The following is a 56,861-nucleotide window of genomic DNA, read 5'->3' as shown; positions in this document are numbered from 1 at the left end:
CATAGCCTCCATCAATCAGCTTGAGGCTGACGAAATCAGTGACACCATCGCCGCTACGATCGTAAAAGCGAGCACCACCACCTTTAAGGGGATTGTAGGTGAGAGGGGCAACTTTACCCTGAGAATCAATGGTGTAGTAGGTAAGGCGCTTTGATGCCGCTGGAAGTGTATTGATAAAAGCGCCCAAATCCACACCAACGTTAAAGGCCGAAATCTTCTCTTCAATATCGGCTTCGAAGTTTAGGGCTCTTTCAGAGAGAGTTACCTTGGCGGTAGAAACATGGTCATCATAGCTTTTGTCTTTCTTATTTACTTTCTCACCTGTGTCCATCAGTTCAGCAGATTTCTTAGGATTAAAGTTGCCTCCATAATGCCTTAGGGCGAAGGTTTTGACTTCGCCCGTTGAGGTGGTCACCCCCAGAATGGAAGAATTAGCGGATTGCGGAGGTGCTTCCTTAAAGAGCAGCTTTGGGCTATATGGGGTGATGACTTTACCGTCATAGAAGCCCAGTTCTAGGTCGAGCGCAGCTACATCTTCGGCCTTGAGGCCTTTAGGTGTCTTGATACTGATATTGGTACCATCATTAGTGATCCAATCCGGTCCACGGAGTACAACCAGGCTCAATTGATCACCGTCTGGGTCCTGCCCGTAGGTGGCCGAGGGAGCTATCAATGCGTTGACGCCGGGAACAAGATTGAGCGTCGCACCAGTGGCTGCTTCCGTGAGGATTGGTGCTGCGTTGATACTAACTCCGGCCTTCAGCAACTCTTCTTTGGCGAATTGCCAGTTGCCTGAAACCGCCTTGCCATCAATAAAGGCCTGATCGATACCGATCTCATAATCAACGATGGACACTTTGCTGGTGTCACCAGCAACTGCATCGGAGAGAATGTAGAACTTATCTGGGGTCTCGTCGATAATTGCAGCTGTTGGATAGGTGATGCTTGAGCGCGGGCCTGAAGCATCACTGATCAGCAGTCCGCCGACCACAACATCATTGCTAGCATTAAGGTAGAAAGAGTCATAACCAAAACCACCGACCAGTCGGTTGCCACCCTGACTGTCGGTGTTGAACAGCTCGTCGCTTCCGCCGGCTGCGTCAATAAGCGATCCCACACCCGCAAAGATGCGATCAGCGCCGTCCGAACCCTGGATCGTGACATCAGCAAGCTGCACACCCTCGCGGGGGACGCTGGCATAGGACGCGGGGTTGAGCCTTGTCACCGTACCGGCACCATCCACGGCAACGCCGAGGACGAGATCCAGTTCGCGCCAGGTTGGTTCCCAGCTGATGAGCTGGTTCACGCTGAGGTTGAGTTCGCGCGTCGCGACAACTGTTTCGCTGCTCCATTGGGATGCGCCTGTGTTGGCATCAAAGCCATTCAACAATTGGAAGTTTCCCTGGGCCTCTTCTGCCGTGACCGTGAGATCTAGGAACCCACGGCGGTTCAGATCGGAATAGTTCAGGCCGCTTACATAGCCGCGGAATAGGCCATCAAGGCCATCCACGGAAGGGTACTTGCCACGGATGTAACCATCGGCACCGGGAAAGTATTTTTCAAGCCCAGGAGACGTCACACCTGGGGTGGCAAATTCCACACCCGCCACCGTGCCAGCTGGCTTGCTGCCAGGGGCCATGGTATCGAGCACGCCAGCCCAGGCGTTGTGGGTATCGCCGGCCAGGCTGATCAGCCGCTTGCCTTGGGCGAGGGCGGTCTGCAGGATCGTTTCCCGCTCGACGCCGTAGCCGTCCCAGGCATCGAGGTTGTAGGGAATTTTGCCGCCTTCAGCGAACAGGGCCTGCTCGGCCGCCGACAGCTCGGCAAAGGCGGTGCCGGTGGCTAGTTTCTGCAGAGGTGCTGCATATTTATCAAGCAGGCTGAGATTGCCGGCGTTCAAAAGTAGCTCTGCAGGCACCGCCATCGACTGCATCAGCACCTGCTGGCCGAGCACCTGCCAAGCAGCCTTCGATTGGCCCATCTGGTTTTGCAACCAAGCCAGCTGGGTATCCCCAATCAGATCCCTGTTCGGATCTCCCCAGGCTTTCTGCACGGCGGCAATTACCAGCTCCTGGGTAACGACGGGTGCCAGGGAAGGGGCGAAGGCCGCGATCGCCTGTTGGCCTACGGGAGGGGTAACTCCAAGCCTCGTGGCGTAGGCAATCAACTCAGTGGGGTTCGCGAGAATCGCGCCAATGCGAGCCTGCACGGCTGCCGCATCTGGGTATTCCAGCTGCTCATCCCTCCCCGTCAGCCGGGTTTCGAGCACATGTAGAGACAGAACCTCACCGAAGTCGAAGGAGCGGTAGCCCTGGGTGAGGGGTGTGGTGGCATCGCCCTTGTCGACGCCTTGACGCAGCAGTGGTTCGCGGATCGGCAGCCACTCGTGGTAGGCCTTGAGGGCAGCATCACGGCGCGCGATCCAGTCACCTTCTATTCCAGGCTGGTGATTTTCTGCACCACCACTCCAGCTGTCATTGGCGGTTTCGTGGTCGTCCCAGATGGCAATTAGGGGAGCTGCGGCGCGCAGGGCCTGCAGGTTTTGATCGGTGTGGTATTGGGCGTAACGCTGACGGTAATCGTCGAGGCTGACGATTTCTTTGTTCGGCAAGAAGCCCCGATCCGTGGCGGCGTCCTCTGCGGCTCCGTAACCTCCGGGGCCGTACTCATAGATGTAGTCGCCCAGGTGCACCAACGCGTCGTAGGGATTGACGGCGTTGACAGCTGCGGCGCGGCCGTAGGCCGCAAAGGTATCGGCGGCGGGGAAATTAGCGCAGGAGAAAACGGCAAGACGCACCGCTCCGCTATCAACAGGCAGGGTCTTAGTTTGACCGACAATCGACTCCCCATCCCCCACGCGGAAGCGGTAGTAATACGTGGTGTCTGCGGTAAGACCATCGGCCTCCACCTTCACCGTCCAGTCGCGACTGGCACTGGTGCTGAATGTGCCGCTATCGACGATCGAACCGGGCTCAAAGCCAGGGCTGAGGGAGGCCTGCCAAGTCCCATCAATTGGCTCGTTAAAGCTCTGGGGGGGGGTGATCCGAGTCCAGAGGATAACTGAATTAGCGTAGGGATCACCCGAAGCCACGCCATGGTTAAAAGCAACGATTGGTGATGGCATGGTCTGGGTGACTTTTGGGTTGGTGTTAGCTGGGGCCTAGATTTTGCCCGAGCCCTAAAGATGGTGGAATGCCTAGGGTAGGGGAACGATGTAAAGCGTTCCGCTTGGCTTAGACATCCCTTTGGAAAGTGATCCTGATCCGCTGGTTAAGGGCGAATCAGGACCACAGAATCGACAGACCCAATCAGAGCAGGGTTGTAAGACCAGCGAAGTTGGATTGGTTATTGAGCACGGAAGCACTCATGTTAGTGAAGTGGCCTAGCTCAGTTGCGCCCATCTTCAGGAGGGTGTCGCCACCCACTTGGGTGAAGCTGAGGGCGCTGAAAGCGACTCCCTGCAGGCCGATTTTGTCTTCACCGGCAGTAAAGTCCATCACGAACTGCTTAGCAGTGGGGCCATCTCCAGACCTAATCAGCCAGAACTGGTCATAGCCAGCGCCACCATTGAGGTAGTTGGTGCCTGCAGTTTCAAGGATCTCGAACCGGTCGTCGCCCAAACCGCCTAGCGCCCGATTACCGGAGCTGCCGATGATGAAGTCGTCGTTTCCGGCATTTCCGCTGAGGCGGTTGCCATTGCCGGCGTCGGCAGTGATCACGTCGTCGTCGCTGCCGCCGGTGATCACATCGCGGCTGCCGGCGTAGATCACGTCGGCGCCGGAACCAGTGAAGATCGTATTGCGGAAGCCGTCGTTCAGGTCGCTGTTCACCTCGTCGACGCCAGCACCGGTAAAGATCGTGTTCGCTTTGAAGGTGAGCTGTTGTGCCGCATTGGCAACCAAGAGGTCGTCGCTGCCGCTGGTGAAGGCGAGCGTGGGGCTCACAACAGAGTCTTGGGCAGTCATTAGACGCTGCTCCGGGGTGCTACCACCCAGGAGGCTCGCCTCCATGGCCAAGTCCACATGGGCTTGGTCAATCATGTTAGGAATACCATTAATCACGGTGCCGTAGGCCTCGATGCCCGTACCAACAAACTCCTCGATCAACTCACTATCTGCACCCTTGTAGTAAATGGGTACGGGGCGTTGGGTATGGGTCCACCAAGCATCACCCAGGCCAGTGCTGCCATCCTTCAATTTGGCATCTGTGCCCCAGAAGTGGCCGACCTTCTCCGCATCTCCAGCTGACCACTCGGGGGTTGAGCCGTTGGTCAGGGTGGGGGTCAGGCTGGTGTCGTAACCCTTATTTACACCTGTAGTTGCCTCGTTCGGTGCGGCAACCGTAGAGGCTGTACTGGCCAGGATTGACTCGGCAACCTCCCTGGGGAAGTTGGGGAGCAGGGTCAGATAGTGGTCATGATCAGCGGTAACCATTATCTGGTTGTTCTCCCAGCCCCCATTAGCTGCTACCCATGTAGTCGCCGTGGTAACGACATCATCCATGTCATGGAGGGTGCCGAGCAACAGGTCCATGTTGTCAGCATGGGCGGCCCAGTCGACGTCGCCAACTTCCACCATCAGCCAGAAACCATCCTGATCCTTGCCGAGGGCCTTCAGCGCCTGGCCGGTTAGCTGGGCAACCGTGGGGCTGGCTTTCAATTCTGCAACAAGGGCCTCACCAGTCAAGGCTGTATTGGTAGCGACTAAATTGGAATTAGTCGTGTAGGCACCAGTGCCAGTGGCTGAGTAGTCGCTGTCGGCAGTACGCCAGGGGAGGTTACCTCCTTGCCCTTTAGCACCGTAGATCCCCATCAGGTGATCGGTGTTTGGATTGAAGGCTGTAACAGCCTCCTCAAGAAGCTGAAGACTAGTTTTGGCTGCCTTGTCACCGGTGTAATTATCGTTACGACCGAGCACTGTCCAGCCTTCCTCCTTAATGGTAGGGCCAGAGGGGGTCTGGGTAACAATGTCCTTGCCAGCAGCATCTTTTCCTGTGACTGCCTGCTGTCTTGCCTGGTAGGTGCCAGCGACCAGACCAGTGAGAGCAGCGACACTTACATAGGAGGTGCCGCCTGCCGGGTTGCCGCCGCCCAAAACAATCTGGGGCTTGGAATCAAACAGTATCTCATCAAGAATGTTATCTGTGAGCTCAAGGGGGTGGCCATCCACGCCGAACTTGCCGGCATTGGATGATTCTTGATATTTATTGCGGCTATTGACATTGGCGACAGCAGCTGCGGGAGTTGCATGGTTGATTGGCACCGAGGTGACAACGCCGCCGGATTTGCCTGCGGCTTGCGCCTCCATCAAGATGGATTCGAAGCCGTGCTCTTCAATGTCGACAGAAATGGCACCATTGTAAGTCTTGATGCCGCCATAAAGGGTCGATGCGGTATTGGCAGAATCAGGATAATCGCCCTTGATGTAATCTTTTTCGAAGCCTGCACTTGTATTGCCCCTGTTTTCGTAATAATCTGCATCCCATGGCGTTTCACCCCCCTTAGCACTATTCCAGTTTACATAATTGGTGCTGGGGTCAAAGACAAAGCCATCACGAAGGGGAGCGTCCCCAGTGTCGTGGGTAGAAGTGGTGCCCTGGAGAGCGCTGTTGTTTGTGCTACCAGCAATTTTAGTTGAACCGGTTGTAACTAGGCTGAAACCCTCGAAATCCTGATAAGGGGTGCCTGATCCCTTGCCAGAGGTGTAGTAATCGTTAATAGTGCGGGTGGCAAATACCGCCTTAATCTCCAGATCAGTTTTGCCTGCCGCCTTGAGAGTATTGATCTCTTTTTCAACCTGGTTGTAGATGGCACTGGAACGGGCCATCTCCCAGCCCATGCCATCGCCGATGATCAGAATGGTGTTCTTGGCCATTGGAAAGGATGTGCGAAAAGAATTTATGCTTGATTACGCTAAGGCAGATTTTGCATGGAGAGGGTGACTGCCTGTACGTGGCTTTGTCGTGCAGACGACATCGTCACGTACGGGCAGTCCTTTCTAAGCCATGATAGGGAAGTGAGGTGCCAGGATGATATCAAGCCAACAGGAAGTTGATCTGGTTGTTAAGAACACTAGAGCTGACGTTAGTGAAATGACCCACCTCAGTTCCGTTCATCTTCAGGAGCGTGTCACCGCCTACTTGGGTGAAGCTGAGGGCACTGAAAGCCACGCCCCTTAGGCCTACCTTGTCTTCACCGGCGGTGAAGTCCATCACGAACTGCTTAGCAGCAGGCATATCGCTAGCGCCACTGACCAGCCAGAACTGGTCGTAGCCAGCACCACCATTGAGGTAGTTGGTGCCGGCGCCTTCGTTGATGGTGAAGAGGTCGTTGCCCGCACCACCGAGGGCCCGGTTGCCGGAGCTGCCAATGATGAAGTCGTCGTCGCCGGCGTTGCCGCTGAGGCGGTTGCCATTGCCACCATCGGCATAAATCAAATCGTTGCCGCTGCCGCCGGTTATCACATCGCGGCTACCGGCGAAGATTGTGTCAGTACCAGAACCAGTGAAGATTGCGTTGGCGGAACCGCTGAGAGATTCGATGTCAACCTTGTCACTACCAGCACCCGTGAAGAGGACATCTCCCTTGGCATTAAACCCTTGCAACTTGAACGACTCAGCAATACTGTCATCGTCTCCGGCCGTCCCCAGCTTGACATCAATCACTTCATCGGTGGCTAATGCTAAATTCTGCAAGCGTTGATCCTGGGCGGCGATTGTTTCGGGTTGGTTGTAAGCAGTAGTTGCAGTTCCGTAATTGACCTTTAGGTATTCGGCCAGGGCATCTTGCTCTGTTCCATCGCCACTGAAGCGAGCGGCCCCGGTGGAGGCTGCCGTGAGATTGAACAGGTCGACGCGGTTGGATGGACCCGCAACGTTCTGAACAGCATCGGTGGGGAAGGGATAGCCATCTCCTCCAACGGTCGTTGAACCGGGTCCACCGGCCAGGTAATTGAGCGTCACCATCCGGAACGTGCGGGCCGGATCACCCACTAGGGCCCCGCCGCGCACCACCACATCCAGGTCGTTGCCCTGGCTGTCTTGAATGGCCAGGTTGAGGATGCGACTGTTGGCCGGTTTGGTGAGGTCGAAGCTGAACGCCAGGCCGCTCACCTGGGGGAAGCGACCCTGGTTGGGGTACGAGGCAATGCCGTACTCAAGCAGTTCTTTAAGCTTGCTGGCGCTCACGGTTACCAAGGAGAGGCTGTTGTTGAATCGCAGCGAGTTCTCAATATCCAGGGTGGAAACAGCCCCCTCAGGCTTGGAGGCGGAGGGATTGGCGAGGGTGGTTTCCTTCGCCCCACTCACCACATCAACCGATCCAATCTGGGAGCGGATGCCGCCGCCATTCTTGAGGGAGAGCACAACCGTTGGGTCGATGCTCTTCGCATAGAAGAGGTTGGCGTCAGCCGACAGATTACCGAGGTTGGTTTCCTCTGAGCGCACGAAGGCCCGCTCACCCTCTAGGTAGACATTGGAGTAGCCCCAGAGCTGGCTGTCCTTGGTGCTGATCACGGCCTGAACCGCATCGGTAAGATCCTGCACGTTTTCAGCCTTGGTTCCGTCCGCGAAGGCGGTGGTTGCCAGTTGGGCTTCGGTTACGTTCCAGGCCTTGGCCACATTGGCGGCGGTAGCGGCATAGGCACCACTCACCAAGGGATCAACGCTGGCAGGAATGATGCGGCCCTGGGCGTCGAAATCCACCACCAGGCGGCCGAGGTAGGTGTATTCGTTGTCGGTGTTGACGATCAAGGTGGTGCCGCCATCGGCGCCTTGGGTAACGATGGGATAGGTGTTTGCGAAGTTGGCGTCATGGCCGGCGAAGGCAACGGCCTGATCATTGCTATCGCCTAGGCGAGTGTTCGAGCCGGCTGCCAGGATGATGTCGACACCACGCAGCAGCGGCGCTAGGGCCTGCTCATTACTGATCTGCTGCAGGTGGGACATCAGGATCACCTTGTTGACCCCCTGGGAGATCAGGTCGTCGATCACCGGCTGCAGCTGGCTGGCCAGCAGGGCCATGTTGTCGACCTCGGAGCCGTCGCCGCTAAAACCCTTCACTTCCACGCCACCGGTGGAGCTGATCTTCTCGATGATCTGGGTGGTGGCACCCACTAAGCCAATCTTCTCGCCGTTCTTGGTGACCACGGCCGAAGGCACGATCCTGCCCTTCTGAGCAGTAGTTTCCTCGAGGCCAGCCGTGGCGGTGGTATTGGTGAACCGCGGGTTCAGATCAGTGTCAGCGCTGAAGTCGAGGTTGGCGGAGAGGTAAGGGAATTGGGCTCCGACCCAGCCAGTAACCGAAGCCGGCGTGAAGGAATCCTTAAACACCCGCGAACCCAGATCAAATTCGTGGTTACCGATCGTGGAGGCTTCTACGCCGATCAGGTTGTGGATGGCTATATCAACCGCTCCAACCGGATGGTTGGTGGAGGTAGCCATGCTGATGGTGGAACCAGTTACGGCGTTCAGCTCGTCGCGCACACTGATATCGGTGCCGCCATTGAGGAAGGGGCCTGGGATGAAGTTGTCGCCACCGGCCAGGATCAGAGTGTTGGTATAGGTGTTATCAAAACCATCAACGAGCGCTGCAAGGTAAGGCGCCGTCTGCGAGGCCAACAGACCCGCTTCACCATCGGAGAGGTGCAGAAGCTGCAGGCGATAGGGGATCGGGAAATCCAGTACCGACACCACATCGTTGCCTTCGCTGGAGGCGATCACGCTGCGGGCGACGTTGGTGGGGCTGGTGAGGAAGGTGATCCCCTCAATCCGCTGGGCATTAGGGAAAGTAATGGGAGGGACAGCCACCGCGGCATACGGGTTAGAGACATCGAAGATCGCCGCCATGCTGGTGGTAGTTCGCTCCAGGGCCACGAAGGCGTAGGTGCTGCCATTGATGGTGAACACTTCCACCATTTCGGGCTCGACACCCTTGACATCTTCACGATCGTTAACCGGATAGAGGGTAAGGGTATTGGCGAGCTCTTCAAGGGCCACGCCCGAATCCCAAACAACGTTCCCCTTGGAATCAAAGATCCGTAGGGAACGGGAACCGGTCACGTAGGCCTGATCGATGATGCCGTCACCATCGAGATCACCGGTGTTGGTGAGGATGTTCAGTCTTTGGGCGTTGGTTGCCACAAGACCTGCCTTCTGGACGTCCGTGGCTGCGGCTGCAGCGGTGAACAGGGCCGAGACCCGGTTGGTTTCGTCGGGGTTGAGGAAGTCGTTGCGGTCATCGCCTTCACCAGCGGCGAGAATGAAGTTTTCGCCCTTGTAGGTGAAGGTTGCCAGACCATCCGGCATCACTAGGCCGTAAACATCATGGTTTGTGGCAGGGGTATAGCCGACCTTCGGGTCGTCTTCGGTATCGAGGGAAGGGTTGCTGAAGGTCACCACCGTGAAAGTGTTTCCGTTAGCTCCTTCGGTGCCGAAGTCGTTGTCGTAGTTGATAACGATTGAGCCGTCGTCTCGCAGGGTGAGGCCTTCGGGTTTGTCGTAGCTGAGGCTTCCACCCACCGAAGGCAGGTTGAACAGCTCCACCTTGTTCACCAGCTTGATGCCGGCGGCTGCTAGGCGGTCGGCGCTGGAGGCGGAATAGACGCCATTCACCAAGGTGAGGCTGTTGTCGAGCAGCTCGGGGCTGGCCACGCCGATTTTTGCGAGCCAGCCACTGGCCGCCTGATCGGCGGCGAGGGTGACAGGCAGGGTGTCGCTAGCACCGCGCAGATCTACCTCGTAAACACTCTTAAAGCCGTTCAGCAGCCGGCTGCTGTCGCGCTCCATCACCAGGAACACATTGCGGGCCGCGTCGTAGGCGACATCGCCAATCTTGTCCTGGCCAGAACGACCGCTCAGCAAGTAGAGATGTTCCTTGACCGGGGTTCCGGTGGTGGGGTCGATCGCCAGGATGCGGGTGAGTTGGGAAGGACTGCGCTCGGCTGCAACACCATCGTTGTTACTGTCAATATCCAGCGGGCTCTGCATGAACGCGTACAGCAGGTTGTCCTTGCTGTTGAAGGCCATGCCTTCGATACCGCGGTTGCTCCAGCGGTTGCCGTAGATGGCGGGCAGGCTATCGATCGTTTCGGCGCCGATCGGGGTTGCGCCTCCCACGTTGTGCTGGGCGCTCAGCAGGGCCTTCTGGCCAGAGGGGATATAGCGCTGGATCAGATTGCCTGTAGTGAAATCAAAGATCGCAATCTGGCCGCGATATTCATCGCCGACGGCGAACACATTGCGGGATACTCCACCGAACGTGGCGGTGAAGATGGAGATGGTTTCAGAGTCAATGCCGAAGGGGTCGTAGGCAAGGCTCTGGTTAGCAACATCGACCGGGATGTCATCTTTTCCTTGCAGCTCCGGCAGGCCGGTCAGCGGGGTTCCGTCGGCACGCTTGAGGCCGATCTTGCCCAGCTCGGTGACTGCGCCAGTGGCGCGATCCATGCCCAGCTTGAAGATGGTGGGCTGGAAGTCGGGATCGAGAAACTGTCGTTTGCCGGCAACCAGGGCCCCGTTTGGGCCCCGGTCGGTCACCGAGTAATAGATGTCGAGTGTTGCGGTGCCGACCGTTTCGGTGCCAGCAAAGAACAGGCCGGAAAGGCCGCCTGCCTGAGCGCCAGTGGGGAGATTCTGGTTTCCAGCTGCGTAAGAAAGGGTATAGGAGTAATTCTTGGCGCTGGCAGTGCCACGATCCCAATCCTGAATGCCTGCCGAGAAGATCGCCGTGATCGCAGGGGTTGTTGTGCTGATATCGAGCACAGCGATCGCGTTGTTTTCCTGCAAGGAGATGTAGGCCGTCTTACCGTCGGCGGTGATCGCGATCGCCTCGGGCTCGATGTCTTGAGCCAGGGTGGTGGTGACCCCGGCTTTGCCCGTGATGCGGATGCCGCGGTTGCTCAGCTCGGCCTTGCGGTTGTTCCAGGCACTGAAATCAACAGTTTGCACATTCGTCTGGGCTGGCACCACAGGTGTCGCGGCGAGATAGCCACTGGTGTCGATCAACGAGATCGAACCCACAGGGTCAATTGTGTAGGCGGTGTTGGGCTCGCCTTCATTGGTGAGCAGCAGCTTCTTGCCATCGCTGCTGAACTTCACCATGTCGGGCAGGGCGCCCACGGTGACGGTGCTGAGCAGGGTCGGAAGAGAGGGATTGGTCAGGCCATAGAACTGAACAAAGCCTGAATCGGTCTTAACAGCGTTCTGCACCGCAACTGCGAGCAGATTGCCAAAGACCGCCACGCTCTGGAAGGTTTCACCGACGACGTCGGAGGTTCCGCGAGCCACAACCACAGGGCTGGCCGGATTGCGCAGATCGCTGACTCCAAGGGCACCAGATCCGCCGCCTACTGTGTACAGGTAGCCAGATTTAGCGCTGTAAGCGGAGATTTCCGCATTCGCTTTAATACTTGCGAGAGAGAGAACATCCCCAACTGCAACTGTGGCCGGGTCAAGAATACTGAAGACTAGTGCCACGCTGAGTTGAGTCAGATTTCACAACCTTGCCAACTCTTGACCCCGCTGGGGGTTAAGGGTTGGTTATCAGTTTGTTTATTAGGGGCCTGAAGTCTGGCGCCTTACTTCAGCTCGTATTAGGCGATACATGCGCAGAGTTTTTGCATCCGCCTTAGGCCTATGGCTTTAAGCAAGCCTTTACCTTCTTGGCTATCTCTTAACTCCGGGGCGAGTTCACGTTGTTAGCCGCCAATCCCGCAGCGCTGCGATCAACACAAACCAAGCCAGCCGCAGTTTTGCCAGCAGCCCCTGCTGGGCGGCCAGTTGGTCGTATTTGGCGCGACCGCACTCCGTTTTGATCCAGCGGTAGGCCTGCGGCTGGGGATGCTCCATGAAGTCATCTTGCCGCGCGGGCTCCTGATGGCGATGAGGAGGCATCTATAGCTGAAGTGATCGCCCTGCTCCAGCCTTAACCAGATCCAGACTTAACCAGCTCCAGCCTTAAGCAGCTCCAGCAGTCCAGCTTCATCCAAAACCGCCACCCCCAGGCTCTCGGCCTTGCTGAGTTTGCTGCCGGCCTCCTCGCCGGCCACTACGTAGCTGGTTTTCTTGCTCACCGAGCCGCTCACCTTGCCACCGGCCGCCTCAATCAGGGCCTGGGCGGCGCTGCGGCTCAAAGACGGCAGGCTGCCTGTGAGCACAAAAGTCTGCCCGGCTAGGGGCGTCTCGGAACCAGCTCCAGGTTCCTCGGGCCCGGCTTCCAACGAGAAGCCCAGCCGCTCCAGATCCTCCAGCAGCAGTTGATTGGCGGGGGTGGCAAACCACTGCTGCAGCGATTGGGCGATTTCAGCGCCAATGCCGAACACGGCGGTAATCGATTCGGGTGTGTTGGCGGTGGCGGTTGCCAGATCAGCAGCACTAGGGAAGGCTTTGGCCAGGGCTTTGGCGTTCACCTCGCCCACGTGGTGGATGCCCAGGCCGTAGAGCTGGCGGTGCCATGGTTGCTGTTTGGATGCGGCCAGGGCAGTCACCAGGTTGTCGGCGCTTTTGGCTCCCATCCTCTCCAAGCTGGCCAGCAGGGCCCCATCGAGGCCATAGAGGTCGGCGATCGAGCCCACTAGGCCCCGATCCACCAGCTGCTCGATCAGCTTGGCTCCCAGGCCATCCACATCCAGGGCCCCCTTGCTCACCCAGTGGCGCAGGGCGCCGCGCAGGATCGCCGGGCAGCTGGAATTGACGCAGCGGGTGGCCGCTTCGCCTTGCTCCCGCACCAGCTCCGAGCCGCACTCGGGGCATACCTGGGGCAGCTCCAGCCTCACGGCTCCCGCTGGGCGCAGCTCGCTCAGCACCCGCACCACCTCGGGGATGATCTCGCCGGCCTTGCGCACCACGATCGTGTCGCCGGCGTGCAGATCCAGCTCCGCCAGCCGGCCGGCGTTGTGCAGGGTGGCTCGGCTCACGGTGGTGCCGGCCAGGGGCACCGGCTCAAATTCGGCCACGGGAGTTACCACCCCGGTGCGCCCCACCTGGCAGGCCAGCCGCAGCAAGATGCTCGGCGCCTCCTCGGCGGCGTATTTCAGGGCGATCGCCCAGCGAGGCGCCTTTTGGGTGAAGCCGGCGGCGTCCTGGAGGCGCAGGTCGTTGAGCTTCACCACCACGCCGTCGGTGGCGTAAGGCAGGGCGCGGCGGCCCGTGTCCCAGGCGCTGAAGAAGGCTTGCACCGCCGCCAGATTCGGCAGCAGCTCGGCATTGGGGTTCACCTTGAAGCCTGCGGCCTGCAGCCATTGCAGGCTTTGCCACTGGCTGCTGGGACCCTGGGGCGTGTCTTGCGGCAGGTGCAGGGTGTAGGCGAAGAAATCCAGCCGCCGCGCCGCCACCACTTTTGGATCCAGCTGGCGCAGGGTGCCGGCGCAGGCGTTGCGCGGGTTGGCAAACAGGGTCTCGCCGCGGGCAGCCCGCTCGGAGTTGATGGCAGCAAAGGTGTCATCGGGGATCAGGGCTTCGCCGCGCACCTCCACCCAGGCAGGTGGGTTCTCGAGCTGCAGCCGTAGCGGCACCGAGGCGATGGTGCGCACGTTGGCGGTGATCTGCTCGCCCCGCTCGCCGTCGCCCCGGGTGGCGGCCTGCACCAACAGCCCGTGCTCGTAGCTGAGGGCCAGGGCGTTGCCGTCGATCTTCAGCTCCCCCACCATCTCTAGGGGGGTGGCTGGCTCGCGGTCGAGCACCTTGAGCAGCCGGCTATACCAGGCTTCTAAGTCGCCTGGGTTGAAGGCGTTGTCGAGGCTGAGCAGGCCGATGCGGTGCTCCACGCTGCTGAACCCCGCAGCCGGAGCGCCCCCCACCCGCTGGCTAGGGCTGTCTGGGGTGATCAGCTCCGGGTGGGCTGCTTCCAGCTCCAGCAGCTCTCTGTAGAGCCGGTCGTAGACCGAATCCTCCATTTCTGGAGCATCCAGCACGTAGTAGGCGTGGGCGGCTCTTTGCAGCAGCTGCCTCAGTTCGCCGGCGCGGGCCTGGTTGGGGGGAGCGGCGCTCACGGCAACTGAATCAGGCCGCTGCGAGTTTGGTGATCCGGTCTACCCGCCACTGCTCTTCGATTTTGACGAAGGTGAAGTCGAGGGGCAGCTCGTCTTTGCCCTCGCTTTTGAGCTTCACCGTGAGGATCAGCTGGCCTTCATCAAGCCGGGGCCTGCCGGATTTGAGGTTGCGGTATTTGTTGAGCTGCAGTCCTGCCAGAAAGCGGATGAACTGCTGACGGTTGACGTGGGAGCGGTAGTTCTTGGTGGTGAGCATGTAGGCGCCGTCCACCTGGCCGCTGGCCACTTGGGTGAAAAACTGCTTGATCAGTGGGTTGATGCCGCGGGCGCTGAGCACCAGCTTCACGGCGTTCACGGTCCAGAAGAGCAGCAGGGAGCCTGCGCCGGCCGCTAGGGCCTTGGTGCCGATCTCGCGGGCGATACCCCAATCCATCTCGATTCCAGCTGCGCTTGAGAGGTGCAGAGTCTGACCGACGGCCTTGCATCTTGAGACCTGGCGCCTGGGCTCGGCACAATGCGCCCAGCCCCTGCGTTCCTCGGCGGCATGCCCCTTGAGCCTCTGCTGCCGCTGTTTCACCGGCTCGACCGGGAATGGTTCGACGGCAGCCTGGCGCCTGCTGGTCAGCGGTTAGTGGATCTGCGCTGGAGCGATGGCCGCATGCGCCGCACCGCCGGGCTCTACCGGCGCGGACGCCATCCGGATGGGCGCCCCCTGTGCGAAATCGTGCTGTCGCGGCCCCTGCTCGATCCCCTGCCGCAGGAAGCCACCCTCAGCACCCTCTGCCACGAAATGATCCATGCCTGGGTGGATCGGGTGGTGGGTGTGGAAGAGGCCCATGGCCCCCACTTCCGCGCCCGTATGGCCGCCATCAACGGCGCCCAGGCTGGCTTCAAGGTGAGCATCCGCCACCGCTACCCCTTGCCCTCCAGCACCAGGGCGCCCCGCTGGCTGGCCTCTTGCCCCAATTGCGGCGTCAGCGCCCCCTACCGCCGCCGGGTGCAGGGTTTGGCCTGCCGCTTCTGTTGCGACCGGCTCCACGGCGGCCGCTGGCACGCCAGTTGTCTGTTGAGATTTGAGCAGGCGGCCTAAGGTCCCGGCAGCACGGCACTGCAATGGGCGTTTTCCTCTGGACCCTGGAATTCGGAGGTCTCACCATTGCCTTGGTGGGGATGGGCCGGGAGCGCTGGCTGGCGGGTCGTCGTCGCTAGCTGGATCCTTAGCCTGGGGTCATGCCTGAATCCTGGAAAGATCTAGATCGCCTGGTGAGTGCGGGCCGCCAGCTGGTAGATGGGGTGTCCGGTGCCCGCCCCGGCTCCCGCAGCGGCAACCGGGGCGAAGGCCGCCGGCCCGCGGGCCCCGCCGGAATGCCCCGGCTCGATGGCCTGGGTCGTTGGGTGGAAAACAAGCTCGATTGGATCCTGGAAGACGAGGAAGACTGGCGCGAGCCCTGGCAGGAGGCTCGCCCTGAGCCCAGCTCCCAGGCCCGGCCGCGCCGCCGCCTTGATGCCATTTCTCGTCGCAGTGCCGCGCCGCCCCAGGGCCAGCCCAGGCAAGAAAGGGAGCCGCAACAAAGGGAGCCGGAAGAATGGCCCGAAGATGACGCTTTCGCCCTGCCCCGTTGGCAGCGGCAGCCGTCTACTGCGCCCCAATCCCAACCCCCATCCCAACCCCCATCTCAATCCCAGCTCACGGGCCGGGCCATGCCCCGCTCCACCAGACGCCGAGCTGGTGGCTGAGGGCCCCCTCCGGAAAGCTGGTTAGGTTGGTCTCAAATGCATTTAAAAGATGGGCAGCCTTGTGGTGGTTGGCTTTCCGAAGGCGGAAGAAGCCGAGCAGGTGCGGCGCGAGCTCGTGGATATTCAGCGCGAGCAGCTGATTGCCCTAGAGGATGCGGTGGTGGTGGAGCACGACAGCGAGGGCCAGGTGCACCTGCGTCAGGCCATCAATCTCACCGCTGCTGGCGCCCTAGGCGGTGGCTTTTGGGGCACCTTGGTGGGCCTGCTGTTTCTCAATCCCCTGCTGGGTGCTGCCGTGGGAGCGGGCGTGGGCGCAGCCTCGGGTTCCCTTTCCGACATCGGCATCAACGATGGCTTCATGCGCGAGCTGGGCGAGACCCTGCCCCGCGGCAGCGCGGCCCTGTGCCTGCTGGTGCGGGAAGCCACGCCAGATCGGGTGATTGAGCGCCTGCGCGCCCATGCTCCCCACGCCAAGCTGCTACGCAGCAACCTCAGCCATACCGATGAGGATCAGTTGCGGGAGCTGCTGGAGCGGGCGCGCCTGCAAGCGGAAGCCCTGCGTTTGGGTTGAGCCTGCGGGCTGACCTGAAAGTTGCAGCCCCGCTGGCGCAGCTCCTGATTCACCTGGGTCACCAGGTTTGCAGGTAGGTCGCTGGCCATTTCCTCGGCGGAGGTGTTGATCGAGGGGGACCCCTGTTCCAAGGCGCTGAGCAGGTCTGCCCATTGGTCGATCAGGTTGCGCTCGGCCATGGGCCGCAGACCCTGCTCCTGCAGCAGGGTTGCGCAGCCTTCCCCGTTCCAAACGGCGTTGGGGCAGGTGGCCTGGGGATGGTGTTGATAGGCCAGGCCCTGTTGCAGGGCCTTACTGCTGGGGGCACCGTTCTGCTGGCGCAGGCCGGCATCGCTGAGCAGCCGGCCGCAATGCACGGCGGATATGCCGAAGATGCGGCCGAGGTCGGTGAGGCTCAACCAGAGGCTTGTAGTCATGGCCAGGCTCCCCGGCGCAAGTGGCCCCATGCTGGACACAGCACTAGGCGCGTCAATCCGTCAACCTGGAATTGCTGTAAGCCGTTACTGAGTTTGTAAATCGTGACAAAGCTTGGCTGGGCCCAGCCAGTGCTCAAGGGCTGGCGAGAACACCTCCCGAATCACGGTGAGCTCCTTGCCCCCGCGGAAGAAGCGGTAGTGGCGACTCCAGAAGGGGCCTGCCAGGCCAAAGCGCTGCTCGAGCCAGGGAGCAGCAACAAGGGCCAGGCCATCCACCTCGCGGAACAGTTCGGCCCGTTTGGCCGTCAGGCTGCGCCAGATCGGCAGCTCCCGCTGCTGCAGGTAGGCGTCGGCCTGGCTTTGATTCCACCAGCTCTCTGCCCAGGCCAGGGTTTTGTCGCCGCAGCGCAGCCACACCTGGCGCCTCAGCAGGGGACCATCGAGCTCCACGATTTCCGGGGGCGGTGGCGCGCCGGCACGGGGGCCGGCTGGCTCAGGCGCCATGGCGATCAGCTCGATCTCCACCGGCTTGCCCGTGAGCGACTCCAGGTGCCGGGTGGGGCTGCCGTCACCCAATAGCAGCAGGCGCCAAGGGCCGCTCAGCAGACCATCGCCAGCGGCGGTGCTGCCATCGCTGAGGTTGAGCTGCCAAATCGGCTCCGGTGAGCTTTGCAGGTGATTCGCTGTTATGAGAATGACTCATGACCTGTGTTGATTAGGCTAGTTACTCATGTCTTGGTAGTGGGATTGGGCTCGACCGAGCGGCCGGTTGCATTGCCGGATGTAGTCGTTACCAACCTGCACCGCCGGTACACAGGGGTGTCGGCGACGGTGCGTGCACTGGTGCCCCTGCAGCGCCAGTATTTATCTATTGGCTTGCTGGATTGGGGCGGGCTGGGTTTGCCTGCTCAAGTGCGGTGGGGACAGCTGTTGAGGCAGGGATGGTCGCGACCATCTCGGGGCCGCTGCCGGGTTTGGCATGCCCGTCGAGATATTGAAATAGCTTGCGGAATTGTACTAAAAAAACTATTAAATCAGCCTTGGAAAATCCTTTTTACTTCCGCAGCCCCCAAGCCGCCTGGCGCATTTTTGGCCGTATTGCTTCGATATTGTGATGCCGTTATTGCCACTTCTGAGCGTTCAGCAGGTTATCTTGATTGTCCGACTGAAGTTATTTATCATGGAGTAGATGTTGACCACTACTCCCCTCTCGATGGTGACCTGGCGATCCTTCGTCAGCCTGTTGATTTGCCAGGGGTTGTGGTTCCTTCTAAATTGCAGGGTTTGTATTGGATTGGTGCTTTTGGTCGGATCAGGCCAAGTAAGGGTACGGATCTATTGGTAGAAGCTTTAATTAAGGTGCTTCCAGAGTTTCCTGATTTTGGGGCTGTATTTACGGGTTTATGTCAAGCCAAGGATATGGCCTTCTTTGAGATTATGCAGAAAAAAATTAGTGTGGCCGGTCTTAGCGAGCGCATTGTTTTTTTGGGTGACCTCAATCGCGAACAAGTATTGGCCTGTTATCGCCGAATTCTTTTGTGTGTGGCGGCTTCCCGCACGGAGGGTTTTGGTCTTACCCCCTTAGAGGCTATGGCCTGTGGTCGTGCAGTTTTAGTTTCCGGTGCGGGAATCTGGCCACAGGTTGTGGATGACGAGGTGGGATCATCCTTCGAAACTGGATCGACTGATTCTCTGATTATAGTATTGCGAAGACTACTTGCTGACCCTGGCTTGTTGTGGCGCATGGGTAAGCACGGACGCCAGCGTGTGGTCGAGCAGTATTCGCTAGAGCGTGAGGTCAGCAAGATTAATGCGCTTTATGGACGCTTGATGTCATAGGGGCATGGCAGGCTTGAGGCGCCTTGGTCTTTACGAGCGCTGAGAACTCCCTGCAGAAATGCTCGATGTTTCCAGAATTTTCGCTTGCTTAAGATTGTTGCGGGCGACAAAAACTGTTTCAAAGCTGAAAAAACCGCTTTGCGATAAGCGTGATTGATATGGTGCTTGGTTGTCGTATAAACAAGTGATCGTCCCATGTGCCAAGCCTTTAGGGCTGTCGTTGCGGCTGAGCGGCCGCTTGAATGACCGCTCAGGTGCACAACTCGTGCTTCGGGAATAATCCAAGCTTGGCCCGTTTGCTTGCGAAATCTTATGCTGATGTCGTCGTCTTCGTGATACAAAAAAATATTATTATCAAATCCGCCAATGCGATCAAAGTCTTCTTTTCTAGCAAAGAGTGCAGCACCGGAGAGTATGGGAACCTCGCTTGCTTCTAGAGGCGTGCCACGGGGCATAATTTGCTCCGCTTTTAGAAGGCAGCTGCGCCTTTTAAATGAATCTTTGCCGTGGCTATTAAGGATGCGAGGGTTAAAGCAGGAGGCTTTTGGGTGGGTGTCTGCCGCCGATTCCAGCAGTGCGATTGTTGAGGGCTCCAGTATGCTGTCTGGATTAATAAAGAAGACAAATTCGCTCTTACAGAGACTTGCTCCCTGATTGCAGGCGCTGCCGAAGCCTGAGTTGCCTGGATTGCTAATTAATTGAGCATTATATGTCTTTGCCAAGTCTTGGATAATTTCTACATCTCCAGATCCATTGTCTACTAAAATAATGGTTGTATTTGGCGGTATTGTGCGAAGCAGTGATTCAATTACTGCCGAACTGTTGAAGCAAACGCTGATAACGCTTGTTCGATTCAAGGCAGTTTGAGTTGGGCTCAAAATCCGCTGCTGATGCTGATGCGGCGCTGCTCGCCGCCCTTCTCAATGACCGCCGTATCACCACTGGCTGAGCGCAATCGCCAGCCGCTGCTGCCGATGCTCTCGCCCACGGCGGCGCTGGTAGAGCTACTGCCCAATTGAAAGATTGCTGAGCCGCTTTGCCCGGGCACCTGCACCACTCCCACGAGCTGGGGTGCATTGCCACCACCGCCACTATTGCCACCGCCACTATTACCAGCACCACTCGAGGCGCTGCCTCCAGGGGTGCTGGCTGAGCCGGTGGCAGCGGGAGCCGGACTGGTGAGGCGGCTGTTGATGGGCACTTTGAGTACGTCGGCTGCTGGGGCGCTGCTGGCTGGCAGGGTTGCTAGCTCTTCCATCCAGGGTTCGCCTGGAGGCGGTGGGGGCAGCTCTCCGTCTCCCCCTGCCCCAACGGCGCTGGCTGCCTGGGCGGGCTCGTTTGCTTGGGCTGGGGTTGTGCCGGGTCCCATGGTGCGCAGCCGCTCGATCAGCAGCATGTTGCGGTCCTGGCGGATGGCCTGCTGGCTCTGGTTCCAGAGGCCGAGCACGGCCAGGGCCATCCCTGCCACCACCATCACCGTCACACTGGCTCCTGCCAGTAGCAGGCTGGGCTGGCGGCCAACCTGATCCGCAAGCCGCTGCAGGGCGCTGCCTGCCCTGGGTGGGTGGCGCTTTGCGGAGGTCTGCTTTGGTTTGGAAGTTGGTTGTTTGGCTGGGGCTGGCGGCAGATCATGCAGTTCTACGGGGATGCTGCCGGCATTTGAAAATGCTGCGGGCGTGTCGCAGACCTCCACCTCAATTGGCTTTTCGGGCTCGAACACCCGATTGAGCACCTGCTCTGCCTTGAGTTCCCAGTAGGCCCGGGAGGTAGGTATGCCTCGTACCGGACTCACCTGCTGTGCCTTATCTAGTGGGGTCAAGATTAACGGCCCTTTTCTGACTTGACGAGGTTTGGCGTTTGCATAGCTCAAGCCAAAGCAGCAGGGCCGTGACGTCGGCAGGACTAACCCCGGGGATGCGGGCGGCCTGGCCCAGGCTGAGGGGTTGGATTGAGTTGAGTTTTTCGCGGGCTTCCTTTGAAAGGGTGGCAATGGTGGCGTAATCCACGTCTGCTGGTAATGCCCGGTGCTCCTGCTTTTTCACCTGGTCGATCTGCTGCTGCTGGCGGGCCAGGTAGCCGCTGTATTTGATGTCGATCTCAGCGCCCTCACGGACGTCGCTTGGCAACTCCACCGGCGCCAGGCCTAGGCGCACCAGATCGCTGCTGTGGAAGCCGGAGCGGCGCAGCAGGTCGGCCAAGGTTACCGATCCCTTAATGGGGGCTTGGGTCTGGGCCTCCACGGCGGTGGCGGCCGGGTCGCTGCCCTTGAGGCGCACCGATTCAAGGCGCTGTTTTTCGGCGCTGATGGCTTGTTGTTTGGCGTTGTAGATGGCCCAGCGCCGCTCGTCGATCAGGCCCAGCTCCCGCCCTAGGGGGGTGAGGCGTCGGTCGGCGTTGTCGCCTCGCAGCACCAGCCGGTATTCACTGCGGCTGGTAAGTACGCGGTAGGGCTCGCGCAGATCCTTGCTGATCAGGTCATCGATCATGGTGCCGATGTAGCTGCCCTCCCTGGGGAAGTGCACCGGCTCTTGGTCCCGCACCAGGCGGGCGGCGTTGAGGCCAGCCACCAGGCCCTGGGCCGCGGCTTCCTCGTAGCCGGTGGTGCCGTTGAGCTGGCCGGCGCAAAACAGCCCGGCTACCCGCTTGGTTTCCAGCGACGGCTTGAGCTGGGTGGCGGGCAGGTAGTCGTAGTCGACGGCGTAGGCGGGCCGCAGCATCACGCATTGCTCCAGGCCCGGCAGGGTGCGCAGCAGTTCGAGCTGCAGCCGCTCCGGCAGGCCGGTGGAGAAGCCCTGCACGTAGATCTCAGGCGTGTCGCGGCCCTCGGGTTCGAGAAAGATCTGGTGGCTTTCCTTCTCAGCGAAGCGCACGATTTTGTCTTCGATTGAGGGGCAGTAGCGGGGCCCCTTGCTGTCGATGAAGCCGCCGTAGATCGGTGTCAGGTGCAGGTTGTCGCGGATCAGCTGGTGGGTGGCGGCCGTGGTTCGGGTCATGTGGCAGCTCATCTGCTCGCCGCTCACCCAGGAGGCCGGATCAAAGGAGAAGAAGCGATCTACGGCATCGCTTGGCTGCTCTTCAAGTTGGTCGAGGGCGATGCTGCGCCTGTCTACCCGGGCTGGGGTGCCAGTTTTGAGCCGGCCCATCTGGAAGCCCAGCGCCTCGAGGGCTTCGCTGAGGCCAACGGCGGCCTGCTCTCCTGCCCGGCCGGCGCTCATCGACTGGTTGCCCACCCAGATTTGACCGCCCAGGAAGGTGCCTGTGGTGAGGATTACGGCGGCGGCGCCGTAGCTGCTGCCGAAGTAGGTGCTGATGCCGCTGATGCGGGCGTCCTCGCCGGGGGTGCCCTCCACCACCAGCCCGGTCACCATCGCTTCGCGCAGGGCCAAGTTTGGAGTGTGCTGCAGCAGCTGCAGCATCTGGCGGGCGTACTGGCGCTTGTCGGTCTGGGCGCGCAGGGCCCAAACAGCGGGGCCGCGGCTGGAATTGAGCACCCGCTTCTGCAGGGCCGTGGCATCGGCCAGCCGGCCGATCACGCCTCCGAGGGCATCCACCTCATGCACCAGCTGGCTCTTGGCCGGACCGCCCACCGCCGGGTTGCAGGGCTGCCAGGCGATGCGATCGAGGTTGAGTGAAAACAGTGCCGTGTTTAGCCCTAGCCGAGCGGCGGTGATGGCGGCCTCACAGCCGGCGTGGCCGCCGCCCACCACGATCAAGTCGAAGTGCTCGGTGCAGGGTTCGACGCACGTCTGGGTGGCTGGGGTGCTGAACGGCATTTGTTTATTTAAGAGGCAAGCCTGCCTTTTTCAGTGCCAGTGGTTGCGGATCTCGCCGGCGAGATAGCCCCAGAGCTTGGGCTGCAGTGGATGGCGCAGAATCGTGCGCCGGGGATGGCGCCAGGGGTGCAGCACTTCCTCGGGCTTGGGCCGGCCGTGGAATTTGAGGATGGTGCAGGCTTCCAGCTGGCTTTGGGCGGTGGCGGCATCGCGGCTGGCGAGCTTGCGCAGGACCTTGTAGGAGCGCACCAGCTCTGCAGGCCAATAGGCAAGAGCTGCCGGCGCCAGCTCCTGGAAGACACGGAAGATGAAGTTCTGGTCTCCAGCAAAATGTGCTCCGGCGTAGCGACCCTCCTGCCAGCACTGCCACACCGCCTGGATGTGGGCGTCGGGACGGCACCAGAGCACCGAGGAATTGAGGATCGGGTAGTTCCAGTCGCGCACGCCCATCAAGCTGGCGCTTGCGTTGCGGCCGAGCTCCACCAGGGGGGCTAGGTCGGCCCTGATCACCAGTGTGGAGTCGAGAAACAGGAAGGGATCGCTGCCCGTTAGGGCCTGATCAAACAGGCGCAGTTTGCTGAAATAGCCCCGCAGGCTGCCGGCCTCTAGGTCCTGTTGCACCAGCTGTTGATGGCTGGCGATTGGTTCGCCAAAGCGACCTGGTTCCGGCCTGTCGGTGTAGACGATGAAGCGATGGGGTTCGCGCAGCTGCCGCGCCACCATTGCCGCCAGCCGACTCACCCAGAGATCGGGGTAGCGGTGGCCGGTTTGCACCGTCACTACTTTGAGGGGTGCTTGCGTAGGCGCCACCGCTCAAGCCGCCAGGTTGCGGAAGCGTGTGAACTGGGGCTCAAACAACAGCTTGACCGTGCCCACCGGGCCGTTGCGGTGCTTGGTCACGATCACCTCCGTAATGCCCCGGTCGGGGGTTTCCGGGTTGTAGTACTCGTCTCGGTAGATCATCAGCACCAAGTCAGCGTCCTGCTCGATTGAGCCCGATTCGCGCAGGTCGCTGAGCATCGGGCGCTTGTTGGTGCGCGATTCGACGCCGCGGCTCAGCTGGGATAGGGCGATCACCGGCACGTTGAGCTCGCGGGCCATGCCCTTGAGGCCACGGGTGATGCGGCTGAGCTCCTGCACCCGGTTGTCGGGGGTGGAGCCCTCCATGAGCTGCAGGTAGTCGATCACGATCAGGCCCAGCTCCTTGCCGGTTTCGGCCATGAGCCGGCGGCAGAGGGAGCGCATCTCCAGCACGCCTGAATTGGGTTTGTCGTCGAGGAAAAGGGGCAGCTGGCCCAGGCTATTGATGCCCTGGCCCAGCAGGGGCCACTCCTCCTGCTGCAGCCGGCCGGTGCGCAGCCGGCCGCTTTCGATGCCCACCTCCATCGACAGCAGGCGGTAGGTGAGCTGCTCCTTGCTCATCTCCAGGGAGAACACACACACCGGCAGCTGGTGCAGCTGGGCGACGTTTTTGGCGATGTTGAGCACGATTGAGGTTTTGCCCATCGCCGGCCGGCCGGCCACGATGATCAGATCGCTGCGCTGCAGGCCCTGGGTGATGGCATCAAGGTCGTAGAAGTTGCACGGGATGCCGGCCACGGCGGTGCCCAGGGAGCGGCTCTCGATCTCGTTGAAGGTGCTGGTGAGGATCTCGGCGGTGGGGGTGAGGCCGGTGCTGGGCTTCTCCTGGCTGATCGCGAAGATCTTTTGCTCGGCCTCATCGAGCACCTGCTCCATCGGCTTGCTCTGGTCAAAGCCCAGGGCGATCACCTCGTTGCCGGAGCGAATCAACTGGCGCCGCAAAAACTTGTCCATCACCAGGCGAGCCACCTGGTCGATTGAGGCGGTTGAGGTGATGCGCTCCACCAGCTCCACCAGCCGGCCCTGACCGCCCACCTTCTCCAGGGCACCGGTGTCCGCCAACCAGGCGCACATCGCCGTGAGGTCGGTGGGTTTGCCCTGGCTGTGCAACATCACCGCCGTGCGGTAGATCTCGCGGTGGGCGCCGAGATAAAAAGCCTCTGCCTGCAGCACGTCGGCGATGCGGCCGATGGCGTCTGGGTCGAGCAGGATGCCGCCCAGCACGGCCTCTTCTGCCTCCAGGTTCTGGGGCGGCACCGAATCGGGCAGGGCCTCAAAACGGGCTTCCGAGCGCCCGTCTGAACGGGATTCGCGGCTGCTGGATTGGTTGAGGGGAACGCTCACCATGATCTTGGGGGCGCTTAGCCAGGAGGGCAATCTTGAGCGCGGCGGCGCCATTTGGCCACCCCACGGGCCCTACCGGTGGGGGTTCAACACACAAGCTGCCCTATCCCTGGGGTTTCAACAGAGGGCTCGGGCCTCAGAAGCTGGCGACTTCCAGGTTGAGCTCGGCGGTGACTTCGGGGTGGAGCTTCACCTGCACCTTGTAGGAGCCGGTGCGGTGGATTTCGGGCACCGTGATGTCGCGGCGATCCACTTCTTTCTTGGTGGCAGCTTCGATCGCTTCGGCCACGTCACCGTTGGTGACGGTGCCAAACAGCACGTCGTCGCCGCCGGTTTGCTTCTTGACCGTGAAGCGGCCGATCGTGTCGAGGGCGGTGCGGAAGGCGATCGCCTCAGCCTTGAGGGCAGCCTGACGCTCCGCCTCCTTAGCGCGGCGCGCTTCCACCTGGCGCAGCACAGCTGCAGTGACGGGCTGGGCCTTGCCGGTGGGAACCAGGAAGTTGCGGGCGTAGCCGGGGGCTACCTCCACCAGATCACCGTTCTTGCCCAGGCTGAGAACGTCTGCGTTGAGGACGACTTGAACGCGCTTAGCCATGGCAAATAAGTAGGAGATTGATCAAGACCCGATCCAACACCCTAAATCAGGGGGTGATCAGGCCTCAGGTCCGCTGAGGCTCAGCAGCTGCGGGCAGGCGTACGTGCTTGGCCAGGCCCAGGAAGCGCATCAGGCGGATGTGCTGCCAGGTGAGATCGATTTGGGGGCCAAAGCCGTGGCGAGCCGAGTGGGGAAAGGCGTGGTGGTTGTTGTGCCAGCCCTCGCCGAAGGTGAGCGCCGCGACCCACCAGTTGTTCTTGGAGCCGTCACCGCTGTCGTGGGCAACGCTGCCCCAAAGGTGGGTGGCCGAATTCACCAGCCAGGTGCAGTGGTACACAACGACCAGGCGTAGGGGGATGCCCCAGAGCACCAGGGCCCAGCCACCAGCGCCCGTGGCGGTGCCGATCCAAAACAGCAGGGCCGCTAGGGGCGCCTGCAGCAACAGGAAATTGGTGTTCAACCAGCGGTAGTAGGGATCTTTGGCAATATCGCCGGTGAGCCGGGGCACGGCAGCCATGGCGGGGATGGCCTGGAGCATCCAGGCCATGTGGCTCCACCAGAAGCCCTTGAGGCTGGTGTGGTGATCCACTTCCGTATCGGAAAACTTGTGGTGGTGGCGGTGCAGGCCCACCCAATCGATCGGGCCGTGCTGGCAGCTGAGGGCGCCGCAGGTGGCGAAGAAACGCTCCAGCCACTGGGGCACCCGGAAGGCGCGGTGGCTGAGCATGCGGTGGTAGCCAATCGTCACGCCCAGGCAGGCGGTGACCCAATAGAGCACCAGGAAGCTGGCCACGGCGGGCACGCTCCAGAACTGGGGCAGCAGGGCAACCAGCGCCAGCACATGGATCACGGCCATGAAGCCGATGGTGACCCAGGGGGTGGTTTTCGACCCCTTGGCGCTAGCGGCCTTGCCATGGCGCGGCCGGTGCAGGGCCTCGGCGCGGCGCTCGCCGCTGACGCCTTGGTTGATGAAGGCGGGCTTGCGGGTGGCAAGGCGCTGGGTGGCTGGTGCGTTGGGACTAACTGGTGCGGCCATAACGGACCGACTCCGTACTGATCGGTAGAATGGTAACAATACGGATCCATATCGCGTGGGGTACCGGGAAGATCTCCTATCGGGTCGGGTCGCTTTTGCCCATCTGATCAAGGTGTGGCATGAGCGCAACGGCTGGTCGCACCGGGTGTTGCCGGCCCTGGCTGAGGCCCTCGATCTGGGCCGGGTCCACAACTCCCAGCTCTCGATGCTGCGCAACGGCAAGCTGGCCTCCCCCGGCCCGGAGGTGTTCCTGGCCCTTGGTCGTATTAATCAGCTGCTGGCCCGCGAGGTGCGTGGCGGCAGCCTGGGCGACGGCCTGCGCCAGCGCCTGGCCGACAGCCCCGAGCTGGTAGCGGCCCTGGAAACCTCTGCCCTGCCCGTGCAGGACGAGGGCGCTCCGGTGCTGGGGCCCGGCGAGCTGCTGGAGGTGTTTGTGGGCCTGCGCCAGCCGCCGGTGGCCTTTGATCTGCGGATCGATGCGGCCGAAGCGGTGCCCTTGAGTGCGGCTTTGGCCCAGTTGTTCACGGCGGGGCGGCCCTGGCGTTTGTGCCGCGAGCCGGTGCTGGCTGCCTATCCGGTCGAGAAGCGGCAGCGGCGGGAGCGGTTTGCCGAGGTGATGGCGGGCCAGCGCGATTTTTCGGCAGCTGAGCTCGACAGCGAACTCCCTGATCTGCGCCGCACCCTGGCTCGGCTGGGGGCGACGGGCGAGGCGGAGCTGGAGCAGGATCAGTTTCTTGAGCTGCTGCGCCAGCAGGCCAAAGCCATGGGCTTAACGGCCACCGGCGCCATGGCAAAACTGGATCTAGCAGCTGCAATTAGGCAGCAGCTCCAGGCTCCGCCAGCCAGCCCTTAGGAGGGGTTGTAGCTCGCTTCCCGCACTCGCTTGGCCCAGCCAAGCTTGCGCAGCAGCTTGATGTGCTGCCAAGTGATGTCGAACTCAAACCAGCGCAGGCCGTGGCGCGCTGAATGGGGGAAGGCGTGGTGGTTGTTGTGCCAGCCCTCGCCGAAGCTCAAGATTGCCACCCACCAGCAATTGCGCGAGAGGTCGGGGGAATTGAAGTTGCGGTAGCCGCAGAAGTGGGTGGCGGAATTCACCAGCCAGGTGACGTGATAAACGATCACCAGGCGCAGGGGGATCGCCCAAAGCACCAGGCCTAAGCCGCCGCCATGGACGCCGGCCAGCTCGCCATACCAATAGAGAGCAGCGCCGAGCGGCAGCTGCAGCAGCAGAAACCAGCGATCTAGCCAGCGGTAGAAGGGGTCGCGCTGCAGGTCGCCGGTGAGCCGACCCACGTGTTGCAGGGCCGGGATTTCGTGCAGCATCCAGTCGCTGTGGGCCCACCACAGGCCCCGGGCCGCGTCGTGGTGGTCGTTGGGTTGGTCGGAATACTTGTGGTGGTGGCGGTGCAGTCCCACCCATTCGATCGGGCCGCTCTGGCAGGCCAGGGCTCCCATCAGCACCAGGAGGTGCTCCAGCCACAGCGGGGCACTGAAGCTGCGGTGGGTCAGCATCCGGTGCAGCCCCAGGGTCACCCCCAGCACGGTGGTCCAATAGAGCACCGCCAGCACCACCACGGCCTGCCAGCTCCAGAAGCGCGGCAGCAGGGCAAACACCGCCCCCACGTGCATCACCAGCATGAAGCTGGTGGTGCCACCCTTGAATTTGCGCTGGCGGCCCGGCAGGGGTTGGCGCCTTTCGGATACGGCTGCGCGGATGCGCTGATCCTCAAGCGCGCTGGGTGTGGCCGCACCCAAAACTTGGGCCGAATCGGTGCTCAGAGGGGCGATAGCAGGTTCCTGCAACAGGCTGAATCTAGGACTGGAGGGTGCTTGGCTTAGCCAGGCAGCTTGAGTTGGCGCTCTCCGCGCCAGATGCGAATCACGGTTAGGTCGTGTTTGGTTAGTCGATACACAATGCGAAAGGGTGGTTAGATCAGCTCCCGCAGTTCGCTCTGTTGAAATTCAGGCACGATCCTGCCGGATTGGGGGAAGCGCTCCAGCTGCTCGATTCGCTCCAGTAATTGGCTCACTAGTGAGGAGCCGGCAGCCAGATTGCCTTGTGCATCGAACCAATTGAGGATCTCCTCGCAATCGCGCAGGGCTGATTGCGTGATCCTGACTTTCACGGCAGTCCAAGCTCTGTTTTTGCAGCCTCGATGGAAATGGTGCGGCCCGCATCGGCATCGGCCAGGCCTGCCACAACTGCTCTCATGAAGGCCAGTTCATCCTGCTGGGCCTCATAGACCTGCAGAGATTGCAGCACCGCAACGCCCCGGCCATGGTTGGTGAGCAACACAGGTCTTTGAGTGGTGTCGGTGTGCTGCACCACACGCCCTGGATTTAGCTTCAAATCCCCTAGTGGCACCACATCTTCTGAAAAGCGCGTGTTGGAGGTAGGGGCTGGGAGCTGACTCATTGATGGAACTCAGCTACTGAATATCGGTCCAACTTTAAGGGCTCCCCATCGGTCCCAAATAACGCTCTGGGGCTCGATTGGGAGGCCCGCAATGCGGGTGCAGGATAGGTAATTCGTGTGCTGCGGCTGCAATGTCCCCTCCTGCTAGCCGTGCCTCGGCCGCCGAGCGGGTGGCCGCTGCCGTGGCCTCCACTGCCGCTGCCGCCGCCCACCACACCAGCCAGGTGCAGCCGCGGCTGGCCCGGGTGCTCGAGGCTTTCGCCGCCGAGCGACTCGGCAGCCAGCACTTCGCTTCGGTGAGCGGCTACGGCCATGGCGATCAGGGCCGGGAGCTGCTGGATCGGGTGTTTGCCCGGGTGCTGCAGGCCGAGGCGGCGGCCGTGCGGCTGCAATTTGTCAGTGGTACCCACGCCATAGCAGCGGCGTTATTTGGTGTGCTGCGCCCCGGCGACCGCCTGCTCGCCCTCACCGGCCGCCCCTACGACACCCTCGAAGAGGTGATTGGCATCCGCGGCAGCGGCCAGGGCTCCCTGGCGGAATTCGGCATCGCCTACGCCGAGCTGGCGCTCACCGCCGCCGGCCATGTCGATTTCGACGGCCTGGAGGACGCCCTGGCTATTCCTACCCGCATGGTGCTGATCCAGCGCAGTTGCGGCTACAGCTGGCGGCCGTCCCTGTCGGTGGCCCAGATCGGCCTGCTCTGCGAGCGGGTGAAAGCGCTCCAGCCCGGCTGCGTGGTGTTTGTCGACAACTGCTATGGCGAGCTGGTGGAGGCCCAGGAGCCCACGGCGGTGGGGGCCGATCTGATTGCCGGTTCCTTGATCAAAAACCTCGGCGGCACCATCGCCCCCACCGGCGGCTACGTGGCCGGCCGGGCTGAGTTGGTGGAGCAGGCCTGCTGCCGGCTCACGGCGCCGGGCATCGGCGGCGAGGGGGGCACCAGCTTCGACCTCAACCGCCTGCTGGCCCAGGGACTTTTCCTGGCTCCCCAGATGGTGGCTGAGGCCCTGATCTGCAGCGAGCTGGTGGCGGCGGTCTTCTCGGATCTGGGCTACGCGGTGCAGCCCCTGCCCGCTGCCCCCCGCAGCGACGTAATCCAGGCGGTGCGGCTCGGCGATCCCGAGCGGCTCAAAACCGTTTGCCGCGCCTTCCAGGCCGCATCACCGGTGGGCGCCTACCTCGATCCGGTGCCGGCGCCGATGCCCGGCTACGCCAGTGCCCTGGTGATGGCGGGCGGCACCTTCATCGACGGCAGCACCAGCGAGTTTTCCGCCGATGCGCCGCTGCGGGAGCCCTACGTGCTGTTTGCCCAGGGCGGCACCCACCGCGCCCATGCCCAGATCGCCCTGGAGCGGGCTCTGGTGGCACTGGCTCAGGCTGGTCACCAGGTTTGATTACGCCGATCTCACCGCTGTTTAACGCTTCATTTCCGACAGAATGACGCGTACTTGGTGATCTGCAATGGCGCTCCCCATCCCCGGTGATTGCCGCTACGCCAACAGCCACGAGTACGTGCGCCCTGAGGGCGAGAGGCTGCGGCTGGGCCTGAGTGCCTTCGCCGTCGACCAGCTCGGCGACATCGTGTTTGTGGAGCTGCCCGCAGTGGGCGCCAGCCTTGTTCAGGGCGCCAGTTTTGGCAGCGTCGAATCGGTGAAGGCGGTGGAAGATCTGCTGGCGCCCGTGAGCGGTGTGGTGCTGGCCCGCAATGAGGCGGTGCTAGCTAGCCCGGAGGAGCTGCAGAACGATCCCTACGGCGAGGGTTGGCTGCTGGTGCTCCAGCCAGCTGATCCGGCCCAGCTCGCTGGACTACTGGATGCGGCCACCTACTCCGCCAAGGTGCAGGGCGCCTGATGGGCACTGCGGACGCACCAGCCCTCTCCTTTATTGGGCGCCACATCGGTCCGAGCGCCGCTGAGCAGCAGCGGATGTTGGCGGAACTCGGAGCGTCCAGCCTCGAGGCCCTGGCCGCCCAGGTGGTGCCCGCCGATTTGCTGCTAGATCCGGCGGCCTCGGCTGCGGGTTTGCCCGAGCCCTGCAGTGAGGCCCAGGCCCTGGCTGAACTTGCCGAGATCGCTGCGGCCAACCAGCTGCAACGCAGCTTGATCGGCCAGGGCTACTACGGCACCGCCACGCCGGCGCTGATCCAGCGCCAGGTGTTTGAAAACCCCGCCTGGTACACCGCCTACACCCCCTATCAGGCCGAAATTGCCCAGGGCCGGCTTGAGGCCCTGCTGAATTTTCAGACCCTGATCAGCGAGCTCACCGGCCTGCCGATCGCCAATGCCTCCTTATTAGATGAGGCCACCGCCGCCGCTGAGGCCATGGCCATGGCTAGCGCTGTCTGCAAGCGCCCCGGGGCCGGCCGCTTTCTGGTGGATCGGGCCGTGTTCCCCCAGACCCTGGCGGTGCTGCAAACCCGGGCCGAGCCCCTGGGCATCCAGCTCGAGCTGGTGGCAGCCGAGTCGCTGGCTGCAGCCCCCCTGCCAGCGGATGCTTTTGGTTTGTTGATCCAGCTGCCTGGCCGCCAGGGCCGGCTCTGGGATCCCAGCGAGCTGCTGGCTAGCGCCCGCCAGGCCGGGGTGATCACGGCTGTGGCGATCGATCCCCTGGCCCAGGTGCTGCTGGAGCCGGTGGGCCACCTCGGCGCTGATACCGCCGTCGGCAGCGCCCAGCGCCTGGGGGTGCCGCTGGGCTTCGGTGGCCCCCATGCCGCTTTTTTTGCCACGAGCGAGCAGTTCAAGCGCCAGATCCCCGGCCGCCTGGTGGGGCGCTCCGTGGATGCGGAAGGCCAGCCGGCCCTGCGCCTGGCCCTGCAGACCCGCGAACAGCACATCCGCCGCGACAAGGCCACCAGCAACATCTGCACCGCCCAGGTGCTTCTGGCAGTGATGGCTGGCTTCTATGCCGTGCACCATGGCCCTGATGGCCTGGAGGCGATCGCCCGGCGCTTGCTCAGCCTGCGGGCGGACCTTGTGGCTGGCCTGGAGGCCCTCGCTCTGCCGGTGTTGCCGGGCCAGGGTTTTGACACGGTGTGGCTGCCCCTGCCTCCGGATCAGGCCGAGGTGCTGGTGGCCGCTGCCCTGGCGGCTGGCTTCAACCTGCACCAGGCAGAAGATGGCGTTGGCATCAGCCTTGATGAGCTGAGCAGCGCCGAGGAGCTGGAGCGGCTGCTGCGGGCGCTGGCTGGGTGCGCTGAGCCCTGGCGGGAGCTGGGCAACAGCCCGCCTGCTGGCCCGGCCATGCCCCTGCGCCAGCAGCCCTGGTTGCGGCAGAGCGTCTTCCACCGCTACCGCAGTGAAACCGAGCTTTTGCGCTACATCCAGCGCCTTTCAGCTAAGGATTTATCTCTGGTGCACGGGATGATCCCTCTGGGTAGCTGCACCATGAAGCTCAATGCCGCCGCCGAGCTGGCGCCGGTGAGCTGGCCGGCCTTCAGCCAGCTGCACCCCTTCGCCCCGGCTGGGCAGGCCGCCGGATACCGGCTTCTGGCGGCGGATCTGGAGCGCTGGCTGGCGCTGATCACCGGTTTTGCCGGCGTGTCGCTGCAGCCCAATGCCGGCTCCCAGGGGGAATATGCCGGCCTGCTGGCGATCCGGGCCTGGCACCGCAGCCAAGGGGAAGCCCATCGCACCGTTTGTTTGATTCCCACCAGTGCCCACGGCACAAACCCAGCCAGCGCCGTGATGGCCGGCCTGCAGGTGGTGGCGGTGGCCTGCGATGAGGCCGGCAATATTGATCTCGCCGACCTGGAGGCCAAGGCCGCTGCCCACGCCGAGCAGCTGGCGGCGCTGATGGTCACCTATCCCTCCACCCACGGCGTGTTTGAGCCGGCTATTCGCCGTATCTGCGAGTTGGTGCACGCCCGCGGCGGCCAGGTTTACCTCGATGGCGCCAACCTCAACGCCCAGGTGGGCCTGTGCAAGCCGGGTCTCTATGGCGCCGATGTCTGCCACCTTAACCTGCACAAGACCTTCTGCATTCCCCACGGCGGAGGCGGCCCCGGTGTGGGTCCCATTGCGGTCGCATCCCACCTACTGCCCTTCTTGCCGGGTGCCCCTGGCCAGGCTGGCGGGGTGGGGCCCGTGGCTGCGGCACCCCTGGGCAGTGCTTCGATTCTGGCAATCAGCTGGATGTACATCCGCATGATGGGCGGCGCGGGCCTGCGCCAGGCCAGCCAGGTGGCCCTGCTGGCCGCCAACCTGCTGGCCGAGCGCCTAGAGCCCCACTTCCCCGTGCTCTACCGAGGCGCTGGCGGGCGCGTGGCCCACGAGTGCATCCTCGATCTGCGGCCGCTCAAGCGCAGCTGCGGCCTGGAGGTCGATGACCTGGCCAAGCGCCTGATGGACTACGGCTTCCATGCCCCCACGGTGAGCTGGCCAGTGGCGGGCACGGTGATGGTGGAACCCACGGAAAGCGAGTCGCTCGCTGAGCTCGACCGCTTTTGCGCGGCCATGGTGGCGATCCGCCAGGAGGCCGCGGCGCTGGAGGCCGGCAGCGCCGATCCCCTCAATAACCCCCTCAAGAGAGCCCCCCACACCCTGGCTGCCGTGACTGCTGATCACTGGGATCGGCCCTATACCCGCCAGCAGGCTGCATTTCCGGCTGGTGAGGATCAGCTCCTGGCGAAGTTTTGGCCGGCGGTGGCCCGGATCGACAACGCCTACGGCGATCGCAACCTGGTGTGCACCTGCCCGAGCATGGAGGAGCTGGCAGAGCAGGAACTGGCCCAAGTGGTACCAGCTGCCACTGTTCATTAGTGCCGTCATGACGCACACTGTGCGGGCTTGACGCCTGTTAACAGGCACAATCAGCGCTTAAGCCATTCATTCTCGGGACTATGAAGGGCAGCAACGACGGAACTGGTACAGGAACGGGCCAGGTGCTGCGGGTCGAGGGCACCAACGTGGTGCGTGTTCCTTTTGGTGTGCGTCGCTCCCGCCGTCCCCGTCCCGAGCGCCCCGATCACTGGGCCACCCTGGTGCTGCCTTTTCACATCCACCACGATCCAACGCCACCTCCCCAGGCAGCTTGAAGTCGGGTTTGGCTAAATCAAGCCACTTAAATTGCTTCGGCCAAGCGCCAATCAACTAGGGCTTTGACGTCAGCGAGGGAGCTGGCCGGTGCCCGAAATGGCAGCAGATGCATGGGACTTCGCTCGGGGCGCACCAGCCAGGTGAAATCGGCTTGGGGGATCAGCACGAACCCCCGATAACGCACCGTTGCCCGCACCCCGAGGGGATGGTTGCCAGTTGAGGCGGTTGCGGTGCTGGCCATTCCTGGTGTCAGAACTGCAGCCATTGCAGCGGGCTGGCGGCAAATTCGCGGCCGTTTACTGAATTACTTTGGGATTGCCTTTACACCCTGCAAAAAGGTCTGCACGGATCTAGACCTAGACCCTAAAACCCCTTTGCTTTACTGGGTTTTTGCTCTGGGCCCCTCGGCGTGGCAATTGGTTGAAATGGTGTTCTGGGCTACATAAATTGCAGCCCAGTTGGGGTATCAAACTCCCAGAAGTTGGGGCTCCCGGTAGGGCACGAAGCTGGCCTTGCGGGCGCCGCAGATCGGGCAACGCCAGTCGTCGGGGATCGCTTCAAAGGGGGTGCCCGGAGCGATGCCGGAATCGGGGTCGCCTGCTGTGGGGTCGTAAATCATCGAGCACAGTTTGCAGATCCACTTGCCCGCTACGGGCTCATCTGCCTCTCCGGCCACCCCCTTGCCCTGCAGGGCTTCGAGGGCGATGCCGTAGCGCTCGGCGTGGTGCTGCTCGATCGGCGTCAGCAGGCCGAAGTTTTTGGCGGCGGTGCGAAAGATGCCGGCGTGCTGCTGTGATTCGTCGATCTGCTCCTGGAATTCAGCTGCGGCTTCGCCATCGCGATCGGAGCGGGCCTGGGCGGCGAACTCCGGATACATGGTCGTGTATTCGTAGGTTTCGCCCTCGATCGCCAGCTCCAGGCAGCGGCTGAGCAGGGCCTGCTTCTGCTCGCTGGAGAGGTTGGCGGGATCGTCGATGACGAGTTCGGGATGGAGCAGCCGGAAGTGGGCGAAAGCGTGCTCGGTTTCCTGGGCGGCGGTGTCGCGAAACAGCTTGGCCAGCTCGGGGTTGCCGACCTGCTTGGCCACCTCCGCGAAAAATAGGTATTTGCGATTGGCCATGCTCTCGCCGCCAAAAGCGGCTTCAAGATTGGCCTTGGTGCTGGGCTTGGCGATATCCATGGCTTGGCAGGTGTTGGGACAGACGGAGAGTTTAGCTTGCCCGTAGTCGAAACGACTATGAGTTAGCTGTGTTTGCGTGGCTCCGTGACCCCGTAAATCCGTGGCCCCGGGCTTTGCGGTTCTCAGTAGTTGGCGCCGCTGCGGCGCTGGTGCACGGCCGTGGTGGCGCTGGCGTCGAGCACGCCGCCCTGGCTCACCTGGGCATACAGCAGCCAGTGGTCGCCGCATTCCATGCGCTGCTGCACCGTGGCCTCCAGCCAGGCCAGGGCCTCCGGTAGAAGCGGTTGGCCGCTGGGGCTGTGCTCCAGCTCCAGGCCGGCGAAGCGGTCGGCGCCTGGGGCAAACGGCTGCAAAAACTGCTTCATCGGACCGGTTTCACGCCCTGCGGCCAGCACGTTGAGAGCAAAGCGATCGCCGACGTGCAGCAGGGCCTCCACCGCCCGGTCTTTCGCTACGGCCACAGTGAAGCCAGGCGGCGAGAAGCTGGCCTGGCTCACCCAGCTGGCCACCATGGCGCTGCTGAGGCGGTTGCCGCCCTCCCCTTTGCTGGTGGTGAGCACGCAAAGGGAGCCCACCACCCGGCCCAGGGCCTGCACTGCCGGGTTGCTGCGGCTCTCGCTGAGTCCGCCACTGGCGCTTCGGCGCTGCACCTTGCGCTGTTCGCTCTGCAGTTGGCGGCCCAGGGCGGTGCCGGTTTCCTCGATGGCTTTGAGGTTGGCCGCATCGGGGCTGAACTTCACCTTGATCGGTTCAAAGGCGAACTGGAAGCCGCCATCGCGCAGCTTGCTCTCCAGCAGATCAAGGGCTTCACCGCTCCAGCCAAAGCTGCCAAAGACCCCAACCGGCTTGCTGCGGTCGCCCTCAGCTAGCACCGTGCCCAGGGCTGACACGATCGGTGTGGGGGCATGGCCGCCAAGGGTGGGAGAGCCGATCAAGATCGCATCGCAGCTGCGGATCGCTGCCAGCAGCTGCTCAGGTGGCGTGAACTCGCAGTTGATGCTCTCCACCCGCACGCCGGTGCGGGCGACCCCCTGGGCGAGGGCATCGGCGATGGCGGCCGTGTTGCCGTAGGCGCTGGCAAACAGCAGTGCCACCGATAGGCGCGCCCGCTCCTGGGTTGCGCCCCAGCGGTGGTAGTCGTTGAGGAGGCTGCGCCAGCTCTCGCTGATCGCCGGCCCGTGGCCGGGGGCAATGGTGCGGATGTCGAGGGCTTCGAGCCGCTCCACCACCGACTCCACCTGGCGCGCCATCGGTGCCATCAGGCAGTCGTAGAAGTAGCGGCGGTCTTCCTCACTGCTGCTGCGGTTGGCCTCAGCGAAGCTCTCGCTGCAGAGGTGGGCCGCGAAAAATTTGCCACTCATCAGCAGGCCGCTGGTCTCCTCGAAGGCCATCAGCGCCCCGGGCCAGCGGGGGGTGGGGGTGGGAATCAGGCGCAGCACGTGGCCATCGACGAGGTTGCGGCTGGCCTCCTGCTTCACCACATCGATCCGAGGCAGCGCTGGGATCGGCTCGGGGGTTGTCTCGCTGCCGGGGGCGATCGGTTTCCGCACGTTCCAAAGCTCTTCGAGCAGCTTGGCGCCGGTGTTGGAGCTCACCAGCAGCTGGTTGGGCCAGCGGGCCGCCAGTTGGTGCAACAGGGCTACCCGATTGGGGTTGACGTGACCCACCACCACCTTCAAGGGGGCCTCGGCCGGCACCAGCTTCGCCAGCTCCGCCAGGAAGGGCTCTGCAAAGGAGGCCCCGGGGGGATGGACCAGCAGGGGCACCTCCTGGAACAGGAAGCTGTTGGCGGTGGTGCCGCGCTCCAGGCCGTATTCCACCTCGAAGCGCAGCCGGTTGGGGCTCAGCCCCTTGAGGCAGATCAGCCCCGGCTCGATGGGGAGCTGGATGACGCGTCGGCTGTCGCCGGGCTCGGCAGGGCTGCCCATCAGTAGTGGTTCCCGACTTTGCGGTGGTGCACGGCGGTGCTGGCTTCGGTGTCGGCCACGTTGCCCTGCTCCACCTCGGCGTAGATGATCCAGTGGTCTGGGCCTTCCAGGCGTTGCACCACGCGGCAGCCCAGGTAGGCCAGGGCATCACCGAGCACCGGGCCGCCCGTGGCGGCGCCCTCGAGGGTGCTTACCCCGGCGAAGCGGTCGGCGCCGGGTGGGAAGCGCTTGAGGAAATGGCGCAGCAGCTCCTGGTGGTTGTCCTCCCGCAGGATGTTGAGCACGAAGCGATCGTCTACCTGCAGCAGCGCCTCGATGGCCCGGTCTTTGGCTACCGCCACCGTGAGGCCGGGGGGCTCGAAACTTGCCTGGCTCACCCAGCTGGCCACCATCGCTGAGCTGCGCGTGCCCTCCGGTGTCTCCTGCCGCGCCGTCACCACATACAACCCCCCGGATAGGCGACCCAGAGCCTTGTCGAGATCGGCATCGAGAGACTTCATCGCGGCGATTGTCTTCTCCTTGGTGAGCAGCTGGCCTAGGTCGGTGCCGGCTTCCTCGCAGCGCTGATAGTCGTTGCCGCCAGGCACCTGGCGCACCCGCAGCGGTTCAAAGGCGGTCTTCTGGCCGAGGCTGCGCAGCTGGCTGGCCACGGTGTCGATCGGCTCGTCGTTGCCGCCGAAGGCGTCGTAGCTGCCCACCCACTGCTTCGGTTTGAGGGCCGCCAGCAGGGTGCCGATCGAAGCTTGCAGCTCGGCATCGGGCCGGGCTGGCCAGGTGGGTACCACCACGGCACTGGCTTCACCGATCAGGGCACTGAGCTCCTGGGCGTCGGTGGCGCGCAGATCCACCAGCTGCACTGCGGCGCCGGCCTTGCCGATGCCGCGGGCAATCGCCTGGCTGAGCCGGTCACAGAAGCCGTATTGGCTCAGATAGCAAACTGCCGCATAGTTTTCGCCCGTGCTGCGCTCACTGCTCCAGGTTCGGTAGTCATCCAGCCAGAGGCCGAGGTGATGGCGCAGCAAGGGCCCATGACCCACCGCCACCGTGGTGATCTCGGGCAACCCATCCATGCGCTTCATCGCCTGCAGCACGCTGCGAGCGTTGGGGCCCATCAGGCAGTCGTAATAGAAGCGGAAGTCGGGCGCAATCGCCCCAGGATCGGTGTCGAACAGCTCCTCGGAGCAGTAGTGCAGGCCAAAGGCATCGCAGGTGTAGAGGATGCCGGTGCCGTGGTCGAAGGAAAAGATCGTGTCGGGCCAGTGCAGGTTTGGAGCGCTGAGAAACTCGAAGCGGTGGGCCACGCCACTGGTGGGGTTGGTGCCCAGATCGAGCTCTTCGCCGCTTTTTACCGCCCGGCTTTTGAAGGGCCGGTGCACCTGATTCTCAAGAAACTGGATCGCAACCTTGGAGCCCACGATCTCGATCTCGGGGTTGAGGTCGAGCAGGTGGCCTATCAGTCCCGAGTGGTCGGGCTCGGTGTGGCTCACGATCAGGTGATCGATTGCTTTGGGGTCGATCAGCTCCTGCAGCAGCGGCAGCCAGCTGCCTTCAAATTTGAGGTGGCTGGTATCGATCAGGGCGGTGCGCTCGCCCCGCACCAGGAAGCTGTTGTAGGTGGTGCCGTTGCGCAGGCCAAACTCAATATCAAAGCGGCTGCGGTCCCAGTCGAGCGAGCGGATCGTGGTGGTGTCCGGGCCGATCGGCTCGCATTGCAGGCTGAGCCGGACTGCGGTTGCGACGGCACCAACCATGGATCGATCCGCGATTTTCCTAACTGTAGGAAGCCCGCCGACAAAAAAGGCCCGGCGGGTGGGCCGGGCCTGGGAGGTTTCTCTTCTCTCTCGTGTCCGCTCGGCCCTGATCAGCCCTCCACCTGCACCTGCACGGTGGTGAGGTTCTGGGCCTTAGGTGCCGTCACAGTGAGCAGGCCGTCGCGGTAGTGGGCTTGCAGGCTTTCGCGGTTGATGCCGCCGGGGAAGCGGAAGCTGCGGCTCCAGGTGCCGTAGCGGAATTCGCTGATCAAGGAGGTCTGTTTGGCGACCGGGGAAGAGGCATCGGGGCTTGGCTGGCGGCGCTCGGCGTTGATCACCAGGCTGCGGTCGGTGGCCTTGACGTCGATCGAGGTCTTATCGACACCGGGAAGCTCAAGGGCGATTACATAGGCGTCGTCGGTTTCGTGCACCTCGGCGGCCGGCACTCGCTCGGCGGCGGGACGCTCGGCAGCGCGCAGTTGTTGCTCGAGTAACTCGAAGGGATGTTGGTGCAGGGTGAGCATCGGATGTTCTCCGGGACACAGCCAATGTGCTGCGGCCAGCCGGGCGACGGCAGGGGGTAGACCGCCCGTTTTGGTTCGGCCCTTACGGCCCCGTTCGGTTGGCACCACTGGCAGGTAGGGGCAACCGGCAGCGCTGCTTTAAGGCGGCGATCACCCGGCCGATGGCGTCGGGATGGCCCTGCACGCTGAAGGCTTCCCGCTCCAGTTGCCGGTTGCCGTGGTGGTAGCGGGTGGTGAGGATGCCGCTGATCTCCTGCTCCACCACCGGGTTGAGCCGCACGCTCCAGCCCAAGGGCTGCAGCACGCCGGTGGGACAGCTCTGGGCTGCGTGAATGGCCTCATGCAGGAACACCTGCCGGCCGATGCCCAGCTCGAAGGCCACCGGCGCGATCCAGAGGGTGCGCGTTTTGGCTTGGAACAGCCCGTAGCTGCCGCGCACTGGCGGTGGCGCCAGCCGCACCTGAAAACCCCGTTGCTGCAGGGTTGTGAGCAGGGGCCGCAGCTCGGCGGGTAGTTGGGGCGGCGGCGCTGGGATGGTGGCGATCACAACAGGTATGCCTTCACAACAGCTGGGTGCATCACAACAGCCACCAGCGGCTGAAGCGGGCGGCCTGGCCGCAGGGCTGGCCTGAGCTATCGCGCAGGGTCCAGAGGCGGGCGGCTTCGATGGCAAAGCGGCGGCCGCGGCTGTCGATGCGGATGCCCCGGTAGCCCGAGATCGCTTCTTTGGCTTGGGCTGCCACCAACGCCTGGCGGCGGCTGGCCCGCTCGGCGGGCTCGGCGGTGAGCCGCGATGGCATACCCACCAGCTCGGCCCAGGGGCGCTGCCATAGGCGCAGGGCCGCCCGGTTGGCATAGATCAGCCTTGGCCCTGGCTCGCTGCTGGGATCGGCGCCGTCATGGGCCAGCAGCACCAGCTCGGCGGCAAACAGCTCCTGGGCCACCAGCTGGGGCGAGGCGTCGGCGGCTAGGCCAGCGATCAGAGGGGTGCCGAAGGCGCGCTGGTAATTGCTGAGCAGGCACAGGGCCAGGCTTTGGGCCGCCGGCGTCAGCCAGGGGGGCGGACTGATGAGCTCAGCTTTCATCGCCGTTGGCCGGGCCCATGGCCTTGGCCATGGCCAGGGCCGCCAGCTGCTGGCCGTGGGCCTTGAGGTGCTCCAGGAAGTGGAGATTGGCCTCGGGGAAGCGGGGTTCTTCTGCCAGGGGCAGGGGACCGGCGGCATCGAGGCCGGTGTCGCCCTCCAGGGCTGGTGTGATCACGACCAGATCCGAATCGAGGGCTGCGCCATAGCGCCACCAGCGGTTTGGGTCCTTGATGGCTGGATGCACCGGCTGCAGCGCCACTGCGGCGACCGGCTGGGAGCCCTGTTTGGCTGCAGCCTGCCTGGCCTGTTTTGCCAGCGCCTTGCGCCGCCGCTTGGCCAGGTCGGCCAGCAGCTGGGCCCGGGTGCGGCCGCGCAGCTGGAACAACACGAAGGGGTCTTCGCTGAAGCGATCGCCCATCAGGTAGTAAACGGCGCTGACGTGCTTGCAGGGGTTGGCCTTATCGGGGCAGCTGCACTCGCTGCGCACCTCCTGCAACTTGAACGGAAACAGGCGCTTGCCGCTGGCCGCGAAGGCGCGCTCTATGTCCTGGGGCATGACGCCGGCCAGCAGCTGGGCCGACCAGCGCGCCTTCTGGGTGAGGGCGTCGAGCACGTAGTTCCAGTCGTCGTCGTGGAGCACGTCGAGCCAGAGCTTCACCTTGTAAGGCTCTTCGTCGGTGCCCTGCACTCGGGCATGCACTCGCCGCCCCTCAAAGCGGATCGAGGTGACATTGCCGCTGCGGGCATACTCCCAGGCGCGCTCCAGGCGCTTTTTGAAGCGGTAGGAGTTGATCAGCTCCATCCACTGCTCCACCCACCAGGGCTGCTGGGCCAGGCCCTGGTCGCCGAGCTGGGTGTTGATGGCGCTGGCGTAGGTGGTGGGGGTGAGGGTCATGGTTTCAATCCTCCTCGCTCAGGGCCACTAGATCTTTGAGCTGGCCCACATCAAAGCCGCCGAGCCATTCTTCACCGGAGCCGACGATCTCAGCGGCCAGCTTTGATTTCTCCTTGATCATGCGGTCGATCTTTTCCTCCACTGAGCCGCTGGTGATGAACTTGTGCACAAGCACCCGATTTTGCTGGCCGATCCGATAAGCCCGGTCGGTGGCCTGGTTTTCCACGGCCGGGTTCCACCAGCGGTCGATGTGGAAGACGTGGCTGGCTCGGGTGAGGTTGAGGCCGACACCGCCAGCTTTGAGCGACAGCAAAAACAGCTGGGGGCCGCGGGGGTCGTCCTGGAAGCGATCGACCATGGCCTGGCGTTCGGTTTTGCTGGTGCTGCCGTATAGGAACGGCACCTCCTGGCGCCATTTGCGCTCCAGGTGGGCCTTGAGCAGCAGCCCCCATTCGGCGAACTGGGTGAACAGCAACGCCCGGTCGCCCGCCTCGATCACCTCCTCGAGAATCTCTTCGAGCCGCTGCAACTTGGCGCTGCGGCTGCTGAAGCTGCCGTTGCCGCTGGCCAGCACGGCCTCGGCGTTTTCCTTCAGGGCCAGGGCCGGGTGGTTGCATATCTGCTTGAGCTTGGTGAGCAGGGCCAGCACCTGGCCGTGCTTCTGGCCCAGCGGTGCCCGGGCGATGGCATCGAGGCTCTCGTCGACTGTTTTGTTGTAGAGCTTCTTCTGCTCTGGAGCCAGGCCCACCCATTCGTTGAGCTCCACCTTCTCCGGTAGGTCGGAAATGATCGACTTGTCGGTTTTGAGGCGCCGCAGGATGAATGGTCCTACGCGACTTTTGAGATCCCGCAGCGACGACATGTCGCCGTAGCGCTCGATCGGCAGCCGGTAGCGCTGGCGGAAGAAGGGCTCATCGCCGAGCACCTTGGGGTTGAGGAAATCCATCAGCGCCCACAGCTCGCTGACGCGGTTTTCCACCGGCGTACCGGTGAGGGCAATCCGGAAGCGGCTGCCACCTTTGCCGCCGCGGCTTGGGCGGGCCAGGTCCCGTGCAGCTTGGCTTTGTTTGGCGGTGTGGTTTTTGATCGCCTGGGCTTCGTCGATCACTACCCCCTGCCAGTCGATGCTCTCGAGCAGCTCGCTGTCGCGCTGCAGCAGGCCGTAGCTGGTGAGTACCAGATCCACGCCTTTGAGGGCTTTCTTGAGGGCCTCGGGGCTGGAGGGCCGGCGCGGGCCGTAGTGCTCCCGCACGCCCAGATCGGGGGTGAATCCGTGGGCTTCGCGCTTCCAGTTGGTGAGCACCGAGGTGGGCGCCACCAGCAGCACCGGTCGTTTGAGCTCGTCTTCGGCCTTGAGGTGCTGCAGGAAGGCCAGCAGCTGGATCGTTTTGCCCAGTCCCATGTCGTCGGCCAGGCAGGCGCCTTGGTCGAAGCGGTGCAGGAAAGCCAGCCAGCCCAAGCCCCGCTCCTGATAGGGCCGCAGCTGGCCCGAGAAGCCAGGTGGGGCGGGCAGGGGGTCGGGGGCCTTCTGCTGGTGGTATTGCTCCAGCACGGCCTGCAGCCGCGGGCCGGCATCGAAGCGGTGCACCGGCAGCCGGTGGAAGGTGTCGCCTTCGCTGGCGGTGAGCCGTAGGGCGTCGTCGAGGCTCAGGCCCGGATCGGCGCCGCTGAATTTCTTGGCGTTCTTGAGATCGAGGGGCCGCAGCTCGATCCAGGCCCCCTTGTGCTGCACCAGGGGGCTGCGTTTGGTCTCCAGGCGATCCAGGTCCCGCAGGGTCAGGGTGACCCCGCCGATCATGAATTCCCATTCCCAGGTGAGCGTTTCGCCCAAGGTGAAGCCGCGTGATTTCTCAGGCAGCTCGGCCTTGATCGACAGGCCCAACCGGCTGGCCAGGCCCCCTGCGAGGCTGGCCGGCAGCACCACACCCACGCCCACATCGCGCAGCTGGTGGGCGCCGGTGCGCACCAGCACAAACGCCTCGGCTGGCGTGAGCTGCATCGTTTCCGGGGTGGCCGAATCCAGCCCCCGCACGATCGGTTCAAACACCGTCAGGGCCCGGCCCATGCCCTCCAGCAGCAGCTCGCTCGGTTGGGGCACGGCCACTTCGCCCATCTGCAGGCCCCGATCGCCGGCGGCCCAGACGGCGGCGGCGGGCACCCGCAGGCTCGGATCGGCTTCCGCCTGCAGCCCGAAGCGCAGCTCCCACAGCTCCTCGCCTTCGGCGGGGGTGAATAGCTCCAGGCAGGTGCGGGCTGGTTCCACCTTGCCCGCCACCCCTTCACGCCAGTGGTGGGTGGCGATGCTGAGACGCTCCAGCTCCTCCTCGCCCAGGCTGAGGCTGCCATCGCCCTTGCCCAGGGCCTTCTGCCAGGCCGCCAGCAAGGGATCGAGCCCGCCTGCGCTGGCACTGAAGCCCACTCGCAGCTGGCCATCGAGCAGGGCTTCCAGCAGGCTCGCCACCCGCAGGCGCCCGCTGCCGGGACGGCGGCAGGCCAGGGAGGGGTCGCCGCTGGGGCCGGCGGCCAGGGCGCAGGTGGCCACCTGGGGCAGGCCGCTGGCCAGGTCTTCGAGGCGGCGGCGGTCGTCTTCGCGGTTGAGCAGGGGCAGCCAGCGGGCCTTGCCCTCGGCGATCTGGGGCAGCCAGCGGCCGCGGGCGATCAGGCTCAGGGCCCAGCGCTGCAGGTGACTCCACCAGCGCAGCTCATCGGCCATCTCCGGGTGCTCACCCGCCAGGGGTACCTGGCTGAGCCATTCGCCCGCATTGGCAGCATCGAGGGCCCAGCCCTCCACCTGCCAGGGCCACCATTCGAGCTGTTTGGGAATCGGTTCGCCGGCCTGCAGGGGCAGGCCACTCCAGGTGCTGGCGCTGGTGCGGCGGCCCTTGGCCGCCTGGTTGCGGCTGGGCAGGGTCAGGGTGGCCCGGGCTGGGCGCAGGGCCTCTGACCACAGCCCGTTGTCGTCGAGCCAGGTGGCCAGGTCGTCTTCGTTGAGGGCCAGTGGGTGCTCAGGGGCCTCCAGCTTCGGCACGGCAGGGGTCGCCACCCGCCAGGTGTCGGCCCACAGGAATAGGCGGCCGCCCGAACCCTCGGGGGGAAACAGCCAGGTGGCGTGCAGCAGGCTCATCCCAGAGTATTCAGGGCCGGCGGATCAGCACCGGTGGATCAGGGCATGGGCGTCGGCCCGGGGGCAGACAGAACGCGTTGCGTTAGCAGGCGTGATCCGTGCCGCGACAGATGCAGCAGCAGAGCGGCGCCGACCAGCGGCAACCAGGCACGAATCATCCCCATCATCACAGTTGGTGCAACCTTGACCATCGCCGCTGTCAGAGACAGCTGAGATGGCCAGCTGGCGAAAGACGGCAAGCCCAGGCTGTGGATGCCGCAGACGGCTCCTACCAGGCCCGCCTGGAGGTGGCTGTCATCGGGGTCTACCCGCTGTAGATGGAACGCCAGCAAGCCATAGAAAAAGCCGCAGCCGCCAGCCCGGAGGCCTGATTCGATGCCCAAGGGCAACCCCAGGGCGAGGGCTGCCAGTCCGGCTCCTAGAGCCCAGGCAATTGAGCGCAGGCGCAGCTGGTGGCGAGATGGCGAGGAGGCGACCTGACTCACGCTGGGGTCCCTATGGGGTCTGGTCTTGGCTGGGCGATCATGCCTTGCTATGGCCTGTATTCAATGATTGCTCCCAGGGGCTTGGTGCTGGATCAGGAGCTGCAGGAGGAGGCAAATTGTTTGTTCAGCAGCTATCGATGTCGACTGCCCGAGGGGCTGCGCTGGGCGATCATGCCCTGCTCAGGGTTGTAATGCTTCGCCATGGCCGTCACAGCACATACCGGTCGTCCTCGCACCGGTGCTGAGATCCGCGCCGCTTTCCTCGATTTTTACGAGCAGCGGGGCCACAAAGCGATGGCGAGCGCTTCGCTGATCCCGGACGACCCGACGGTGCTGCTCACCATTGCCGGCATGCTGCCGTTCAAGCCGGTGTTCCTTGGTCAGGCGCCGCGGCCGGCGCCTAGGGCCACCACCAGCCAGAAGTGCATCCGCACCAACGACATCGAAAACGTGGGCCGCACGGCGCGGCATCACACGTTTTTTGAGATGCTCGGCAACTTCTCCTTCGGCGACTACTTCAAGGAGCAGGCGATCCAGTGGGCCTGGGAGCTGAGCACCGGGGTGTTCGGCCTCTCGCCCAACAACCTTGTGGTGAGTGTGTTCCGCGAAGACGATGAGGCAGGCGCTATTTGGCGCGACGTGGTGGGGGTGAACCCCAAGCGCATCATTCGCATGGATGAGGCCGACAACTTCTGGGCCTCAGGCCCCACCGGCCCCTGCGGCCCCTGCTCGGAGATCTATTACGACTTCAAGCCCGAACTCGGCGACGACGGCATCGACCTGGAAGACGACTCGCGCTTCATCGAGTTCTACAACCTGGTGTTTATGCAGTACAACCGCGACGCGGAGGGCATCCTCACGCCGCTGGCCAACCGCAACATCGATACGGGCTTGGGGCTTGAGCGCATGGCCCAGATTCTGCAGGCGGTGCCGAACAACTACGAAACCGATCTGATCTACCCGCTGATTGAAACGGCGGCGGGCCTAGCTGGGGTCGACTACTCCGTCCTCGATGCCAAGGGCCAGACATCGCTCAAGGTGATCGGCGATCACAGCCGTGCCATCACCCAGCTGATCTGCGATGGCGTCACGGCCTCCAACCTGGGCCGCGGCTACATCCTGAGGCGCCTCCTGCGCCGCGTCGTGCGCCATGGACGGCTCCTCGGCATCGACAAACCATTCCTGACGGCAATGGGCGAGGCGTCGATCGTGCTGATGGCGGCGGCCTACCCGCAGCTCGTGGAGCGCCGTGAGGTGATTCTGGCCGAGCTCGTCCGCGAGGAGGCCCGCTTCCTGGAAACCCTGGAGCGGGGCGAGAAGCTGCTGGCTGAGGTGCTGGCGGCCAAGCCCACCCAGATCAGCGGTGAACAGGCCTTCGAGCTCTACGACACCTACGGCTTCCCGCTGGAGCTCACCGAGGAGATCGCTGAGGAGCAGGGGCTCACGGTGGACCTGGCCGGTTTTGAGGCGGCGATGGAGACCCAGCGCCAGCGGGCCAAGGCCGCAGCGGTGAGCATCGACCTCACCCTGCAGGGCGCTATTGATCAGGTGACAGCCGCTGCGGCCGCCACCGCCTTCAAGGGCTACGAGGCCCTGGAGCACCCCAGCTGCGTGCTGGCCCTGGTGGTGAACGGTGAGCCGGCGGAGCGTGCCGTGGCGGGGGATGCAGTGCAACTGGTGCTCGACTCCACCCCCTTCTATGGCGAAGGTGGCGGCCAGGTGGGCGATCGGGGCGTGCTCTGCGGCCAGGGGGCGGATGGAGCTGGCGTGATCGTGGCGATTGATGGCGTCAGCCGCAACCGCTCAGTGTTTGTGCACAGCGGCCGCATCGAGCGCGGCAGCCTGGCCATTGGCGAGCTGGTGAATGCCCAGGTGGACCGGGCCTGCCGCCGCCGCGCCCAGGCCAACCACACGGCCACCCACCTGCTGCAGGCGGCGCTTAAGCAGGTGGTGGATCCCGGCATCGGCCAGGCCGGCTCGCTGGTGACCTTTGATCGGCTGCGCTTTGATTTCAACAGCCCCCGGGCCGTGACGCCGGCTGAGCTGGAGCAGATCGAGGCCCTGATCAACGGTTGGATCAGCGACGCCCACCGCCTGGAAGTGCAAGAGATGGCGATCGAGGCCGCCAAGGCCGCTGGCGCTGTGGCGATGTTTGGCGAGAAGTATGCCGATGTGGTGCGGGTGGTGGATGTGCCCGGCGTGTCGATGGAGCTCTGCGGCGGCACCCACGTGGCCAACACCGCCGAGATCGGCCTCTTCAAGATCGTGAGCGAGGGCGGCGTGGCTGCCGGCATCCGCCGCATCGAGGCGGTGGCAGGCCCGGCGGTGCTGGCCTACCTCAATGAGCGCGATGCGGTGGTGAAGCAGCTGGGCGAGCGCTTCAAGGCCCAGCCGGCGGAGATCGTCGAGCGCGTTGCGGCGCTGCAGGAGGAGCTCAAGGCCAGCGGCAAGGCCCTGGCGGCGGCCCGCGGCGAGTTGGCGCTGGCCAAGGCTGCAGCGCTGGCGGGCCAGGCCCAGGCTCTCGGGGAGTTCCAGCTGCTGGTTGCCCGCCTTGATGGCGTCGAGGGCGCCGGCCTGCAGAGCGCGGCCCAGGGCCTGGCCGATCAGCTCGGCGATGGCGCTGCCGTGGTGCTTGGTGGTCTGCCCGATCCGGCCGATCTGGCCAAGGTGATCCTGGTGGCGGCCTTTGGCAAGGCGGTGATCGCGGCGGGGCCCAAGGCTGGTGCCTTTATCGGAGCGGTGGCCAAGGCCTGCGGCGGCGGCGGTGGCGGCCGACCCAACCTGGCCCAGGCGGGCGGGCGTGATGGCGCCGCCCTTGATGGGGCGCTGGAGCAGGCCAAGGCGCAGCTGCGGGCTGCGCTCTCTTGAGGCCTGCCTCAGCCAAGCTGTTGCCAGAAAGTACCGAGGCCCGATGACTTGGAATCTGCTCCGGTTGTTGCCGCTGCTGTTGCCCTTGCTTCCCGCTGCTGGGTTGGCCCAGTCCCAGGTGCAGCTCGCTTGCACGGGCACCCTGGTTGAGGCTCGTGGCAGCGCCGAGCTGAAGCGAACCACCCAGCGCCTGCGTTTTTCCCTGACCCTGGAAACGGAGGAGCCCAGCACCGATGCGGCCCTGGCCAGCCTGCAGCGACGCCTGGCCGAGGTGCGCACCACGCTCAAAAGCCTGCAGGTGGTTGATCTGGAGGTCACCTCCCCTTCCACCTGGCAGCGGCCCGCTAGCCGTGACAAAGCTGGGGCGGTGCAGGCCACCCTGCAGGTGTCTGGCCAGCTTGCACCTACCCAGCTGCAGCCACTGGTGCGTCAGGTGGGCGGGCTGCCGGGGGTTCGCCTGTCGCCCGTGGCCACCGAGGCGGATGCGGCAGGTGATCGGGCCGCCAGGCGGCAGTTGTTGAGAGCCTCGTACCAGGACGCCTTGCAGCAGGCCCAAGACGTGGCCGCTGCGATCGGCCTGCGGGGACTGCAGCCCTTAGAGGTGCAGCTTGAAGGTGGGGGCAGGCCGGTGGCTATGCGGGCCCTGGCCATGGCTGATACGGCCGTTCCACCCTTTGATCCCGCTGAGCTGCCCGGTCCAATGGAGCGCCTCAGCTTGCAGGTGCGTTTCTGCGCTCGCTGAATCCTCAGCCCTGCAGATAGGTGGTCTGGCGCAGGCTCGTTTCCAGGTGGGCCATCAGCCGGCGGGCGTCGCTGATGCCCAGCGAGCCTTGGCCGATGGCTGCCTCGCTGGCCACCCGCAGCCGCTCCAGCAGCAGCTCCGGGTTGTGCTCCATCACCTCCAGCACCTCGGCATTGGTGTCGCCACGCACTACGTGATCGAGCTGGTAGCCCCCGTTGGCCTTGAGGCGGATGTGCACGGCGTTGGTGCTGCCGAACAGGTTGTGCAGGTTGCCCATCACCTCCTGGTAGGCGCCACCGAGGAACATGCCGATCCAGTAAGGCTCCCCTGGACGCAGCTTGTGTAGCTCCAGCAACGGTTTCACCTGGCCTTGCCCGGAGCTCCTGGCCGGATCGATGAAGCGGGCGATTTTGCCGTCAGAATCGCATGTGAGGTCGGCGAAGCTGCCCAGCGCTTCTGGTTTTTCGTCGAGGCGGTGGATCGGCATCACCGGAAACAGCTGGTCGATCGCCCAGGTGTCGGGGGCCGAGCGAAACACCGAGAGGTTGGCGTAGTAGGTGGAGGCCAGGGCTGCTGGCAGGGCCCGTAGCTCTTCGGGGATCACCGTGGCCGCTGGCAGCCCTTTGATCCGCTCGGCGATGGCCTGGCAGCAGGCCCATGTGAGCTGCTCGGCCAGTCCCCGCTCCGGCAGGCTCAGGTAGCCGAGGCGGAAGGCGGCCAAGGCGTCGTGCTTGAACTTGAGGGCGTCGTTCCAGGCCTCCTGCAGGGCTTCCACGCTGGCATCAGGCGCTGTGATGGCGGCGTAGGTGTCGCGCAGGTTGCGCAGGATCAGGGCTTCGCCCTCTTGCGGTGTGGGCACGGCACCGGGCAGGCTGCCGGCGCCGAGCACGTCGAACACCAGCACTGAGAAGTGGCTAGCCAAGGCCCGGCCGCTTTCGCTTACCAGGGTGGGCACGGGGATGCCGTGGGGTTCGCAGCACTCCTTCACCGTTGCCACCACGTCGTTGGCGTAGTTCTGCAGGGAGTAGTTGGTGGAGGCGGCGCTGGCGGTGCGGCTGCCGTCGTAGTCGATGCCCAGGCCGCCGCCCACATCCAGGTAGCCCATGGGCGCCCCCAATTTGGTGAGCTCCCCGTAGATCTGGCCGGCCTCCTGCAGGGCGTCCTTGAGCACGGCGATGTCGTTGATCTGGCTGCCTACGTGGAAGTGCAGCAGGCGCAGCTCGCCCAGCAGATCGGCGGCCCGCAGAGCCTCCACCGTGGCCAGCAGCTCGGGGATGCCCAAGCCAAACTTTGCCCGTTCGCCCACTGAGCTGCCCCAGCGGCCGGTGCTGCGGGCCGAGAGCTTGGCCCGGATGCCGATCAGGGGTGCCGCACCCAGCTCGCGGCTGGCGCTGATGATCCGCTCCACCTCATCGGCCTGCTCGATTACCACCACCGGTTGGCGTCCCAGGCGCCTGGCCAGGATGGCGGTCTCGATATAGCGCTGATCCTTGTAACCGTTGCAGATCAGCAAGGCCTCGGGGTCATCGATCAGGGACAGGGCAATAAGTAGCTCCGCCTTGCTGCCGGCTTCCAATCCGAAGTGCCAGCGCCTGCCGCTGCTCACCAGTTCCTCCACCACATGGCGCTGCTGATTGCACTTCACCGGAAACACACCCTGGTAGCGGCCGGCGTAGCCGTACTGGGCGATGGCCCGTTCAAAGGCGCCGTGCAGTCGTTCGAGCCGGTCTTCGAGGATGTCGTCGAAGCGAATCAGCAGCGGCAGGCTTAGGTCGCGGCCCTGCAGCTCCTGCACCAGCTCCATCAGGTCGAGGGAGCCGCCCCGGTCGCCCCGGGGCTGCACCATCACGTGGCCGCGATCACTCACGGAAAAATAGGGGTCACCCCAGCGATCCAGCCCGTAGAGGGCGGCGCCGGCGGCGGCGCTCCAGTCGGTTGAATTCCGGTTGTCGGGGCTCGTCGCGCTCACGGCAGGGGGCTGGTGGGGGGCGGTGATCACGGCACCACTGTGCTTGCCAATGGGCAGGGCCGCCGCAGACGATGAGCCGGATCGACTTCTTCTCCATGGCCGCCGAACGCTCTTTCATTGCCATCAAGCCCGACGGCGTCCAGCGCGGTCTGGTCGGCGAAATCCTCGGCCGCTTCGAGCGCAAGGGATTCAAGCTGGTCGGCCTCAAGCAGCTCACCCCCAGCCGCGAGCTGGCTGAAAGTCATTACGGCGTACACCGCGAGCGCCCCTTCTTCGCCGGCCTTGTGGACTTCATCACCTCTGGTCCAGTGGTGGCGATGGTGTGGGAAGGCGATGGCGTCATCGCCAGCGCCCGCAAGCTCATTGGTGCCACCAAGCCCCTCGAGGCCGAGCCCGGCACGATCCGCGGCGATCTGGCTATCAACATCGGCCGCAACGTTATTCACGGCTCCGATGCCCCCGAAACCGCTGAATTCGAAATCGGCCTGTGGTTCCAGCCCTCCGAGCTGAGCGATTGGAGCCCCGCCGACCAGGTGTGGCGCGTCGAGGGTTGATCAGGTCCGCTCAAATCGCCGCCAGCTGAAGTTATTCAGCTGGCGCTGTTCTGCCGCTCCTAGGTCGCCAAGGATCGATCCCGCCACCAATTCGGCGGTGATCGCGGCCAGCAGCACACCATTGCGGTGGTGCCCCGCAGCTAGCCACAGGCCGGGGATGGGGCTGGTTCCGAGCAGGGGAGCTTCGTCTGGGGTGTGGGGCCGAAAACCCCACCAGCGCTCCATCGGCGGCCAGGCGCTCGCCTCCGGCAGCAGGCTGGCCAGCCCCTCCTGCAGCTGGCGCTGGCCTGCGGGGGTGAGCCCTTCGCTGAAGCCCGCCTCGGCTTCGCTGGTGGCTCCTACCACCAGCAGACCGTCTTGCCTCGGCACCAGGTAGGTGCCGGGCCCAAAAATCACTCGCTGCAGGGCCTGCCGCGGCCCCTGCAACGACAGCATCTGGCCTTTCACCGGAGCGATCGGCAGCTGGGGCAGTAGCTGGGCGCTCCAGGCACCGCAGGCCAGCACCGCCCGCTCGGCAGCGAGATGGTGCTCCTCCCCTTCGGCGCTGCGTAGATGCACCCCGCTGAGGGCGCCGGCCGGGTCGCAGACCAGCTCCAGCACCTGGCTGCCCTCCTGAAAGGTCACCCCCATTTCCACGCAGGCCCGCTCCAGGGCGCGCATCAGCCGGCGGCGGTTGTCGATCTGGCCGTCCTGTTCAAACAGCAGGCCCGCCTGCCAGCGCTCGCCGATGCCGGCAATCTCTTGCTCCAGGCCGCGGCGATCGAGCCGTAGGCCGAAGGCGGCGGTGGGATAGGCATCCCGCTCCGCCGAGGTGGCGAAGGGCACCACGATGCCGCAGGGCCGCAGACCGCAGCTCAGGCCGCTATCGGCTTCGATCTGGGCCACCCAGGAGGGGATGAGCTGCAGGCTGGCCTGCCCCAGGGCGAGCAGGTCGCCGCTGAGCCCCTCGGCGTGGGGCGCCAACATGCCGGCGGCTACAAATCCGGCGGCTTCGCTGCGGCGCCGGCTCAGCACCCGCACTGCCTCGCCGCGGCGGGCGAGCTGGTGGGCCATGGCCAGGCCCATCAGGCCGCCCCCCAGCACCGTGATGGCTGGCCCCTTGGCTGCAGTCATGGCTGGGCCGGCGCCGCTGGCTCCAGCCCCAGCACCGTGGCCCCGCAGGAGCGCAGGGCAGCGTCAGCGGTGAGTAACAGCAGTGGTTCCTGGCGGCTTTGCACGAGCAGCAGTTGGTCGAAGAGGTCGCTGGGGGCGGAGTAGCTATCCAGCTCGGCCAGGGCCAGCAGGTGCTCATTGCGCAGGGGCAGCCAATGGAAGTGCTGACGGGTCACCTCCTGCTCCAGGCGGGCCAGGTCGAGCTGCACCCGGCCTTGGCGTTGCTTGAGGGCCAGTTCCCAGAGGCTCACCTGGCTCACGAACACCTCTGCTCCCGGTGCCTGTACGGCGGCGATGGCCCAGGCCGGCAGACGCGGGTCGTCGGCCAGCCACCAGAGCAGCACTTGGGTGTCGAGCAGCAGGCGTTTCATTGCAGCGGTGCGTCGAAGTTGGCGGCGATGGCAATGGCGTGGCGCATGGCGCCCGGCGCGTGGGCGGCGCTGGGGCTGGGCACCCAGGCGCTGAGGCGGGCTACCGGTTTGCCTGCCCTGGCGATCCATATCTCCTCGCCCTGCTCCACTTGGAGCAGCAGGCGGGAGAGCTGGGTTTTGGCCTCATGCACATTCACCAGCTGGGGCCGGTTGCTTGGTGTTGGCTCAGGGGGGAATGGCGGGTAGGCCATGGCTGCAAAAACCTCTGGACTTAGTTTTAGCTTAGCTAACCAGCGCAAATTACTATCCGCCCCGGAGCCCCCTTGCCCCCGTCAAGCCGGCGTCCAGTGCCTCCCCATAGGATCGGCTCAGGCATTGATACAGGCCATGGCAGGCGCGGCAGTAGCACCAGAATTACTAGCCCAATCCCAGCAGGCTCCTTGGGAGGCGGTGATTGGCCTTGAGACCCATGTGCAGCTGGGCACCGCCAGCAAGATTTTCACCAGCGCCTCCACCGCCTTCGGCGACGCCCCCAACACCCATATCGACCCGGTGGTGTGTGGCCTGCCCGGCACGTTGCCAGTGCTTAATCAAAAGGTGCTCGAGTATGCAGTGAAGGCGGCCCTTGCCCTCAACCTGCATATTGCTGCGCACAGTAAGTTTGATCGCAAACAATATTTTTATCCCGACCTGCCCAAGAATTATCAGATCTCCCAATTCGATGAGCCAATCGCTGAAGATGGTTGGATTGAAGTTGAGGTGGCCGAAAAAGGCAAAGAAACCTATTTGAAGCGCATCGGTATAGAGCGGCTTCACATGGAAGAAGACGCCGGCAAATTGGTACACGCCGGTAGTGATCGCCTAGACGGCTCTACCCACTCCCTGGTGGACTACAACCGCGCCGGAGTAGCTCTGGCTGAGATTGTTAGCAAGCCGGATTTGCGCACCGGCCGCGAGGCGGCGGAATACGCCTCGGAGATTCGCCGGATCATGCGTTATCTGGGCGTGAGTGATGGCAACATGCAGGAGGGTTCCTTGCGCTGCGATGTAAATATATCCGTGCGGCGCGGCCCTGATGCCCCCTTCGGCACCAAGGTGGAAATCAAGAATATGAATTCCTTCTCGGCTATCCAGAAGGCGATTGATTACGAGATTCAGCGCCAGATCAAGGCCTACGAAACCGGCGAGCCGGTGCGGCAGGAAACCCGCCTTTGGGATGAATCCAAACAGCTCACTAAGAGCATGCGCGGTAAAGAGGGCGCCAGCGACTACCGCTACTTCCCCGATCCCGACCTTGGACCCATCGAGGTGAGTGATGCCCAGCGGGAGGGCTGGCGCGCCGAGCTGCCCGAGTTGCCCGCTGCTAAGCGGCATCGCTATGCCGACCAGCTGGGTCTGTCGATCTACGACGCCCGAGTGCTCACCGATGAGCGCTCGATGGCCGAATACTTCGAGGCCGCGGTGGCTGCCGGCGCTGATGCCAAGGGCATCGCCAACTGGGTCACCGGCGATATTGCCGCCTATGTAAATGCTAATAGGCTGGCTATTGCAGAGTTGCCCCTTAAGCCCGAGCAGCTAGCTGAGCTGGTGCAGCTGATTGAGGGCGGAATTATTAGCGGCAAAATTGCTAAAGAGATTCTGCCCGAGTTGCTTGAGCAGGGCGGTTCTGCCAAGGCGATCGTGGCGGAGCGCGGCCTTGGCATGATCAGTGACCCCGCTGCTATTACGGCAATTGTGGAGGAGCTGCTGGCTGCCCACCCCGAGGAGGTGGAAGCCTTCCGCGGCGGTAAAACCAAGTTGCAGGGTTTCTTTGTGGGTCAGCTGATGAAAAAAACCGGTGGCAAGGCCGACCCCAAGCTCGCCAACCAGATTCTGATCCAGAAGCTCAACGGCTGAGCGCCTGCTCCACCTGGGCGGCGAGCTGGTCGGGCCCGCCCCGGTTGTTGAGCACCACATCTGCCAGCTGGCGCTTGCGCGCCAGCGGCCACTGGGCGGCTATCCGGGCGCGGGCATCGGCCTCGCCCAGGCCATCTCGGGCCATCAACCGCTGCAGTTGCTGCGTCTCGTTGCAGTCCACCAGCCACACCTCGCTGCAGAGAGTTTCCAGTCCCGCTTCAAATAGCAGCGGCACCACCAGCACCACCACCGGCTCTGCCGCCAGCGCTTGCAGCTTGGCGTCAAAGCACGCCCGCACGATCGGATGCAGCAGCTGCTCCAGCCAGCGGCGCTCGGCGTTATCGCCAAATACGATCTGCCCTAGGGCGGCGCGATTGATCTCCCCGCCGTGCGCCCGGATCCCATCCCCGTAGCGCTCCAGCACCGCGCCGGCCCCGGTGCTGCCCGGCGTCAGTGCGTCTCGTGCGTACACATCCGCATCAAGCAGAGGCAGCCCCCGCGCCGCCAGCAGCCGGCCCACGCTGCTTTTGCCGCTGGCGATACCGCCGGTGAGGCCTATGCGGCGTGCAGCAACCATGGCTGTTGAGAAGGGGCGTGGCGCTATTCCATGCTCAGGTTCGCAGTAGCTGCAGCCCGTGACCCACCCCTGGCACCCGATCCCCGGCGGCATCACCGCCCCCCGTGGCTTCCAAGCCGCCGCTGTCACCGCGGGCCTGAAGGCTTCCGGCAATCCCGACCTCTCCTTGCTGCTGGCGCCCGAGGGCGCCGTGTGCGCTGGCACCTTCACCACCTCGGTGGTGCGGGCCGCCTGCGTGGATCTCTGCGCCGAGCGCCTGGCGGATTCAGGCGGTCATGCCCGGGCGGTGCTCACCAATTCCGGCCAGGCCAATGCCTGCACCGGCGATCGGGGCCTGATCGATAGCCTGCGGGCCACCCAGGCCGTCGCCGATCGGTTGGGTCTGGCGCCTGAAGAGGTGCTGATCTGCTCCACCGGTGTGATCGGCGTGCCGATTCCGATGGGCACCTTGCTGGCGGGTCTTGATCCCTTGGTGGCGGCCCTCAGTCCCGAGGGTGGGGCCGCGGCAGCCACCGCCATCCTCACCACCGATCTGGTGGCTAAGCAGATCGCTCTGGAGGCGGATCTGGGCGGCCGCAGCGTCCGCATCGGCGGCATGGCCAAGGGCTCGGGAATGATCCACCCAAATATGGCCACGATGCTGGGCTACCTCAGCTGCGATGCGGGCGTGCCCGCCGAGGTGTGGCAGGCGATGGTGCGGCGGGCGGTGGATCGCTCCTTTAATGCGATCACGGTGGACGGCGACACCAGCACCAATGACACGTTCCTGGCCTTTGCAGCCGGGGAGCTCCTAGGCCACGAGCACTACGAAGCGCTGGAGGCCGGCCTGACGGCGGTGTCGCAACACCTGGCCAAGGCGATTGCCCGCGATGGCGAGGGCGCCACCTGCCTGATCGAGGTGCAGGCGCAGGGCGCTGCCGATGACGCCGGCGCTCGTGCCATTGCGCGCACCGTGTGCGGCTCGTCGCTGGTGAAATGCGCCGTGCATGGCCGCGACCCCAACTGGGGCCGGATCGTGGCCGCCGCCGGCCGGGCCGGTGTGCTTTTTGCTGCTGATCTGGTGGCCCTGTGGCTGGGCGAGCACCAGCTGATGGTCGCTGGCCAGCCCCTGGCTTTCGATCGCGCCGCCGCCAGCACCTATCTGCAGAGCGACACGGTGATTATTCGCCTGGTGGTGGGCGATGGCCCCGGCACAGGTGTCGCCTGGGGCTGCGACCTTTCGGCTCAATATGTCCGCATCAACGCCGATTACACGACCTAATTATCTGAAGGCAAACCAAACGAGTCTTCAGCCCATCGCCGTTGGAATTCCTACAGTGATTAGAATTCCAAATGTGATTAAAGGTCTTGGTCGAGGAGAGCAGCAGCGATGAGCAACCCCCTATGGATGCTTGTGCCCTGGGCGGTTTTTGCAATCGCGGCAGGAATCAAGTTTTGGCGCTTGACCAGCCTGTTCCGCAGGCACCTAATCGGCACCCCGTCCGGCACCGAGCAGTTCAGGAGCTCCCTTGAGCGAGCCTGGGCTAAGGACCAGCAGGCCGCCTGACAGAGCTCCGCAAGAGCCGTTACAAATTGTGATATGTTTGGGTTTGGTCATCGAGCGGTCCTGGACGGGTCCGCTTTTTTATTGGCCTTTATTTGTTGATCGCTCGCCAAATCCACCAAATAACCAGCCCCAGCAGCGCCCATGGCAGCAGCGCTCTAAAAACAACCGCCACCAGCAACACCACCAGCAACGACACCGCGGTGCGCTTTGTCAAAGCCTTCGCCTCGTCGCTCATGAAGCGCCAGCGTGGAATCAGGGCCATCTGTTCTTAGGCGGGGACTCCCCCCAGCAAAGCCCCTCCCCCTAGATTTGGCACCTATGGCTCAAGTGGCTTCGGTTTCAGCAGCTCCGCCATCCCAGCAACGCCCCCGATGGCAGGTGCCATTGCTTGTGGGCTTTTGCTTTGGCCTCGGTTATGGCGTCACCCAGCGGCTGCTTGCCCTGCAGCTGCCTTCCCTGGTGCGCCTTGGTCAGGGCTTTGAGGTGCGGCCCTTCCCGGGCACCTCGCTGGAGAGCCTGCGGCTGCGGTTTGGCGCTGAAAACCAGGACATCCGCGGTGACGCCGATCTTTTGCAGTTAGAGCAGCAACCCGATACAGCCTCTCCCGC

At 63.7% G+C, this 56,861-nt stretch carries 50 protein-coding genes (2 of these 50 only partly in view); 16 read left to right on the top strand and 34 right to left on the bottom strand.

The annotated features are described in order from the left end of the window. The 6 genes from KBZ22_RS03390 to KBZ22_RS03365 all read right to left on the bottom strand — a co-directional run. Positions 1-3,124, bottom strand: partial view of an alkaline phosphatase D family protein gene (locus tag KBZ22_RS03390; RefSeq protein ID WP_255021040.1) — the 5' portion only. It extends 1,010 nt beyond the left edge of the window; only the first 3,124 of its 4,134 coding nucleotides appear in the window; it begins with the start codon at positions 3,122-3,124; its stop codon lies off the left edge, out of view. Between the two features lie 184 nt (positions 3,125-3,308). Further along, entirely contained in the window at positions 3,309-5,873 is a 2,565-nt protein-coding gene (locus KBZ22_RS03385; protein ID WP_255021039.1) for an alkaline phosphatase, read from the bottom strand. Between the two features lie 160 nt (positions 5,874-6,033). Next, complete coding sequence (locus KBZ22_RS03380) at positions 6,034-11,472, bottom strand: choice-of-anchor I domain-containing protein (protein WP_396111585.1); 5,439 nt, start codon at positions 11,470-11,472, stop codon at positions 6,034-6,036. 213 nt (positions 11,473-11,685) lie between these two features. Beyond that, entirely contained in the window at positions 11,686-11,844 is a 159-nt protein-coding gene (locus KBZ22_RS03375; protein WP_255021037.1) for a hypothetical protein, read from the bottom strand. Between the two features lie 92 nt (positions 11,845-11,936). Continuing rightward, positions 11,937-13,985: an NAD-dependent DNA ligase LigA gene (gene ligA / locus KBZ22_RS03370; RefSeq protein ID WP_255021036.1), complete on the bottom strand. Its 2,049-nt coding sequence runs from the start codon at positions 13,983-13,985 to the stop codon at positions 11,937-11,939. 10 nt (positions 13,986-13,995) lie between these two features. Further along, entirely contained in the window at positions 13,996-14,418 is a 423-nt protein-coding gene (locus tag KBZ22_RS03365) for a hypothetical protein (RefSeq protein ID WP_254942972.1), read from the bottom strand. Between the two features lie 111 nt (positions 14,419-14,529). Here KBZ22_RS03365 and KBZ22_RS03360 point away from each other — a divergent pair, with 111 nt between their 5' ends. The 3 genes from KBZ22_RS03360 to KBZ22_RS03350 all read left to right on the top strand — a co-directional run bounded on the left by KBZ22_RS03360 (position 14,530) and on the right by KBZ22_RS03350 (position 16,293). After that, positions 14,530-15,075, top strand: a complete 546-nt coding sequence (locus KBZ22_RS03360) for a SprT family zinc-dependent metalloprotease (protein ID WP_255021035.1) — start codon at positions 14,530-14,532, stop codon at positions 15,073-15,075. Positions 15,076-15,215: 140 nt separating this feature from the next. Then, positions 15,216-15,722: a hypothetical protein gene (locus KBZ22_RS03355; RefSeq protein ID WP_255021034.1), complete on the top strand. Its 507-nt coding sequence runs from the start codon at positions 15,216-15,218 to the stop codon at positions 15,720-15,722. A 49-nt stretch (positions 15,723-15,771) separates the two neighbouring features. Continuing rightward, positions 15,772-16,293 (top strand): DUF1269 domain-containing protein, encoded by a 522-nt coding sequence (locus tag KBZ22_RS03350; protein WP_106502683.1) that lies wholly within the window; start codon positions 15,772-15,774, stop codon positions 16,291-16,293. Here KBZ22_RS03350 and KBZ22_RS03345 read toward each other — a convergent pair. Both KBZ22_RS03345 and KBZ22_RS03340 read right to left on the bottom strand, forming a co-directional pair. Further along, positions 16,233-16,709 (bottom strand): hypothetical protein, encoded by a 477-nt coding sequence (locus KBZ22_RS03345; protein WP_255021033.1) that lies wholly within the window; start codon positions 16,707-16,709, stop codon positions 16,233-16,235. The two genes, KBZ22_RS03350 and KBZ22_RS03345, sit on opposite strands and share 61 nt — an antisense overlap. Before the next feature lie 84 nt (positions 16,710-16,793). Beyond that, complete coding sequence (locus KBZ22_RS03340) at positions 16,794-17,384, bottom strand: chorismate lyase (RefSeq protein WP_396111646.1); 591 nt, start codon at positions 17,382-17,384, stop codon at positions 16,794-16,796. A 144-nt stretch (positions 17,385-17,528) separates the two neighbouring features. On the opposite strand from KBZ22_RS03340, the gene KBZ22_RS14330 reads away from it, so the two are divergent. Next, a complete protein-coding gene (locus KBZ22_RS14330; RefSeq protein ID WP_255021032.1) occupies positions 17,529-18,548 on the top strand; it encodes a glycosyltransferase family 4 protein in 1,020 nt (339 codons plus the stop codon). Here the strand turns inward: KBZ22_RS14330 and KBZ22_RS03330 are convergent. From KBZ22_RS03330 to KBZ22_RS03300, 7 genes are all read right to left on the bottom strand, one after another. Then, positions 18,527-19,405, bottom strand: a complete 879-nt coding sequence (locus tag KBZ22_RS03330) for a glycosyltransferase family 2 protein (RefSeq protein ID WP_255021031.1) — start codon at positions 19,403-19,405, stop codon at positions 18,527-18,529. The genes KBZ22_RS14330 and KBZ22_RS03330 overlap by 22 nt on opposite strands. A gap of 17 nt (positions 19,406-19,422) precedes the next feature. Continuing rightward, the gene (locus KBZ22_RS03325) at positions 19,423-20,340 is read right to left on the bottom strand and encodes a hypothetical protein (protein WP_255021030.1); all 918 of its coding nucleotides are present in this window, start codon (positions 20,338-20,340) and stop codon (positions 19,423-19,425) included. A 10-nt stretch (positions 20,341-20,350) separates the two neighbouring features. After that, positions 20,351-22,321: a tRNA uridine-5-carboxymethylaminomethyl(34) synthesis enzyme MnmG gene (mnmG, locus tag KBZ22_RS03320; protein ID WP_255021029.1), complete on the bottom strand. Its 1,971-nt coding sequence runs from the start codon at positions 22,319-22,321 to the stop codon at positions 20,351-20,353. Between the two features lie 30 nt (positions 22,322-22,351). After that, positions 22,352-23,131, bottom strand: coding sequence for a hypothetical protein (locus KBZ22_RS03315; protein ID WP_255021028.1), 780 nt, complete (start codon positions 23,129-23,131; stop codon positions 22,352-22,354). A 3-nt stretch (positions 23,132-23,134) separates the two neighbouring features. Further along, entirely contained in the window at positions 23,135-24,529 is a 1,395-nt protein-coding gene (gene dnaB, locus KBZ22_RS03310) for a replicative DNA helicase (protein ID WP_106502691.1), read from the bottom strand. 133 nt (positions 24,530-24,662) lie between these two features. After that, a complete protein-coding gene (gene rplI, locus KBZ22_RS03305) occupies positions 24,663-25,121 on the bottom strand; it encodes a 50S ribosomal protein L9 (RefSeq protein ID WP_106502692.1) in 459 nt (152 codons plus the stop codon). Between the two features lie 64 nt (positions 25,122-25,185). Further along, positions 25,186-26,157, bottom strand: a complete 972-nt coding sequence (locus KBZ22_RS03300; protein WP_255021027.1) for a fatty acid desaturase — start codon at positions 26,155-26,157, stop codon at positions 25,186-25,188. A 55-nt stretch (positions 26,158-26,212) separates the two neighbouring features. Here KBZ22_RS03300 and KBZ22_RS03295 point away from each other — a divergent pair, with 55 nt between their 5' ends. Then, positions 26,213-27,010, top strand: a complete 798-nt coding sequence (locus KBZ22_RS03295; protein ID WP_255021026.1) for a hypothetical protein — start codon at positions 26,213-26,215, stop codon at positions 27,008-27,010. Here KBZ22_RS03295 and KBZ22_RS03290 read toward each other — a convergent pair. The 3 genes from KBZ22_RS03290 to KBZ22_RS03280 all read right to left on the bottom strand — a co-directional run bounded on the left by KBZ22_RS03290 (position 27,007) and on the right by KBZ22_RS03280 (position 28,573). Continuing rightward, entirely contained in the window at positions 27,007-27,912 is a 906-nt protein-coding gene (locus tag KBZ22_RS03290) for a fatty acid desaturase (protein WP_255021175.1), read from the bottom strand. The two genes, KBZ22_RS03295 and KBZ22_RS03290, sit on opposite strands and share 4 nt — an antisense overlap. Before the next feature lie 173 nt (positions 27,913-28,085). Further along, positions 28,086-28,283, bottom strand: a complete 198-nt coding sequence (locus KBZ22_RS03285) for a type II toxin-antitoxin system RelE/ParE family toxin (RefSeq protein ID WP_255021025.1) — start codon at positions 28,281-28,283, stop codon at positions 28,086-28,088. Then, the gene (locus KBZ22_RS03280; RefSeq protein WP_255021024.1) at positions 28,280-28,573 is read right to left on the bottom strand and encodes a type II toxin-antitoxin system Phd/YefM family antitoxin; all 294 of its coding nucleotides are present in this window, start codon (positions 28,571-28,573) and stop codon (positions 28,280-28,282) included. The genes KBZ22_RS03285 and KBZ22_RS03280 overlap by 4 nt, the downstream gene beginning before the upstream one ends. Positions 28,574-28,704: 131 nt before the next feature. Here KBZ22_RS03280 and KBZ22_RS03275 point away from each other — a divergent pair, with 131 nt between their 5' ends. From KBZ22_RS03275 to KBZ22_RS03260, 4 genes are all read left to right on the top strand, one after another. Continuing rightward, complete coding sequence (locus KBZ22_RS03275; protein ID WP_255021023.1) at positions 28,705-29,967, top strand: aminotransferase class I/II-fold pyridoxal phosphate-dependent enzyme; 1,263 nt, start codon at positions 28,705-28,707, stop codon at positions 29,965-29,967. Positions 29,968-30,034: 67 nt separating this feature from the next. Beyond that, positions 30,035-30,424: a glycine cleavage system protein GcvH gene (gene gcvH, locus KBZ22_RS03270; RefSeq protein WP_255021022.1), complete on the top strand. Its 390-nt coding sequence runs from the start codon at positions 30,035-30,037 to the stop codon at positions 30,422-30,424. Continuing rightward, a complete protein-coding gene (gene gcvP, locus KBZ22_RS03265; RefSeq protein WP_255021021.1) occupies positions 30,424-33,330 on the top strand; it encodes an aminomethyl-transferring glycine dehydrogenase in 2,907 nt (968 codons plus the stop codon). The genes gcvH and gcvP overlap by 1 nt, the downstream gene beginning before the upstream one ends. An 80-nt stretch (positions 33,331-33,410) precedes the next feature. Then, the gene (locus KBZ22_RS03260) at positions 33,411-33,605 is read left to right on the top strand and encodes a hypothetical protein (RefSeq protein WP_254960700.1); all 195 of its coding nucleotides are present in this window, start codon (positions 33,411-33,413) and stop codon (positions 33,603-33,605) included. A gap of 26 nt (positions 33,606-33,631) precedes the next feature. Here the strand turns inward: KBZ22_RS03260 and KBZ22_RS03255 are convergent, their stop codons facing one another. The 10 genes from KBZ22_RS03255 to KBZ22_RS03205 all read right to left on the bottom strand — a co-directional run bounded on the left by KBZ22_RS03255 (position 33,632) and on the right by KBZ22_RS03205 (position 44,578). Then, positions 33,632-33,847 (bottom strand): hypothetical protein, encoded by a 216-nt coding sequence (locus KBZ22_RS03255; protein WP_254942568.1) that lies wholly within the window; start codon positions 33,845-33,847, stop codon positions 33,632-33,634. A gap of 225 nt (positions 33,848-34,072) precedes the next feature. Continuing rightward, positions 34,073-34,786 (bottom strand): rubrerythrin family protein, encoded by a 714-nt coding sequence (locus KBZ22_RS14295; protein WP_261353897.1) that lies wholly within the window; start codon positions 34,784-34,786, stop codon positions 34,073-34,075. 122 nt (positions 34,787-34,908) lie between these two features. Further along, a complete protein-coding gene (locus KBZ22_RS03240; RefSeq protein WP_255021020.1) occupies positions 34,909-36,714 on the bottom strand; it encodes a diflavin flavoprotein in 1,806 nt (601 codons plus the stop codon). Next, positions 36,714-38,465 carry a diflavin flavoprotein gene (locus KBZ22_RS03235; RefSeq protein WP_255021019.1) on the bottom strand — a complete coding sequence of 584 codons (1,752 nt, stop codon included), beginning with the start codon at positions 38,463-38,465 and terminating at the stop codon, positions 36,714-36,716. The genes KBZ22_RS03240 and KBZ22_RS03235 overlap by 1 nt, the downstream gene beginning before the upstream one ends. A gap of 110 nt (positions 38,466-38,575) precedes the next feature. Next, a complete protein-coding gene (locus tag KBZ22_RS03230; protein WP_254932530.1) occupies positions 38,576-38,989 on the bottom strand; it encodes an Hsp20/alpha crystallin family protein in 414 nt (137 codons plus the stop codon). Between the two features lie 82 nt (positions 38,990-39,071). Further along, complete coding sequence (locus KBZ22_RS03225; RefSeq protein ID WP_255021018.1) at positions 39,072-39,536, bottom strand: hypothetical protein; 465 nt, start codon at positions 39,534-39,536, stop codon at positions 39,072-39,074. Positions 39,537-39,567: 31 nt separating this feature from the next. Further along, on the bottom strand, positions 39,568-40,074 hold the full coding sequence (locus tag KBZ22_RS03220; protein WP_255021017.1) for an MEKHLA domain-containing protein: 507 nt from the start codon (positions 40,072-40,074) through the stop codon (positions 39,568-39,570). Beyond that, positions 40,064-40,969, bottom strand: a complete 906-nt coding sequence (locus KBZ22_RS03215; protein WP_255021016.1) for an SWIM zinc finger family protein — start codon at positions 40,967-40,969, stop codon at positions 40,064-40,066. The genes KBZ22_RS03220 and KBZ22_RS03215 overlap by 11 nt, the downstream gene beginning before the upstream one ends. 4 nt (positions 40,970-40,973) lie before the next feature. Next, positions 40,974-44,093 carry a DEAD/DEAH box helicase gene (locus KBZ22_RS03210; protein WP_255021015.1) on the bottom strand — a complete coding sequence of 1,040 codons (3,120 nt, stop codon included), beginning with the start codon at positions 44,091-44,093 and terminating at the stop codon, positions 40,974-40,976. Between the two features lie 38 nt (positions 44,094-44,131). Further along, complete coding sequence (locus KBZ22_RS03205; protein WP_255021014.1) at positions 44,132-44,578, bottom strand: hypothetical protein; 447 nt, start codon at positions 44,576-44,578, stop codon at positions 44,132-44,134. Positions 44,579-44,779: 201 nt separating this feature from the next. Between KBZ22_RS03205 and alaS the strand changes: the two genes are divergently transcribed. Both alaS and KBZ22_RS03195 read left to right on the top strand, forming a co-directional pair. Then, a complete protein-coding gene (gene alaS, locus KBZ22_RS03200) occupies positions 44,780-47,446 on the top strand; it encodes an alanine--tRNA ligase (protein WP_255021012.1) in 2,667 nt (888 codons plus the stop codon). A gap of 43 nt (positions 47,447-47,489) precedes the next feature. Next, positions 47,490-48,188: an SIMPL domain-containing protein gene (locus KBZ22_RS03195; RefSeq protein WP_255021011.1), complete on the top strand. Its 699-nt coding sequence runs from the start codon at positions 47,490-47,492 to the stop codon at positions 48,186-48,188. 4 nt (positions 48,189-48,192) lie between these two features. On the opposite strand, the gene speA is transcribed toward KBZ22_RS03195, so the two are convergent. Continuing rightward, the gene (gene speA / locus KBZ22_RS03190) at positions 48,193-50,157 is read right to left on the bottom strand and encodes a biosynthetic arginine decarboxylase (protein WP_255021010.1); all 1,965 of its coding nucleotides are present in this window, start codon (positions 50,155-50,157) and stop codon (positions 48,193-48,195) included. 95 nt (positions 50,158-50,252) lie between these two features. Between speA and ndk the strand changes: the two genes are divergently transcribed. Further along, positions 50,253-50,711, top strand: coding sequence for a nucleoside-diphosphate kinase (gene ndk, locus KBZ22_RS03185; protein WP_106502738.1), 459 nt, complete (start codon positions 50,253-50,255; stop codon positions 50,709-50,711). Here the strand turns inward: ndk and KBZ22_RS03180 are convergent, their stop codons facing one another. The 3 genes from KBZ22_RS03180 to KBZ22_RS03170 are packed head-to-tail and all read right to left on the bottom strand — an operon-like array spanning position 50,712 to position 52,485. Beyond that, complete coding sequence (locus KBZ22_RS03180) at positions 50,712-51,824, bottom strand: FAD-dependent oxidoreductase (protein ID WP_255021009.1); 1,113 nt, start codon at positions 51,822-51,824, stop codon at positions 50,712-50,714. After that, positions 51,821-52,234: a type II toxin-antitoxin system VapC family toxin gene (locus tag KBZ22_RS03175; RefSeq protein ID WP_255021008.1), complete on the bottom strand. Its 414-nt coding sequence runs from the start codon at positions 52,232-52,234 to the stop codon at positions 51,821-51,823. The genes KBZ22_RS03180 and KBZ22_RS03175 overlap by 4 nt, the downstream gene beginning before the upstream one ends. Then, a complete protein-coding gene (locus KBZ22_RS03170; RefSeq protein WP_094561241.1) occupies positions 52,231-52,485 on the bottom strand; it encodes a type II toxin-antitoxin system Phd/YefM family antitoxin in 255 nt (84 codons plus the stop codon). Before KBZ22_RS03170 ends, KBZ22_RS03175 begins: the two co-directional genes overlap by 4 nt. A gap of 136 nt (positions 52,486-52,621) precedes the next feature. Here KBZ22_RS03170 and gatB point away from each other — a divergent pair, with 136 nt between their 5' ends. Continuing rightward, entirely contained in the window at positions 52,622-54,130 is a 1,509-nt protein-coding gene (gene gatB, locus KBZ22_RS03165) for an Asp-tRNA(Asn)/Glu-tRNA(Gln) amidotransferase subunit GatB (protein ID WP_255021007.1), read from the top strand. Here the strand turns inward: gatB and coaE are convergent. Then, positions 54,120-54,707, bottom strand: coding sequence for a dephospho-CoA kinase (gene coaE, locus KBZ22_RS03160; RefSeq protein ID WP_255021006.1), 588 nt, complete (start codon positions 54,705-54,707; stop codon positions 54,120-54,122). The two genes, gatB and coaE, sit on opposite strands and share 11 nt — an antisense overlap. Before the next feature lie 58 nt (positions 54,708-54,765). Between coaE and argJ the strand changes: the two genes are divergently transcribed. Beyond that, complete coding sequence (gene argJ, locus KBZ22_RS03155) at positions 54,766-55,968, top strand: bifunctional glutamate N-acetyltransferase/amino-acid acetyltransferase ArgJ (protein ID WP_255021005.1); 1,203 nt, start codon at positions 54,766-54,768, stop codon at positions 55,966-55,968. Between the two features lie 108 nt (positions 55,969-56,076). Next, positions 56,077-56,253, top strand: coding sequence for a hypothetical protein (locus KBZ22_RS03150; protein WP_255021004.1), 177 nt, complete (start codon positions 56,077-56,079; stop codon positions 56,251-56,253). Between the two features lie 88 nt (positions 56,254-56,341). Here the strand turns inward: KBZ22_RS03150 and KBZ22_RS03145 are convergent, their stop codons facing one another. Continuing rightward, positions 56,342-56,515 (bottom strand): hypothetical protein, encoded by a 174-nt coding sequence (locus KBZ22_RS03145; protein WP_193486311.1) that lies wholly within the window; start codon positions 56,513-56,515, stop codon positions 56,342-56,344. 56 nt (positions 56,516-56,571) lie between these two features. Here KBZ22_RS03145 and KBZ22_RS03140 point away from each other — a divergent pair, with 56 nt between their 5' ends. Next, positions 56,572-56,861, top strand: partial view of a hypothetical protein gene (locus KBZ22_RS03140; RefSeq protein WP_255021003.1) — the 5' portion only. It continues 160 nt past the right edge of the window; only the first 290 of its 450 coding nucleotides appear in the window; the start codon lies at positions 56,572-56,574; the stop codon falls past the right edge of the window.

Origin of the sequence: Cyanobium sp. L1E-Cus (assembly GCF_024345755.1) — a bacterium.
GTDB lineage: Bacteria > Cyanobacteriota > Cyanobacteriia > PCC-6307 > Cyanobiaceae > Cyanobium_A > Cyanobium_A usitatum.
The sequence above is the reverse complement of the archived record's forward strand: the minus strand, read 5'-3'. Positions and strand labels throughout refer to the sequence as shown.

Excerpts from the sequence above, each read along its gene's own strand:
- KBZ22_RS03150 (WP_255021004.1), top strand. The coding sequence starts at position 56,077 with ATGAGCAACCCCCTATGGATGCTTGTGCCCTGGGCGGTTTTTGCAATC.
- KBZ22_RS03145 (WP_193486311.1), bottom strand. The coding sequence starts at position 56,515 with ATGGCCCTGATTCCACGCTGGCGCTTCATGAGCGACGAGGCGAAGGCT.
- KBZ22_RS14295 (WP_261353897.1), bottom strand. The coding sequence starts at position 34,786 with ATGGATATCGCCAAGCCCAGCACCAAGGCCAATCTTGAAGCCGCTTTT.
- KBZ22_RS03300 (WP_255021027.1), bottom strand. The coding sequence starts at position 26,157 with ATGGCCGCACCAGTTAGTCCCAACGCACCAGCCACCCAGCGCCTTGCC.
- KBZ22_RS03240 (WP_255021020.1), bottom strand. The coding sequence starts at position 36,714 with ATGGGCAGCCCTGCCGAGCCCGGCGACAGCCGACGCGTCATCCAGCTC.
- rplI (WP_106502692.1), bottom strand. The coding sequence starts at position 25,121 with ATGGCTAAGCGCGTTCAAGTCGTCCTCAACGCAGACGTTCTCAGCCTG.
- KBZ22_RS03345 (WP_255021033.1), bottom strand. The coding sequence starts at position 16,709 with ATGACTACAAGCCTCTGGTTGAGCCTCACCGACCTCGGCCGCATCTTC.
- mnmG (WP_255021029.1), bottom strand. The coding sequence starts at position 22,321 with ATGCCGTTCAGCACCCCAGCCACCCAGACGTGCGTCGAACCCTGCACC.
- KBZ22_RS03385 (WP_255021039.1), bottom strand. The coding sequence starts at position 5,873 with ATGGCCAAGAACACCATTCTGATCATCGGCGATGGCATGGGCTGGGAG.
- dnaB (WP_106502691.1), bottom strand. The coding sequence starts at position 24,529 with ATGGTGAGCGTTCCCCTCAACCAATCCAGCAGCCGCGAATCCCGTTCA.
- ndk (WP_106502738.1), top strand. The coding sequence starts at position 50,253 with ATGGCCGCCGAACGCTCTTTCATTGCCATCAAGCCCGACGGCGTCCAG.
- gcvH (WP_255021022.1), top strand. The coding sequence starts at position 30,035 with ATGGCGCTCCCCATCCCCGGTGATTGCCGCTACGCCAACAGCCACGAG.
- KBZ22_RS03375 (WP_255021037.1), bottom strand. The coding sequence starts at position 11,844 with ATGGAGCATCCCCAGCCGCAGGCCTACCGCTGGATCAAAACGGAGTGC.
- KBZ22_RS03170 (WP_094561241.1), bottom strand. The coding sequence starts at position 52,485 with ATGGCCTACCCGCCATTCCCCCCTGAGCCAACACCAAGCAACCGGCCC.
- KBZ22_RS03280 (WP_255021024.1), bottom strand. The coding sequence starts at position 28,573 with ATGAGTCAGCTCCCAGCCCCTACCTCCAACACGCGCTTTTCAGAAGAT.
- alaS (WP_255021012.1), top strand. The coding sequence starts at position 44,780 with ATGGCCGTCACAGCACATACCGGTCGTCCTCGCACCGGTGCTGAGATC.
- KBZ22_RS03350 (WP_106502683.1), top strand. The coding sequence starts at position 15,772 with ATGGGCAGCCTTGTGGTGGTTGGCTTTCCGAAGGCGGAAGAAGCCGAG.
- KBZ22_RS03195 (WP_255021011.1), top strand. The coding sequence starts at position 47,490 with ATGACTTGGAATCTGCTCCGGTTGTTGCCGCTGCTGTTGCCCTTGCTT.
- coaE (WP_255021006.1), bottom strand. The coding sequence starts at position 54,707 with ATGGTTGCTGCACGCCGCATAGGCCTCACCGGCGGTATCGCCAGCGGC.
- KBZ22_RS03210 (WP_255021015.1), bottom strand. The coding sequence starts at position 44,093 with ATGAGCCTGCTGCACGCCACCTGGCTGTTTCCCCCCGAGGGTTCGGGC.
- KBZ22_RS03215 (WP_255021016.1), bottom strand. The coding sequence starts at position 40,969 with ATGACCCTCACCCCCACCACCTACGCCAGCGCCATCAACACCCAGCTC.
- KBZ22_RS03260 (WP_254960700.1), top strand. The coding sequence starts at position 33,411 with ATGAAGGGCAGCAACGACGGAACTGGTACAGGAACGGGCCAGGTGCTG.
- KBZ22_RS03255 (WP_254942568.1), bottom strand. The coding sequence starts at position 33,847 with ATGGCCAGCACCGCAACCGCCTCAACTGGCAACCATCCCCTCGGGGTG.
- gatB (WP_255021007.1), top strand. The coding sequence starts at position 52,622 with ATGGCAGGCGCGGCAGTAGCACCAGAATTACTAGCCCAATCCCAGCAG.
- KBZ22_RS03220 (WP_255021017.1), bottom strand. The coding sequence starts at position 40,074 with ATGAAAGCTGAGCTCATCAGTCCGCCCCCCTGGCTGACGCCGGCGGCC.
- KBZ22_RS03275 (WP_255021023.1), top strand. The coding sequence starts at position 28,705 with ATGTCCCCTCCTGCTAGCCGTGCCTCGGCCGCCGAGCGGGTGGCCGCT.
- KBZ22_RS03180 (WP_255021009.1), bottom strand. The coding sequence starts at position 51,824 with ATGACTGCAGCCAAGGGGCCAGCCATCACGGTGCTGGGGGGCGGCCTG.
- KBZ22_RS03235 (WP_255021019.1), bottom strand. The coding sequence starts at position 38,465 with ATGGTTGGTGCCGTCGCAACCGCAGTCCGGCTCAGCCTGCAATGCGAG.
- KBZ22_RS03230 (WP_254932530.1), bottom strand. The coding sequence starts at position 38,989 with ATGCTCACCCTGCACCAACATCCCTTCGAGTTACTCGAGCAACAACTG.
- KBZ22_RS03175 (WP_255021008.1), bottom strand. The coding sequence starts at position 52,234 with ATGAAACGCCTGCTGCTCGACACCCAAGTGCTGCTCTGGTGGCTGGCC.
- KBZ22_RS03360 (WP_255021035.1), top strand. The coding sequence starts at position 14,530 with ATGCCCCTTGAGCCTCTGCTGCCGCTGTTTCACCGGCTCGACCGGGAA.
- KBZ22_RS03355 (WP_255021034.1), top strand. The coding sequence starts at position 15,216 with ATGCCTGAATCCTGGAAAGATCTAGATCGCCTGGTGAGTGCGGGCCGC.
- gcvP (WP_255021021.1), top strand. The coding sequence starts at position 30,424 with ATGGGCACTGCGGACGCACCAGCCCTCTCCTTTATTGGGCGCCACATC.
- KBZ22_RS03365 (WP_254942972.1), bottom strand. The coding sequence starts at position 14,418 with ATGGATTGGGGTATCGCCCGCGAGATCGGCACCAAGGCCCTAGCGGCC.